The organism is Streptomyces telluris, assembly GCF_024519335.1.
Taxonomy (GTDB): Bacteria; Actinomycetota; Actinomycetes; order Streptomycetales; family Streptomycetaceae; genus Streptomyces; species Streptomyces telluris.
In genome coordinates this window covers 1-57671 of record NZ_JANIID010000036.1, presented here as the reverse complement: position 1 = coordinate 57671, position 57671 = coordinate 1, and the positions used below count along the sequence as shown (strand labels likewise).

General features: G+C 71.8%; 51 protein-coding genes and 1 pseudogene (1 of these 52 running past the window's edge). 12 read left to right on the top strand and 40 right to left on the bottom strand.

The features are described 5' to 3' along the window. Positions 1–37: the beginning of a type VII secretion-associated serine protease mycosin gene (gene mycP, locus NQU55_RS30065; RefSeq protein WP_168091971.1), read on the bottom strand. It extends 1157 nt beyond the left edge of the window; the window shows 37 of its 1194 coding nt (coding positions 1–37); it begins with the start codon at positions 35–37; the stop codon falls past the left edge of the window. Then, positions 34–912: a hypothetical protein gene (locus tag NQU55_RS30060; protein ID WP_372504846.1), complete on the bottom strand. Its 879-nt coding sequence runs from the start codon at positions 910–912 to the stop codon at positions 34–36. The genes mycP and NQU55_RS30060 overlap by 4 nt, the downstream gene beginning before the upstream one ends. A gap of 201 nt (positions 913–1113) precedes the next feature. Between NQU55_RS30060 and NQU55_RS30055 the strand changes: the two genes are divergently transcribed. Next, on the top strand, positions 1114–2334 hold the full coding sequence (locus tag NQU55_RS30055) for an amino acid deaminase/aldolase (protein ID WP_168091972.1): 1221 nt from the start codon (positions 1114–1116) through the stop codon (positions 2332–2334). Positions 2335–2484: 150 nt separating this feature from the next. Here NQU55_RS30055 and NQU55_RS30050 read toward each other — a convergent pair whose 3' ends face one another. From NQU55_RS30050 to NQU55_RS30035, 4 genes are all read right to left on the bottom strand, one after another. Next, positions 2485–3753 (bottom strand): HAD family hydrolase, encoded by a 1269-nt coding sequence (locus tag NQU55_RS30050; protein ID WP_168091973.1) that lies wholly within the window; start codon positions 3751–3753, stop codon positions 2485–2487. A gap of 101 nt (positions 3754–3854) precedes the next feature. Then, positions 3855–4640: a 3-oxoacyl-ACP reductase gene (locus NQU55_RS30045; RefSeq protein ID WP_168091974.1), complete on the bottom strand. Its 786-nt coding sequence runs from the start codon at positions 4638–4640 to the stop codon at positions 3855–3857. Positions 4641–4644: 4 nt separating this feature from the next. Beyond that, the gene (locus NQU55_RS30040) at positions 4645–5997 is read right to left on the bottom strand and encodes an aldehyde dehydrogenase family protein (RefSeq protein WP_168091975.1); all 1353 of its coding nucleotides are present in this window, start codon (positions 5995–5997) and stop codon (positions 4645–4647) included. 10 nt (positions 5998–6007) lie between these two features. Continuing rightward, the gene (locus NQU55_RS30035; RefSeq protein WP_168091976.1) at positions 6008–7375 is read right to left on the bottom strand and encodes a glutamine synthetase family protein; all 1368 of its coding nucleotides are present in this window, start codon (positions 7373–7375) and stop codon (positions 6008–6010) included. A 71-nt stretch (positions 7376–7446) separates the two neighbouring features. On the opposite strand from NQU55_RS30035, the gene NQU55_RS30030 reads away from it, so the two are divergent. The 3 genes from NQU55_RS30030 (at position 7447) to NQU55_RS30020 (ending at position 10523) form a co-directional block, all read left to right on the top strand. Beyond that, positions 7447–8169 (top strand): FadR/GntR family transcriptional regulator, encoded by a 723-nt coding sequence (locus NQU55_RS30030; protein ID WP_168091977.1) that lies wholly within the window; start codon positions 7447–7449, stop codon positions 8167–8169. Positions 8170–8301: 132 nt separating this feature from the next. Beyond that, entirely contained in the window at positions 8302–9759 is a 1458-nt protein-coding gene (eat, locus tag NQU55_RS30025) for an ethanolamine permease (protein ID WP_168091978.1), read from the top strand. Between the two features lie 56 nt (positions 9760–9815). Further along, positions 9816–10523 carry a gamma-glutamyl-gamma-aminobutyrate hydrolase family protein gene (locus NQU55_RS30020; RefSeq protein WP_168091979.1) on the top strand — a complete coding sequence of 236 codons (708 nt, stop codon included), beginning with the start codon at positions 9816–9818 and terminating at the stop codon, positions 10521–10523. Between the two features lie 132 nt (positions 10524–10655). On the opposite strand, the gene NQU55_RS30015 is transcribed toward NQU55_RS30020, so the two are convergent. Next, on the bottom strand, positions 10656–11588 hold the full coding sequence (locus NQU55_RS30015) for a LysR family transcriptional regulator (RefSeq protein WP_168091980.1): 933 nt from the start codon (positions 11586–11588) through the stop codon (positions 10656–10658). 70 nt (positions 11589–11658) lie between these two features. Here NQU55_RS30015 and NQU55_RS30010 point away from each other — a divergent pair, with 70 nt between their 5' ends. Beyond that, positions 11659–12795: a TDT family transporter gene (locus NQU55_RS30010; protein WP_168091981.1), complete on the top strand. Its 1137-nt coding sequence runs from the start codon at positions 11659–11661 to the stop codon at positions 12793–12795. Here the strand turns inward: NQU55_RS30010 and NQU55_RS30005 are convergent. From NQU55_RS30005 to NQU55_RS29995, 3 genes are read right to left on the bottom strand one after another with little or no spacing between them, the layout of a single operon-like run. After that, positions 12722–13474 (bottom strand): helical backbone metal receptor, encoded by a 753-nt coding sequence (locus NQU55_RS30005; RefSeq protein ID WP_168091982.1) that lies wholly within the window; start codon positions 13472–13474, stop codon positions 12722–12724. The two genes, NQU55_RS30010 and NQU55_RS30005, sit on opposite strands and share 74 nt — an antisense overlap. A gap of 22 nt (positions 13475–13496) precedes the next feature. Then, positions 13497–15302, bottom strand: coding sequence for an ABC transporter permease/substrate binding protein (locus tag NQU55_RS30000; RefSeq protein ID WP_168091983.1), 1806 nt, complete (start codon positions 15300–15302; stop codon positions 13497–13499). Beyond that, complete coding sequence (locus tag NQU55_RS29995) at positions 15295–16407, bottom strand: quaternary amine ABC transporter ATP-binding protein (protein ID WP_168091984.1); 1113 nt, start codon at positions 16405–16407, stop codon at positions 15295–15297. The genes NQU55_RS30000 and NQU55_RS29995 overlap by 8 nt, the downstream gene beginning before the upstream one ends. Before the next feature lie 246 nt (positions 16408–16653). Between NQU55_RS29995 and NQU55_RS29990 the strand changes: the two genes are divergently transcribed. Then, positions 16654–17559 (top strand): 5'-3' exonuclease, encoded by a 906-nt coding sequence (locus NQU55_RS29990; protein ID WP_168091988.1) that lies wholly within the window; start codon positions 16654–16656, stop codon positions 17557–17559. Positions 17560–17614: 55 nt separating this feature from the next. Next, complete coding sequence (locus tag NQU55_RS29985; protein WP_168091985.1) at positions 17615–18463, top strand: siderophore-interacting protein; 849 nt, start codon at positions 17615–17617, stop codon at positions 18461–18463. Between the two features lie 51 nt (positions 18464–18514). Here NQU55_RS29985 and NQU55_RS29980 read toward each other — a convergent pair whose 3' ends face one another. The 12 genes from NQU55_RS29980 to NQU55_RS29925 all read right to left on the bottom strand — a co-directional run bounded on the left by NQU55_RS29980 (position 18515) and on the right by NQU55_RS29925 (position 30827). Beyond that, complete coding sequence (locus NQU55_RS29980; protein WP_168091986.1) at positions 18515–21343, bottom strand: DEAD/DEAH box helicase; 2829 nt, start codon at positions 21341–21343, stop codon at positions 18515–18517. A gap of 46 nt (positions 21344–21389) precedes the next feature. Next, a complete protein-coding gene (locus tag NQU55_RS29975; protein ID WP_256791515.1) occupies positions 21390–22295 on the bottom strand; it encodes a diacylglycerol kinase in 906 nt (301 codons plus the stop codon). A gap of 98 nt (positions 22296–22393) precedes the next feature. Then, positions 22394–23284: a twin-arginine translocase subunit TatC gene (tatC, locus tag NQU55_RS29970; protein ID WP_256791524.1), complete on the bottom strand. Its 891-nt coding sequence runs from the start codon at positions 23282–23284 to the stop codon at positions 22394–22396. A gap of 139 nt (positions 23285–23423) precedes the next feature. Next, entirely contained in the window at positions 23424–23705 is a 282-nt protein-coding gene (gene tatA / locus NQU55_RS29965) for a Sec-independent protein translocase subunit TatA (protein WP_168096926.1), read from the bottom strand. Between the two features lie 228 nt (positions 23706–23933). Beyond that, on the bottom strand, positions 23934–24149 hold the full coding sequence (locus tag NQU55_RS29960) for a hypothetical protein (protein WP_058045174.1): 216 nt from the start codon (positions 24147–24149) through the stop codon (positions 23934–23936). 101 nt (positions 24150–24250) lie between these two features. Next, a complete protein-coding gene (locus tag NQU55_RS29955; RefSeq protein ID WP_256791523.1) occupies positions 24251–24490 on the bottom strand; it encodes a phage terminase large subunit family protein in 240 nt (79 codons plus the stop codon). Positions 24491–24501: 11 nt separating this feature from the next. Beyond that, positions 24502–25464: a helix-turn-helix transcriptional regulator gene (locus NQU55_RS29950; RefSeq protein ID WP_168096872.1), complete on the bottom strand. Its 963-nt coding sequence runs from the start codon at positions 25462–25464 to the stop codon at positions 24502–24504. Between the two features lie 60 nt (positions 25465–25524). Beyond that, on the bottom strand, positions 25525–26535 hold the full coding sequence (locus NQU55_RS29945) for a helix-turn-helix transcriptional regulator (RefSeq protein WP_256791512.1): 1011 nt from the start codon (positions 26533–26535) through the stop codon (positions 25525–25527). A 112-nt stretch (positions 26536–26647) separates the two neighbouring features. Next, complete coding sequence (locus NQU55_RS29940; RefSeq protein WP_168094224.1) at positions 26648–27028, bottom strand: FKBP-type peptidyl-prolyl cis-trans isomerase; 381 nt, start codon at positions 27026–27028, stop codon at positions 26648–26650. Between the two features lie 64 nt (positions 27029–27092). Further along, positions 27093–28061, bottom strand: coding sequence for an FKBP-type peptidyl-prolyl cis-trans isomerase (locus NQU55_RS29935; protein ID WP_240976566.1), 969 nt, complete (start codon positions 28059–28061; stop codon positions 27093–27095). Positions 28062–28196: 135 nt separating this feature from the next. Then, a complete protein-coding gene (gene pafA, locus NQU55_RS29930; RefSeq protein WP_168094223.1) occupies positions 28197–29558 on the bottom strand; it encodes a Pup--protein ligase in 1362 nt (453 codons plus the stop codon). 9 nt (positions 29559–29567) lie between these two features. After that, a complete protein-coding gene (locus tag NQU55_RS29925; protein WP_168094222.1) occupies positions 29568–30827 on the bottom strand; it encodes an MFS transporter in 1260 nt (419 codons plus the stop codon). A 121-nt stretch (positions 30828–30948) separates the two neighbouring features. On the opposite strand from NQU55_RS29925, the gene NQU55_RS29920 reads away from it, so the two are divergent. Then, positions 30949–32019 (top strand): LacI family DNA-binding transcriptional regulator, encoded by a 1071-nt coding sequence (locus NQU55_RS29920; protein ID WP_168094221.1) that lies wholly within the window; start codon positions 30949–30951, stop codon positions 32017–32019. Between the two features lie 92 nt (positions 32020–32111). On the opposite strand, the gene prcA is transcribed toward NQU55_RS29920, so the two are convergent. The 6 genes and pseudogenes from prcA to arc form a co-directional block, all read right to left on the bottom strand. After that, positions 32112–32906 (bottom strand): proteasome subunit alpha, encoded by a 795-nt coding sequence (gene prcA / locus NQU55_RS29915; protein ID WP_168094220.1) that lies wholly within the window; start codon positions 32904–32906, stop codon positions 32112–32114. A gap of 49 nt (positions 32907–32955) precedes the next feature. Then, entirely contained in the window at positions 32956–33801 is an 846-nt protein-coding gene (prcB, locus tag NQU55_RS29910) for a proteasome subunit beta (protein ID WP_168094219.1), read from the bottom strand. Further along, positions 33753–33935: pseudogene (locus tag NQU55_RS29905) on the bottom strand (endonuclease domain-containing protein); the annotation flags it as partial. The gene prcB and the pseudogene NQU55_RS29905, both read right to left, overlap by 49 nt. A 10-nt stretch (positions 33936–33945) precedes the next feature. After that, entirely contained in the window at positions 33946–34164 is a 219-nt protein-coding gene (locus tag NQU55_RS29900; RefSeq protein ID WP_058045164.1) for a ubiquitin-like protein Pup, read from the bottom strand. A gap of 164 nt (positions 34165–34328) precedes the next feature. Then, positions 34329–35840, bottom strand: a complete 1512-nt coding sequence (gene dop, locus NQU55_RS29895; protein ID WP_168094217.1) for a depupylase/deamidase Dop — start codon at positions 35838–35840, stop codon at positions 34329–34331. A 330-nt stretch (positions 35841–36170) separates the two neighbouring features. After that, on the bottom strand, positions 36171–37937 hold the full coding sequence (gene arc / locus NQU55_RS29890) for a proteasome ATPase (RefSeq protein WP_256791511.1): 1767 nt from the start codon (positions 37935–37937) through the stop codon (positions 36171–36173). A 357-nt stretch (positions 37938–38294) separates the two neighbouring features. On the opposite strand from arc, the gene NQU55_RS29885 reads away from it, so the two are divergent. Continuing rightward, the gene (locus tag NQU55_RS29885; RefSeq protein ID WP_058047003.1) at positions 38295–38561 is read left to right on the top strand and encodes a ferredoxin; all 267 of its coding nucleotides are present in this window, start codon (positions 38295–38297) and stop codon (positions 38559–38561) included. A gap of 4 nt (positions 38562–38565) precedes the next feature. Here NQU55_RS29885 and NQU55_RS29880 read toward each other — a convergent pair whose 3' ends face one another. The 3 genes from NQU55_RS29880 to NQU55_RS29870 form a co-directional block, all read right to left on the bottom strand. Next, complete coding sequence (locus NQU55_RS29880; protein WP_256791510.1) at positions 38566–39174, bottom strand: hypothetical protein; 609 nt, start codon at positions 39172–39174, stop codon at positions 38566–38568. 236 nt (positions 39175–39410) lie between these two features. Next, complete coding sequence (locus tag NQU55_RS29875) at positions 39411–40298, bottom strand: tRNA (adenine-N1)-methyltransferase (protein ID WP_058045161.1); 888 nt, start codon at positions 40296–40298, stop codon at positions 39411–39413. Between the two features lie 101 nt (positions 40299–40399). Then, positions 40400–41638 carry a site-2 protease family protein gene (locus NQU55_RS29870; RefSeq protein WP_372504848.1) on the bottom strand — a complete coding sequence of 413 codons (1239 nt, stop codon included), beginning with the start codon at positions 41636–41638 and terminating at the stop codon, positions 40400–40402. Between the two features lie 122 nt (positions 41639–41760). On the opposite strand from NQU55_RS29870, the gene NQU55_RS29865 reads away from it, so the two are divergent. Continuing rightward, on the top strand, positions 41761–42714 hold the full coding sequence (locus NQU55_RS29865; RefSeq protein WP_168093425.1) for a RecB family exonuclease: 954 nt from the start codon (positions 41761–41763) through the stop codon (positions 42712–42714). A 13-nt stretch (positions 42715–42727) separates the two neighbouring features. Further along, positions 42728–43399, top strand: a complete 672-nt coding sequence (locus tag NQU55_RS29860) for a response regulator (RefSeq protein WP_058045158.1) — start codon at positions 42728–42730, stop codon at positions 43397–43399. Between the two features lie 78 nt (positions 43400–43477). Here NQU55_RS29860 and NQU55_RS29855 read toward each other — a convergent pair whose 3' ends face one another. The 9 genes from NQU55_RS29855 to NQU55_RS29815 form a co-directional block, all read right to left on the bottom strand. Continuing rightward, a complete protein-coding gene (locus tag NQU55_RS29855; RefSeq protein ID WP_168093426.1) occupies positions 43478–45067 on the bottom strand; it encodes an ABC transporter substrate-binding protein in 1590 nt (529 codons plus the stop codon). An 84-nt stretch (positions 45068–45151) separates the two neighbouring features. Beyond that, on the bottom strand, positions 45152–46750 hold the full coding sequence (locus NQU55_RS29850) for an ABC transporter substrate-binding protein (protein WP_168093427.1): 1599 nt from the start codon (positions 46748–46750) through the stop codon (positions 45152–45154). A 414-nt stretch (positions 46751–47164) separates the two neighbouring features. Next, a complete protein-coding gene (locus NQU55_RS29845) occupies positions 47165–47878 on the bottom strand; it encodes an HAD family hydrolase (protein WP_168093428.1) in 714 nt (237 codons plus the stop codon). A 181-nt stretch (positions 47879–48059) separates the two neighbouring features. Beyond that, positions 48060–49034 carry a PAC2 family protein gene (locus NQU55_RS29840; protein WP_058045155.1) on the bottom strand — a complete coding sequence of 325 codons (975 nt, stop codon included), beginning with the start codon at positions 49032–49034 and terminating at the stop codon, positions 48060–48062. A gap of 116 nt (positions 49035–49150) precedes the next feature. Then, the gene (locus tag NQU55_RS29835) at positions 49151–50215 is read right to left on the bottom strand and encodes a glycoside hydrolase family 18 protein (protein ID WP_240976426.1); all 1065 of its coding nucleotides are present in this window, start codon (positions 50213–50215) and stop codon (positions 49151–49153) included. 127 nt (positions 50216–50342) lie between these two features. Continuing rightward, on the bottom strand, positions 50343–51950 hold the full coding sequence (locus NQU55_RS29830) for a glycerol-3-phosphate dehydrogenase/oxidase (protein WP_168093429.1): 1608 nt from the start codon (positions 51948–51950) through the stop codon (positions 50343–50345). 2 nt (positions 51951–51952) lie between these two features. Further along, the gene (gene glpK, locus NQU55_RS29825; RefSeq protein ID WP_168093430.1) at positions 51953–53479 is read right to left on the bottom strand and encodes a glycerol kinase GlpK; all 1527 of its coding nucleotides are present in this window, start codon (positions 53477–53479) and stop codon (positions 51953–51955) included. Positions 53480–53520: 41 nt separating this feature from the next. After that, the gene (locus tag NQU55_RS29820; RefSeq protein ID WP_168093431.1) at positions 53521–54303 is read right to left on the bottom strand and encodes an MIP/aquaporin family protein; all 783 of its coding nucleotides are present in this window, start codon (positions 54301–54303) and stop codon (positions 53521–53523) included. 301 nt (positions 54304–54604) lie between these two features. Then, positions 54605–55369, bottom strand: a complete 765-nt coding sequence (locus tag NQU55_RS29815; protein ID WP_168093432.1) for an IclR family transcriptional regulator — start codon at positions 55367–55369, stop codon at positions 54605–54607. Between the two features lie 262 nt (positions 55370–55631). Between NQU55_RS29815 and NQU55_RS29810 the strand changes: the two genes are divergently transcribed. Continuing rightward, positions 55632–57671, top strand: a 2040-nt coding sequence (locus tag NQU55_RS29810; RefSeq protein WP_256791507.1) for a homocysteine S-methyltransferase family protein, incomplete at its 3' end; no start/stop codon positions are given.

The window sequence follows — 57671 nt, the reverse complement described above, 5'->3', positions numbered from 1 at the left end:
GCAGGGGCCGGCGGCCCCGGGGCGCGGCGGCGGTCACCGGGCGTCCTCCTGGACGGTCCGGCGCACGGCCTGCCGGAAGCCGCTCTCCACGCGCCCGGCGAGGGCGGATGCCTCGTGGCCCAGCCCGGCCTGGGCGGGGGCGGTGGTGGCGCCGGGGCGGGTGGCGAGGGCGGCGGGCTGCGGGGGCGTGCCGGTGCGGCCGTCGGCGAAGCCGGTGACGGCGTAGACGACGGCGGGGGCGTCGGTGAGGACGCTGAGGGCCCAGCTGGCGCGCTGCGCGGCGCCGAAGCGTTCGGCGGCGGTGCCGCGGGGCGCGTACGGGCGGGGCATCAGGTCGGTGCGCTCGTCGAGCCGTTCGTCGGCGAAGCGGCGGCGCAACTCGCGCATGCCCCGGCTGTCGGCGGCGGTGACGAGCAGTCCGACGGTGGTGACAGCGCTGGAGGTGGCGTCGGTGTAGGTGGCACGGAGCAGCCGCGTGCAGCCGACGGGGGCGAGCACCTTCTCCAGGAGCGGGTCGAAGGCCCCGTCGCACCCGCTGTCGGGGGCGACGCCGATCCGGGTCCACACGCGTGCGGCGCCGCCGGGACCGGCGGTGTCGCCGCGCAGCACGGGCGGGAAGAGTTCGTCGACGGGGACGGTCCGCCAGAGCGTGCCGCCGCGGGCGAAGGCGCGTTCGGCCGCGGTGCCGCCGCCGGTGCCGTCCGCGAGCCAACTCCCGGCGGCGGCGCCGCCGATGAGCCCGAGTCCGAGCACGAGGCAGACGGCGGCGGTGAGGGTGCGGGCGCCGCGGCCGCCCTCCGGCGGGGGCACGTGCGGCGGCTGAGGCGGCCGGGGCGGCTGGGGCGCGAAGTAGGAGGAGGCCGGGAGGGGGCGGACGGGCAGCGCGAGTGCGGGGTCCGTCTCGGTGCTCACCCTGCGCTCCCCCTCGTGAGCCGTCTCCCCGCTACCGGGGCTTGGTTGCCCTTCGGGACAGGCCGGTTCGTATCCGGACATCACGCCGCCGGGCTGCGGCCCACGGTGTGGGCGCCACTCTACGGGGCGGGCGGCGGGGGCTGCCATCTCGCCCGTGCGGGGCCCCTATCCACCGGCGGATGCCTCTGGCAAGCTGCGCCCATGCGTCTTCCCGCCGCACCTCCCGTCGCCTGCGCAAGCGCCGAGCGGGCCCGTCTGGACCGGGCGACCGCCTCCTACGACGCCCCGCTGGCCGTGGTCGACCTGCAGGCGTTCGACGCCAACGCGGCGGATCTGGTGCGCCGGGCGCAGGGCAAGCCGGTGCGGGTGGCGAGCAAGTCCGTGCGCTGCCGGGCGCTGCTGGAGCGCGCGCTGGTGCGGGACGGCTTCACGGGTGTGATGAGCTTTTCGCTGGCCGAGTCGCTGTGGCTGGCGCGTTCGGGCATCGAGGACGTGCTGCTGGCGTATCCGTCGGCGGACCGGGCGGGGCTGGCGGAGCTGACCTCGGACCCGAAGCTGGCCCGGGCGGTCACAGTGACCGTGGACGACCCCGCGCAGCTGACGCTGATCGACGCGGCCCGGGCGGGCCGCGAAGAGGTGCGGGTGTGCCTGGAGTTGGACACGTCGTTGCGGCTGCTGGGCGGCAGGCTGCGGCTCGGGGCGCTGCGTTCCCCCGTGCACGATCCGGAGCGGCTGGCGGACCTCGCCCGCTCCGTCGTGCGCCGGCCGGGTTTCCGCCTGGTGGGCCTGCTGGCCTACGAGGCGCATGTGGCGGGTGTGGGGGATGCGGTGGCGGGGCGGCCCCTGTACTCCCGTTCGGTCCGGCTGATGCAGGCCGCGGCGCGCAGGGAGCTGGCGGCGCGCAGGGCGGAGGCCGTCCGGGCCGTGCGCGCGGTGGCGGACCTGGAGTTCGTCAACGGCGGCGGTACGGGCAGTGTGCAGCACACCGCCGCGGAGGACGCGGTGACGGAGGTGGCGGCCGGTTCGGGGCTGTTCGTGCCGCGGCTGTTCGACCACTACCGGTCGTTCCGCGGCCGTCCGGCGGCCCTGTTCGCGCTGCCGGTGGTGCGTCGTCCGGGGCCGGGCGTGGTGACCGCCCAGGGCGGCGGGTACCCGGCGTCGGGCGCGGCCGGAGCGGACCGGCTGCCGCATCCGTACCTCCCGGCGGGCCTGCGGCTGGATCCCCGCGAGGGCGCGGGCGAGGTGCAGACGCCGCTGACCGGGCAGCCCGCCGACGACCTGCTGGTGGGCGACAAGGTGTGGTTCCGGCACGCGAAGGCGGGCGAGATGTGCGAGCGCTTCGAGGCGCTGCACCTGATCGACGGCGACCGCGTGGTGGAGACCGTCCCGACGTACCGCGGCGAGGCCCGTACGTTCCTGTGAGTCCGCGCGCCCGCGAGTCCGCACGGCCCGCGACGCCGGGTGCCGGGCCGTGCGCCGTGCTCCTGCGGCAGGAGGGGATACGGGGACCGGTGCGCCGTCGGCGACCGGTCCCCGTAGCGCGCGAGGGCGTCAGGAACGGCTCGGGGAGCCTCAGAAGGCCTTGTCGGCCTGGTCCGGGATCACGGAGCCGTCGGCGCGCCGGACGGGCACCTTGGTGCCGTCCTCGGCCGTGGCGCCGGTCGTGGAGCACGGGTACGTGCCGGACTTGCGCGGCATCGGCTCGATGAACATCGGGTTGGCGACCCAGCGGCGGTCCGCGTCGTCGTAGGCGCGGCACATCAGCTCGGACTTGTTGCGGTTGATGGCCACGTGCGCGCCGGTGGCGTCGTTGACGAACGTCACGTCGGTGTCGGCGTCGCCCGCGCCGAGCGCGATGCGGTGGTCGAAGTCCTGCTGCTGCCAGGCCTTCGCGCCCTTGATCTTGAAGATCTCCTGGTTGATCATGCAGCGCTTGCCGTCCATGTACGGCAGGGCGTCGCCGCGGCCGGTCTCGACGCCGCCGCAGCCCTTGATGGCCGTGGTGAGGCGGCCGTGCTTGGTGACGCTGCGGATGCCGATGGTGTGCTTGCGGTCCAGGCCCACGCCGCTCGACCAGGCCTCGGCGATCGGCTCGGAGGAGGCGGAGACGATGTAGACGTCGAAGCCGGCCGCCTTGAGCGTGCGGATGAGGTCCTTCTGCTGGTCGTAGTAGCGGACGTAGCCGGCCAGGGTGTGGGTGCCGACGGTCTGCTTGGTGCCGACGGGCGCCGCGAGCTGCTCGGCGCGCGCCTGCTTGGCGAAGGAGGTCAGGGCGGCGGGGGTGTGACCGGCGAACAGCTGGGGGATCCAGGCGTAGCCGGGCACGGTGCGGCGGTGGTTCCAGTCGCCGGCGAAGGCGGCCTCCCCGGCCATGGTCTGCGACTTCTCGCGGATCTCGAAGATCTCGTCGGCGCAGGCGGCGTTCTTGGAGGTCGGCAGCGGCCGGCCGGGGCGCACGGCCGTGCCGCACGCCTTGGCCAGGGCCTTGTCGGCGGCCGGGGTGAGCCAGGCGCTGGTGTCCTTCCAGCTCTTCGGCTGCAGGATCTTGTCGTGCTTGAGGGCCCAGGCGAGCGTGGCGTCGGTGATGTCGTTCTTGACCACCGTGTTGTCCCAGTCGAAGGCGGCGACGGGGCGGGGGCCCTTCTTGCCGGAACAGGTGCCGCGCTCGTCGATCATCTTCTGGAGCCTGGCGCGGTTGTCGCCGGCCCACGGAAGCTTCTTGTCGAGCTGGGGGCAGTTGCGGCGGGGGGCGTCGTGGGCGGGGGCCGCTGTGGCCGGGACCGTCGTGGCGAGGGCCGCGGCGGCAGCGAGGCCGACGACGATGGCGGACTTGGTGCGCATGTGCTCTCTTTGCGGTGGTGCGTGCGGTGGCAGGGAATCCACGGCGGGACCGGCCCGCGGGTCTGCGCCCGCGAGCCGGTCCTACCGTTTGATCATGGACCCTACAGCGGGGTCACGTAAGCGCCCGCGATGCCACCGTCGACGAGGAACTCGGCGGCGTTGACGAAGGACGAGTCGTCGCTGGCGAGGAAGGCGACGGCGGCCGCGATCTCCTCGGGCTCGGCGAACCGGCCGACGGGCACGTGCACCAGGCGGCGCGCGGCCCGCTCGGGGTCCTTGGCGAAGAGCTCCTTGAGCAGCGGGGTGTTCACCGGCCCCGGGCACAGGGCGTTGACCCGGATGCCCTCGCGGGCGAACTGCACGCCGAGCTCGCGGGACATCGCCAGCACGCCGCCCTTGGAGGCGGTGTAGCTGATCTGCGAGGTGGCGGCGCCCATGACGGCGACGAAGGAGGCGGTGTTGATGATCGAACCCTTGCCCTGGCGCTGCATGTAGGGCAGGGCGGCCTTGCAGCACAGATAGACGGAGGTGAGGTTGACCTCCTGGACCCGCTTCCAGGCGTCGAGGCCGGTGGTGAGGATCGAGTCGTCGTCGGGCGGGGAGATGCCGGCGTTGTTGAAGGCGACGTCGACCGAGCCGTAGGTGTCGTAGGCGGTCCTGAAGAGCGCCTCGACCTCCTCGGGGCTGGTGACGTCGACCTTGACGAAGAGCCCGCCGGTCTCGGCGGCCGCGGCCTTGCCGGCGGTCTCGTCGATGTCCGCGCAGACGACGCGGGCGCCCTCGGAGGCGAAGCGGCGGGCCGTGGCCAGGCCGATGCCGCTGCCGGCTCCGGTCACGACGGCGGTGCGGCCGACGAGTCGGCGGCAGACGGGGGTCTGGTCGGTCACTTGTTTACTCCTCGGTGCTGATGAAGACGTTCTTGGTCTCGGTGAAGGCGGCCAGCGCGCCGGGGCCCAGCTCGCGGCCCAGGCCGGACTGCCCGAAGCCGCCGAACGGCGTCCAGTAGCGGACGCTGCTGTGGGAATTGACGGAGAGGTTCCCCGCGGCGACGGCGCGGGAGACGCGCAGGGCGCGGGAGACGTCGCGGGTCCAGATCGAGCCGGAGAGCCCGTAGTCGGTGGCGTTGGCGATCCGCACCGCCTCCGCCTCGTCCTCGAAGGGGATGACGACGGCGACCGGGCCGAAGATCTCCTCGACGGCGGTGCGGTCCTCCGGGCGGCCCTCCAGGACGGTGGCGGGGTACCAGAAGCCCTTGCCCGCCGGGGCCTCGCCGCGGATGGCGGCGGGGGCGGACTCGGGGACGTAGGACCGTACGCGTTCGCGCTGCGCGGCCGAGATCAGCGGGCCCATCCGCGTGGCGGGATCCGCCGGGTCGCCGACGGTGAAGGACTTGACGGCCGGCTCCAGCAGCTCCATGAAGCGGTCGAACACGGAGCGCTGGACGAGGATGCGGCTGCGGGCGCAGCAGTCCTGCCCGGTGTTGTCGAGGAAGGAGCCGGGGGCGGCCGCGGCGGCCCGCTCGACGTCGGCGTCGGCGAAGACGATGTTGGGGCTCTTGCCGCCGAGTTCGAGCGTCACGCGCTTCACGCCCGCCGCGCACTTGGCCATGATCTGCTTGCCGACGGCGGTGGAGCCGGTGAAGACGACCTTGGCGACGCCGGGGTGTTCCACGAGGGCGGCACCGGCGACGGGCCCGTCGCCCGGGAGGACCTGGAAGAGGCCCTCGGGCAGCCCCGCCTCCAGCCCGAGCTCAGCCAGCCGCAGGGCGGTCAGCGGGGTGGTCTCGGCCGGCTTGAGAAGCACGGCGTTGCCCGCGGCCAGGGCCGGGGCGACGCCCCAGGCGGCGATGGGCATCGGGAAGTTCCACGGGGCGATGACCGCGACGACGCCGAGGGGCTCGTGGAAGGTGACGTCCAGGCCGCCTGCGACGGGGATCTGCGCGCCGGTCAGCCGCTCCACTCCCCCGGCCGCGTACTCCAGCAGGTCGCGGGCGTTGCCCGCTTCCCAGCGGGCGTTGCCGATCGGGTGGCCGGCCTCGCGGACCTCCAGCTGCGCGAGCTCCTCCAGGTGCGTGTCGACGGCGTCGGCGAAGCGGCGCAGCTGCCGGGCGCGGTCGCCGGGGGCCAGGGCGGCCCAGCTGCGTTGGGCTTCGGCGGCGCGGCGGACTGCCGCGTCGACGTCTTGCGGCGTCGCCGCGGGGACGGTGGCGACGAGTTCCTCGGTCGCGGGGTTGATGATGTCCAAGGCGGTGTCCTTACATCCGCTCGAAGGAGCGGAACCGCTCCCAGTCCGTGACGGCCGTGTCGTACGCCTCCTGCTCGACGCGCGCCATGTGCAGGTAGTGCTCGACGACTTCGTCGCCGAAGGCCTCCCGGGCGATGGGGCTCCGCTCCCACAGCGCCGCGGCCTCGCGCAGGGTGGCGGGGACGTGCTCGGCGTCGCCGGCGTAGGCGTTGCCGGTGCAGACCTCCGGCAGCTCCAGCTCGTGCTCGACGCCGTGGAGCCCGGCGGCCACCATGCCCGCGACGGCGAGGTAGGGGTTGACGTCCCCGCCGGGCAGCCGGTTCTCGAAGCGGTGGGAGTGGCCGCGGCCGATGACGCGCAGGGCGCAGGTGCGGTTGTCGGGGCCCCAGGCGACGGCGGTGGGGGCGAAGGAGCCGGGCCGGAACCGCTTGTAGGAGTTGATGTTCGGCGCGTAGAGGAGGGTGAAGTCGCGCAGCGCGGCCAGCTGTCCGGCCAGGAAGTGCCGCATCGTCTTCGACATGCCGTACGGGCCCTCGTCGTCGGCGAGGACGGGCCGCCCGGCCTCGTCGCGCAGCGACAGGTGGATGTGACAGGAGTTGCCTTCGCGGGCGTCGTACTTGGCCATGAAGGTGAGCGCCATGCCCTCCTGGGAGGCGATCTCCTTGGCTCCGGTCTTGTAGACGGCGTGCTGGTCGCAGGTGGTGAGGGCCTCGTCGTAGCGGAAGGCGATCTCGTGCTGGCCGAGGTTGCACTCGCCCTTGGCGGACTCCACGGTCATCCCGGCGGCGCCCATCTCGTTGCGGATGCGGCGCAGGAGGGGTTCGACGCGGCCGGTGCCGAGGACGGAGTAGTCGCAGTTGTACTGGTTGGCCGGGGTCATGTCGCGGTAGCCGCGCCCCCAGGCCTGCTCGTAGGTGTCCTTGAAGACGATGAACTCCAGCTCGGTGCCGGCGTACGCGCTCCAGCCGTGCTCGGCCAGCCGGTCGAGCTGGCGGCGCAGGATCTGGCGGGGCGAGGCCGGGACGGGCGAGCCGTCGTGCCAGGCGAGGTCGGCGGTGAGGAGGGCGGTGCCCGGGTTCCAGGGGGTGCGGCGCAGGGTGGAGAGGTCGCCGCGCATGGCGAAGTCCCCGTAGCCGCGCTCCCACGACGACATGGCGTAGCCGTCGACGGTGTTGAGGTCAACGTCCACGGCGAGGAGGTAGTTGCAGCCTTCGGTGCCGTGGTCGAGGACGTCGTCGAGGAAGAACCGGGCGGCGAACCGCTTCCCCTGGAGTCGTCCCTGCATGTCGGTGAAGGCGAGGACGACGGTGTCGATCTCCCCGGTGTCGACCAGCCTGCGCAGCTCCTCGACGGCGAGCGGGGGCGTGCGGTCTGCCACAGTGATGCCTCCTGTCGGTGCGACCGGAGGTCTTAAGGTAGGGCTGTAGACCATTAAAGGGAAGGGGTCAGATGAACGATCATGCGACGGACCGCCTGGCACCGGTGCTGCGGCCGGTCCGCGCGGGCAACGGATTCGAGGAAGCGCTGGAGCAGATACTCCAGATCATGCGGCTGGGCCTGGTGGCCGAGGGGGAACGGCTGCCCGCCGAGCGCGAGTTGGCCGACCGCCTGCGCGTCAGCCGGGTGACCCTGCGCGAGGTGCTCAAGGTGCTGCAGGACCAGGGCCTGGTCGAGAGCAGGCGCGGCCGCTACGGCGGCACGTTCGTGCTGGCACGGCCGGCGACCGCGGGCGAGGAGGAGCTGCGGCGCCGGGTCGCCGACGTGGACGTGGAGGACACGCTGCGCTTCCGCGAGGTGCTGGAGGTGGGCGCGGCCGCGCTGTGCGCCGCGCACGGGCTCCCCGAGGGCGGGGCCGAACGGCTGCGCGCGGCACTGGCCGCCACTCACGACGCGCCGCTGGCCGAATACCGGCGCATGGACACCCTGTTCCACCTCACATTGGCCGAACTGTCGGGCTCCCCCTCGCTCGCCGAGCAGTACGCCGCGGTCCGGGCGACGGTCAACGACCTGCTGGACTGCATTCCGCTGCTGGTGCGGAACCTGGAACACTCCCAGCTGCAGCACACCGCGCTCGTGGAGGCGGTCCTGGACGGCGACGCGGAAGCGGCGCGCGAGGTGATGCGCGAGCACTGCTGCGGGACGGCGGCGCTCCTGCGGGGCTTCCTGGCGTAGCTCGCACAAGCCCCGTCAACCCCCGGGAACCCGTCTCGTAACCAGTCTTTTACGCAAGGGGCTTGCCGAATCAGCCACGTCGAGGCAAAGGTATGGCGCAAAACCTTTACCTCCCGAGGCAGGAGCGGCAGCATGCCCGAACGCACGGAGACACCCACGGCACCGCCGAGCGCCTCGGACCGGCCGGCGGACTACCTGGAGAAGCGCACGCTGCGCCGCGGCAGCGCCGGCCCCCTGCTGCTGACCGGCCTCGGCGTCGCCTACGTCGTCTCCGGCGACTTCTCCGGCTGGAACTTCGGCCTCGCGCACGGCGGCTTCGGCGGACTCGCCGTCGCCGCCGCCCTGATGGGCCTGATGTACACCTGTATGGTCTTCGCCCTCGCGGAGATGGCCTCGATCCTGCCGACGGCGGGCGGGGGCTACGGATTCGCGCGGCGCGCGCTCGGCCCGTGGGGCGGCTTCCTCACCGGCACCGCCATCCTCATCGAATACGTCCTCGCGCCCGCCGCGATCTCCCTCTTCATCGGCGACTACGTGGAGTCGCTCGGCCTGTTCGGGCTCACCTCGTCCTGGCCGGTGTACCTGGCCTGCTTCGTCGTCTTCATCGGCATCCACCTGTGGGGCGTGGGCGAGGCCCTGAAGTTCAGCTTCGTCGTCACCGGCATCGCCGTCGCCGCGCTGCTCGTCTTCGCGGCGGGCGCGTTCACCGACTTCGACGCGGGGCGGCTGCACGACATCCCCGTCGACACCGGCGCGCTCGGCGCGTCCTCCTGGCTGCCGTTCGGGCTCCTCGGGATCTGGGCGTCCTTCCCGTTCGGGATGTGGTTCTTCCTCGGCGTCGAGGGCGTGCCGCTCGCGGCCGAGGAGACCAAGGACCCCGTGCGCTCGCTGCCCCGGGCCATGGCCACGTCCATGGGCATCCTGCTGGTCCTCGCGCTCCTGACCTTCCTCGCCTCGACCGGCGCGGGCGGGGCGGACGCACTCAAGGACGCCGGGAACCCGCTGGTGGCCGCCGTACAGCCGGACGGGCGGCCCACCGTGCTCGGCCGCATCGTCAACTACGCGGGGCTCGCCGGCCTGGTGGCCTCCTTCTTCTCCCTCATCTACGCCGGCTCACGGCAGCTCTTCGCCCTCTCCCGGGCCGGCTACCTCCCCCGCTTCCTCTCCCTGACCAGCCGCCGCAAGGCCCCCTGGCTGGGCCTGGTGGTGCCCGGCGCGCTCGGGTTCGGGCTCGCGGCGGCGAGCGGCGACGGGGCGCGGATGCTCAACGTCGCCGTGTTCGGCGCCACCGTCTCCTACGCGCTGATGTCCCTCTCGCACATCGTGCTGCGGCGCCGCGAGCCGGGCCTGGAGCGGCCCTACCGGACACCGGGAGGCGTCGCCACCTCGGCGCTCGCCTTCGTCCTCGCCTGCGCGGCGCTGGTGGCGACCTTCCTGGTGGACGTCACCGCCGCCCTCGTCGCCCTCGGCGTCTACGCCGTGGCCGCCGTGTACTTCGCCTGCTGGAGCCGGCACCGGCTCGTCGCCGGGGCGCCCGAGGAGGAGTTCGCGGCGCTCGCGGCGGCGGAAGCGGAACTGAACCGCGACTGACCATGTGATCAACGCCGTAGCGTACGGAACGACCACGTACGGAAAGGACCCGCTCCATGCTCCGCCAGCCACTGATCGGTGTCACCACCTACCTCACCCGGGCCCGCTGGGGCGCCGCGTGGGACCTGCCGGCCGCGCTCCTGCCCGCCTCCTACGCCCAGCACGTCCAGCGGGCCGGCGGCCTCGCCGTACAACTGCCGCCGGACGAGCCGGCCACCGCCGGCAACCTGGTGCGGCGGCTCGACGGACTCGTCCTCGCCGGCGGGGAGGACCTCGACCCCGTCCTCTACGGCGAGCAGCCGCACCCGCGCGCGGGCGTGCCGGTCCCCGAACGCGACGCGTGGGAGCTGGCGCTGCTGGGCGCCGCGCTGGAGCGGGGCGTCCCGGTGCTCGGGATCTGCCGCGGCATGCAGCTGATGAACGTGCACGCCGGCGGCTCGCTGTGCCAGCACCTCCCGGACGAGGTGGGGCACGAGGACCACAACCCCGCCGTGGGCACCTTTACCGACCACCTGATCAAGCCGGAACCGGACAGCCGCCTGGGCCGCCTCCTCCCCGAACCCTGCGACGTCGCCACGCACCACCACCAGTCCGTGTCCCGCCTGGGCGACGGCCTCGTCGCGACGGCCCGCGCGGAGGACGGCACGATCGAGGCACTGGAACGCCCGGGCGACCTCTTCGCGGTGGGCGTCCAGTGGCACCCCGAAGCGCGGGACGACTTGCGTCTGATGCGAGCCCTGGTCGAGGCGGCGTCGGCCGCCTGAAACGCCCGCGGGCGGGCCCGCAACGGCCGGTGGTGTCCTACGTGTACGCCCGGGCGCCGGCTCGGCACCGCCGATGAGGCCCTACGTGGCGATGCGCCGTCGCGGCGGAGGGGCGGGCCCGGTGCGGGAGCGCTAGGACGTCCGGGTCAGGCCCAGCAAGGCACGGGCCGGGCCCGTGGGGCGGTGGCCCGCGGGCCAGACGGCCCGGAGGGCGCGGTGCAGGTCGAGGCCGGCGACGGGGATCTCGACCAGGCGGCGGGCCGCCAGCTCCTCGCCGATGGCGAGCTCGCTCAGGACGCATGGGCCCGCCCCGCTGACCGCGGCCGCCTTCGCCGCCGTCGTGGAGGCGAGTTCGAGCAGCGGCTCGGCGAGCCCCCCGTGCGCGGCGAGGGCCGCGTCCAGCACCTGCCGCGTGCCCGAGCCCCGCTCGCGGAGGATCAGCGGGGTGGCCGCCAGCTCCGCCGCGCCGACCGGGGTCCGCCGCCGGGCCCAGGGGTGGGCCGGAGCCGTGACGACCACGAGCCGGTCGCCGCCGACGACCGCGCCGTCCAGCCCGGCCGGGGCGGCGAGGCCCTCCACGAAGCCCAGGTCCGCCTCGCCGGCCCGCAGCCGCTCCGCGACGGCCGCCGAGTTCCCGGCGATGAGCGTGACGGCCGTGCCGGGGAGCCGGGTGCGCAGGGCGACCAGCCAGCCCGGCAGCAGGTACTCGGCGATGGTCATGCTCGCGGCCACCCGCAGCCGCGAGTCCCGCTGCCCGCGCAGCGCCTGCGCCCCGGCGTCGAAGGCCTCGGCCGCCTCCACGACGCGCCGCGCCCAGTCGGTGACGAGCACCCCGGCGTCCGTCAGCCGCGACCCGCGCGGCGACCGCTCGACGAGGCCGACGCCGAGCATCCGCTCCATGGAGCGGATCCGCCCGCTGGCGGCGGGCTGGGTGATGCCCATCTCGCGCGCGGCCCGCCCCAGGCTGCCCAGCCGGGCGACGGCCAGCAGCAGCTCCAGCGCCGCGAGGTCGGGCACGCGGTGCGCGAGCGGACCCCGCCGGCCGCCACCGTCCTCGTTACTCATAAATTCAGCTTATGTCCTCATAGAGACAAGGCCCCTGGTGGCCGGGCCCCCCGCGGCCGACGCTGGACGCATGAGCGCCTCCGCCACAACCGCCCGCACCACCTCCCCCCTCCGCCACCTGGGCCCGAACTGGTACGCCGCCGTCATGGGCACCGCGATCGTCGCGAGCGCCGGCGCGGCGCTGCCCGTACGGCCGCCGGGCCTGCGCGGGGCGTGCGAGGCGGTGTGGGCGCTGTCGGCGGCGGCGCTGGCCGTGCTGCTGGTGGCGCGGGCCGTGCACTGGGCCCGCCACTCCGACCAGGCGCGCCGCCACCTCGGCGACCCGGCCGTGGCACCGTTCTACGGCTGTGCGGCGATGGCGCTGCTGGCGGTCGGCGGGGCCACCCTGTCCGTGGGCCCGGGGGTCGTCGGCCAGGGCGCCGCGGTCACCGCGGACGCCGTGCTGTGGGTGGCGGGCACCGTGACCGGCCTGGCCGCGGCGGCGGGCATCCCGTACCTGATGGTGACCCGGCACCGCATCGAGCCGGGCCAGGCCTCCCCCGTGTGGCTGCTGCCCGTGGTCGCCCCGATGGTGTCCGCCGCGCTGGGCCCCGCCCTGGTTCCGCACCTGCCGGCCGGCCAGTGGCGGGCGGCGATGGTCCTGGCCTGCTACGGCCTCTTCGGGATGAGCCTCCTGGCGACCCTGCTGATCCTGCCCGCGGTCTTCGCGCGGCTGATCCACCACGGCCCGCTGCCGCTCGCGCTGACCCCGGCCCTCTTCCTCGTCCTGGGCCCGCTGGGCCAGTCGACCACCGCGGTCGGCAACCTCGCCGACGCCGCGCAGGGCGCGCTCCCCGCCCCGTACGCGCACGCGGCGGCGCCGTTCGCCGTGCTGTACGGGGCCCCGGTGATGGGTTTCGCGCTGCTGTGGCTGGCCCTGGCCGCGGCCCTGGTGCTGCGGGCGTTCCGGCAGGGCATGGGCTTCGCGATGACCTGGTGGGCGTTCACCTTCCCCATAGGCACCTGCGTCACCGGCGCCGCGGCCCTGTCCCGCCACACGGGCCTGCACGCCCTGACCTGGCTGTCGGCGGGCCTGTACATACTGCTGGTCGCCGCCTGGGCGGTGGCGGCCGCCCGCACCGCGCACGGCCTGGTCAGCGGCCGGCTGCTCGCAGCGCCGCGCCCAGCACCTCAGCCGCTTCCCGCAGTGAGGGTCCGTACCACGTGAGGTGACGCCCGCTGACGAGCGCGCACGGCAGCCCGGGGAAGGACTCCGGGCCGTCGTCGCGCGTGAATCGGTAGGGCTCGTCGGGCAGGACGGCCAGCTCGGCGCCGCACGCGTTCAGCTCGTCGAGGGGGACGCGCGGATAGCGCTCGGGGTGGCCCGCGTGGACGTTGGCGACGCCGAGCCGGGCGAGGACGTCGCCGGCGAAGGTGTCCCGGCCGAGGACCATCCACGGCCGCCGCCAGACCGGCACCACGGCCCGTACCGCCGGCCCGGCGGCGCGCACGTCCCGCCACGCGTCCTCCGCGTCGGCCAGCCACGCGGGCCTGACCAGGCCGCAGCCGCGCACCAGAACGCGCTCCAGCTCGGCGAACGCCCGGGGCAGCGTGCGCACTTCGGTGACGAGCACCTCCAGCCCGGCGGCGCGCAGCGCGCCGAGGTCGGGCGCGCGGTTCTCCTCCTCGTTGGCGAGGACGAGGTCGGGCGCGAGGGCGGCGATGCGCGCCGTGTCGGGGTTCTTCGTGCCGCCGATCCGTACGACGTCCAGGCCCGCCGGGTGGTCGCACCAGTCGGTGGCGCCGACGAGCAGCCCGGGCTCGGTCGCGGCGACGGCCTCCGTCAGCGACGGCACGAGGGAGACGACACGGCGTACGGCGGGGCGGCTGCTCCTGGACGGGACCACCGCCCCACCGTACGCCTGTTCGTCAGTGGCGGACAGGCGCCAGCTTGTCGGCGAGGCCCGGGCGGGCGTCCAGCCAGCGGCGCGCGGACTCCTTCTCCTTGCCCTTCCCGCCGTTCTGGATCTCGACCTCCAGGGAGGCGAGGTCCTTCTCGGACAGCTTGAAGTCCTTCAGCCAGGCCGTGACCTCGGGGAAGTCCGTGCCGAAGTCCTTCTTGCCGACGGCGTGGATCTCCTCGCCCTTGCCCCAGGCCCCCTTGGGGTCCTTGAGCTTCTTCAGCTGGTGCTTGCCGTAGGCCCAGTGCGGCGACCACAGGGTGGTGACGATGGGCTCCTTCTTCTTGATGGCCCGGTCGAGGTCGGCCAGCATCGAGGAGGTGGAGGAGGAGACGACCTTGTACTCGCCATCCAGTCCGTACTCCTTGAGGACCTTGTCGTTGAGCGTGCCCATCATGCCCGCGCTGGACTCGATGCCGACGATCTTCCCGCCGAACAGGGCGCTCTTGCCCTTGAGGTCCTCCAGCGAGTCCACGCCCTTGACGTAGTCGGGCACGGACAGCTCCAGCGAGGTGGGCCCGTACCAGGCGCCCAGGTCGGTGAGCTTGTCGCGGTAGCGGTCCATGTACTGCTTGTGGGTGGTCGGCAGCCAGGAGTCGAACTGCAGGTCCATCTGGCCCTGCGCCAGCGCGGTGTACAGCGGCCCGGGGTCGAGCTGCTTGACGTCCGGCTTGTAGCCGCGGTCCTCGAGGATGTTCTGCCACAGGTAGGTGGTGGCGACGGCCTCGTCCCAGGGGAAGTAGCCGAGCTTGATGCCCCGGCCCTGGCCCACGTTCGCGCCCGCGGCCACGTTCTGCCGGCCGTCGCCGTTGCCGGCGAGGTTCATCCCGCCGGCGACCAGCGCGAGGACGACGACACCGACGGCGGCGACGGCCGTGCCGGGCCGGTAGCGCAGGAAGGCCGGCCCGCGGGTGGCGGACGCGGCCTTGGCGGCGGCGCGCCGGCCGAGCGGGGAGACCCGCTGGTTGAGGGCGCCGGTCATGCGGTCCAGGTAGATGGCGAGGACGACGACGGCCAGGCCGCTCTCGACGCCGCCGCCGATGTCGACCTTGGTGACGGCCGCGTAAACGGCCTCGCCGAGGCCGCCCGCGCCCGCCATGCCGGCGATGACGACCATGGACAGGGCCAGCATGATGACCTGGTTGACGCCCGCCATGATCGTGGGCAGGGCGAGGGGCAGCTGCACCCGGGTCAGGGTGTCGCGCGGCGTGGTGCCGAAGGCCGTGGCGGCCTCGACGAGCTCGCCGTCGACCTGCCGGATGCCCAGCTCGGTCATGCGCACGCCGGGCGGCATCGAGAAGACGACGGTCGCGATCAGGCCGGGGATCGGGCCGATCGAGAAGAACATGACGCCGGGGATCAGGTAGACGAAGGCGGGCATCGTCTGCATGACGTCCAGAGCGGGCCGCAGGACCCCGCTGACCTTGCTGCTGCGCGCCGCCCATATGCCGAGCGGCACGGCGACCAGCAGCGTGATCAGGCTCGCGACGAGGACGAGCGACAGCGTCGCCATCGCCGCCTCCCACAGGCCGAAGGAGTCGACCAGGGCGAAGCCCGCGAAGGTGAGCACGGCGGGCAGCAGCCCGCGCAGCCACCAGGCGACGACGGCCAGGATGCCGGCCATCAGCAGCGGCTCGGGGGCGCCGAGGACGGCGTTCACCCCGTCGTACATGCCGGTCAGGACCGTGTTGATGAGGTCGAAGAGCCCGCTCAGGTGGGTCTGCAGCCAGCTGACGGCGTCCTCGGCCCAGCTTCCGAAGTGGATCCTAGGCACGGGCGCTCACCTCCGCCTCGGCGGCGCGGGCAGGCGTGGCGGCCTCCGCGGGCTCGCCGGGCTCGCCGGTCCGCGGCGCGGGCATCCCCGGCTCCTCGCCGAGCGCGGCGAACAGCAGGTCACGGGTGACGACGCCGGCCGGCTCGCCCCGCTCGTCGGTGACGGTGACGGGGGCGGCGCTGCGGGCGAAGGAGGCGAACAGGTCGGCGACGGGCGTCGCCGCGGGGACGGTGGCCGCCCCCTCGGCGCCGGAGGCCCGGCCCGCCCGGTCCATGATCGAGCCGGCGGTCAGCACCCGGCTGCGGTCGACGTCCTGGATGAAGGAGGCCACGTAGTCGTTGGCCGGGCGCACGAGGATGTCCTCCGCGGTGCCGTTCTGCACGATCCGGCCGTCGCGCATGACGGCGATCCGGTCGCCGAGGCGCATGGCCTCGTTGAGGTCGTGGGTGATGAAGACGATGGTCTTCTTCAGCCGCGTCTGCAGGTCCAGCAGCTGGTCCTGCATGTCGCGGCGGATCAGCGGGTCGAGCGCGCTGAAGGACTCGTCCATCAGCAGCAGGTCCGCGTCGGTGGCCAGCGCGCGGGCGAGCCCGACGCGCTGCTGCATGCCGCCCGAGAGCTCGTCGGGCCAGGAGGCCTCCCAGCCCTTGAGGCCCGCGAGCTCCAGCGCCTCGGCGGCGCGCTCCTCGCGCTCCGCGCGGGCCACGCCCTGCACCTCCAGGCCGTAGGCCGCGTTCTCCAGCACGCTGCGGTGCGGGAAGAGCGCGAAGTGCTGGAAGACCATGCTGATCTTCCGGGAGCGCACCGTGCGCAGGTCGCGCGGGGACAGGGCGGTCAGGTCCTCCCCGTCGAAAAGGACGCGGCCGGCGGTCGGCTCCAGCAGTCCGTTGAGCATGCGCAGCAGCGTGGACTTGCCGGATCCGGACAGACCCATCACCACGAAGATCTGGCCCGCCTCCACCTCGAAGGAGGCGTCGATGACCGCTGCGGTGGTGCCGTCGGCACGCAGCTCGTCGCGGTCGGCGCCGCCTTCGAGCCGTCGGACGGCGGCTTCGGGTCGTCTGCCGAACACCTTGTACAGATGCTCGGCCTGGAGCCTGGACACATACACCTCTCGGGTCGAACTCAGGACGGCCCTGCCTCCCCCTGTGGCAGGGCCGTGGAGCGGTGCGGCATCGGTCCGCGTGCCCGCTTCCGGCACGCGTGCCGAGGGCGGGGTCCGCTCCGGTGCCGCGCCTGCCCCCGATCAATCCGGGCAAACGGAACAGTGACCCGCTTCACATCGGCGGGGTGGGGTTGCGGGAGGCGTGTCAGTGGTCTGCGGCATGATCGACCCGTGACGCGACGCCTGATGCTCCTCGACACCGCCTCCCTGTACTTCCGCGCCTACTTCGGCGTGCCCGACTCCGTCCGCGCCCCCGACGGCACCCCGGTGAACGCGGTGCGCGGCCTGCTCGACTTCATCGCCCGCCTGGTCCAGGACCACCACCCCGACGACCTGGTGGCCTGCATGGACTTCGACTGGAGGCCCCACTGGCGGGTCGAGCTCATCCCCACCTACAAGACGCACCGGGTGGCCGAGGAGACGGAGACCGGCCCCGACGAGGAGGAGGTGCCCGACACCCTCTCCCCGCAGGTCCCGGTGATCGAGGCCGTGCTCGACGCGATCGGCATCGCGCGGGTCGGCGCCACGGGGTACGAGGCCGACGACGTGATCGGCACGCTCGCGACCCGCGCCGCCGGCCCGGTCGACATCGTCACCGGCGACCGCGACCTCTACCAGCTGGTGGACGACCGGCGCGGGGTGCGGGTGCTGTACCCGCTCAAGGGCGTGGGCACGCTGCAGGCGGTCGACGAGGCGCTGCTGCGCGAGAAGTACGGGGTGGACGGATCCGGGTACGCGGACCTGGCGCTGCTGCGCGGCGACCCCAGCGACGGGCTGCCGGGCGTTCCGGGCATCGGCGAGAAGACGGCCGCGAAGCTGCTGGCCGCCTTCGGCGACCTGGCCGGGATCCTGGCGGCCGTGGACGATCCGGCGGCGAAGCTCACCCCGGCGCAGCGCACGCGCCTGACGGAGGCCAAGCCGTATCTGGCGGTGGCCCCGAAGGTCGTCCGGGTGGCGGCGGACGTGCCGCTGGCGCCCTTCGATCCGGCGCTGCCGGCCGAGCCTCGGGACCCGGAGACGCTCGACGCCCTGGCCGAACGGTGGGGGCTCGGCGGCTCGCTGCAGCGGTTGCTGGGCGTCCTCGCCGGCTGAGCTGTTAGGTTAGGTGAACCTAACTTTTCAGGATCAGGGGATCAGGGGAGACACCATGGCAGAGCGTCCCGTCCGGCAGAGGCCGAAGCTCAACCGGGCCCGTGTAGTGCGCACCGAGCGGATCACGCCGCACATGGTGCGCGTGGTGCTCGGCGGCGAGGGCCTCGCGGACTTCGGCGCGGGCGAGCACACCGACCACTACGTGAAGCTGCTCTTCCCCGTGCCCGGTGTCACGTATCCCGAGGGCTTCGACATGGAGATCATCCGCCGCGACCTGCCCCACGAGCAGTGGCCGAAGACCCGTACCTACACGGTGCGCTCCTTCGACCGCGAGGCGCGCGAGCTGACCATCGACTTCGTCGTCCACGGCGACGAGGGCCTGGCCGGCCCGTGGGCGGCCTCCGTCCGGCCGGGCGCCGAGGTGTTCTTCCGCGGCCCCGGCGGCGCCTACTCCCCCGACCTGGCCGCCGACTGGCACCTCCTGGCGGGCGACGAGAGCGCGCTGCCGGCGATCGCCGCGTCCCTGGAGCGGATCCCGGCGGGCACGCGCGTGCACGCCTTCGTCGAGATCGCGGGCCCGGAGGAGGAGCAGAAGCTGGAGCTGGCCGACGGCGTCGAGGTCACGTGGCTGCACCGCGGCGCCGCGCCCGTCGGCGAGCCCCTCGTCGCGGCCGTGCGCGGGCTCGACTTCCCCGCCGGCGACGTCCAGGCCTTCGTCCACGGCGAGGCCGGCTTCGTCAAGGAGCTCCGCCGCTACCTGCGCGTGGAGCGGGAGGTGCCGCGCGAGCGCCTGTCGGTGTCGGGCTACTGGCGCCGCGGCCACGACGAGGACGGCTGGCAGGCGTCCAAGCCCGAGTGGAACCAGCAGGTCGAGGCCGAGCAGGAAGGCGCGGCCGCGGCCTAGCCCGGTCCGGTGCCGCCGGTCACGGCTGTGACCGGCGGCACCCGTCCGGGGTCAGCCCACGGACGAGTAGGCCACGACGCCCCGCAGCAGGCCGTCCACCGCGCGCCGCGCGTTGCGCGCCACCGTGCTGCCGTCCTGCGGCGCCGCGGCCGCGATCTGGCCGAGCACGTCGATCAGCTGCTTGCACCACCGCACGAAGTCGCCGGCCGGCATCTCGACCTCCCGCAGGACCTCGTCCAGGCCGTGCCCGGACGCCCAGCGGTACGCGGCCCAGGCGAAGCCGAGGTCCGGCTCGCGCTGGCCGACCCCCTCCGCCTGGTTGATCTTGTGCTGTTCCTCCAGGGCGTCGAGCCGGCCCCAGATGCGGACCATCTCGCCGAGGGCTTCCTTCGCCGGTCCCGTGGGCAGCTTCGGCGGCGCCGCGTCGTCGGCCATGCGCGCCTCGAAGACGAGCGCCGAGGCGCACGCCGCCAGCTCGGCCGGCTTCAGCCCCTCCCAGACGCCGTCGCGCAGGCACTCGGAGGCCAGCAGGTCCAGCTCGCCGTAGAGCCGGGCGAGCCGCTTGCCGTGCTCGGTGACCTCGTTCCCGTGGAGGTAGTCCAGGTCGGTCAGGAGGGCGCAGATCCGGTCGAAGGTGCGGGCGATGGTGTTCGTACGCCCCTCGATGCGCCGCTCCAGCTGGCGGGTGTCCCGCAGCAGGCGGTGGTAGCGCTCCGCCCAGCGGGCGTGGTCCTCGCGCTCGGAGCAGCCGTGGCAGGGGTGCGCGCGCAGGGCGGCGCGCAGCCGGGTGATCTCGGCGTCGTCGGCGCCGGCCGCCCGGGGCCTGCGGTGCCGGTCGGGCACGATGTGGCCCGCCTTGGTGCGCAGCGCGGAGGCGAGGTCGCGGCGCGACTGCGGGGAGCGCGGGTTGAAGGACTTGGGGATCCGCATCCGCTCCAGCGCCTCGACCGGCACGGGGAAGTCCATGGGGGCGAGGCGCTTGACCTGCCGCTCGGCGGTGAGCACCAGCGGGCGCGGGCCGTCGTGGGCGTCGTAGCCGCGGTGGCGGTCGGCGCGGGCGGGCGGCAGGCCGGGGTCCAGCACAAGGGCCAGGCCCGCGTACTTGCCGGTCGGGACGTGGATGACATCGCCGGGCTTGAGCCGTTCCAGGGCCGTCGCCGCGGCGGCGCGGCGCTGCACGGCTCCCTGCTTGGCCAGGTCGGTCTCACGGTCCTTCAGCTCGCGGCGCATCCGGGCGTACTCCTCGAAGTCGCCCAGGTGGCAGGTGACGGCTTCGCGGTAACCCGCCAGGCCCTCCTCGTTCTTCTGCACCTGCCGGGAGATGCCGACGACCGACTTGTCGGCCTGGAACTGCGCGAACGACGTCTCCAGCAGCTCGCGCGAGCGGTGCCGCCCGAACTGCGAGACGAGGTTGACCGCCATGTTGTACGACGGCTTGAAGCTGGAGCGCAGGGGGTAGGTGCGGGTGCCCGCGAGGCCGGCGAGCGCGGCCGGGTCCATGGCGCGCTGCCACAGCACGACGGCGTGCCCCTCGACGTCGATGCCGCGGCGCCCGGCCCGGCCCGTGAGCTGGGTGTACTCGCCGGGGGTGATGTCCGCGTGGGTCTCGCCGTTCCACTTGACGAGCTTCTCCAGCACCACCGTGCGGGCCGGCATGTTGATGCCGAGGGCCAGCGTCTCGGTGGCGAAGACGGCCTTGACCAGGCCCTTGACGAAGAGCTCCTCCACGACCTCCTTGAAGGTCGGCAGCATGCCCGCGTGGTGGGCGGCGATGCCGCGCTCCAGGCCTTCGAGCCACTCGAAGTAGCCGAGGACGTGCAGGTCCTCGTCGGGGATGGCGGCCGTGCGCTCCTCGACGACCGCGCGGACCCTGGCACGGGCCTCGTCGTCGTTGAGCCGCAGGCCGGCGTAGAGGCACTGCTGGACGGCGGCCTCGCAGCCGGCGCGGCTGAAGATGAAGGTGATCGCGGGCAGCAGGCCCTCGGCGTCGAGGCGCTCGATGACCTCCGGGCGGCCCGGCGTCCAGATGCGGCTGCGCTGGCGGCGCTCGCGCTCGCGGTCGGCCTCGCGCACCATCTTGCCGCGGCGGCGCTCGCGCGGGTTGTAGGTGCGGCTGTTCTCCATGCGGGCCATGCGCAGCAGGTCGGGGTTGACCTCGCGGCGGGCGGCGCCGCGGCCGCCGTGGTCCGTCTCCTCCTCGAAGAGGTCGTACATCCGCCGGCCGGCGAGCACGTGCTGCCACAGCGGGACGGGCCGCTCCTCGGAGACGATCACCTCGGTGTCGCCGCGCACGGTGTCCAGCCAGTCGCCGAACTCCTCGGCGTTGGAGACGGTGGCCGACAGGGAGACGAGGGTCACCGACTCCGGGAGGTGGATGATGACCTCCTCCCAGACGGCGCCGCGGAAGCGGTCGGAGAGGTAGTGCACCTCGTCCATGACCACGTGGCCCAGGCCGATGAGGGCCTGGGAGTTGGCGTAGAGCATGTTGCGCAGGACCTCGGTGGTCATCACGAGCACCGGGGCGTCGGCATTGACGCTGTTGTCGCCGGTCAGCAGGCCGACCTTGGCGGCGCCGTAGCGCCGGACGAGATCGCTGTACTTCTGGTTCGACAGCGCCTTGATGGGCGTCGTGTAGAAGCACTTGCGGCCCTGCGTGAGGGCCAGGTGGACGGCGAACTCGCCCACGATGGTCTTGCCCGAGCCGGTCGGCGCGGCGACCAGCACGCCCTTCCCGCCCTCCAGGGCCTTGCAGGCGTCTATCTGGAAGGGGTCGAGTTCGAATTCGTACATCTCGCGGAACGGTGCGAGCGCGGTGGCCTGCTCGGCAGCGCGCACCCGTGACAGGGCGTAGCGCTCAGCAGGGGACATGTCGTCGGTCATCTTGTCTACGAGCCTACCGGTGACCCCTGACAGCGCACCCGATCTTTTATCCAGCCTTTTCCGCAGCTCCGAGCAGGCGTACGGCCTCCGGTACGGTCTCGGCGGTCAGCGGCAGCGGGCCGAGCGGCTCGCCGTCCGCCCAGCCGGTGAGCCCGGGCGCGGACAGTGACACCTTGGCGACGCGGTGCACGGTGACCGCGGGGTGGGAGAGGTGGGTGCCGCGGTAGACCCGGGGGAAGACCTTCAGCAGGGTGGAGCGGCTGCACGGGCCGACGACGGTGATGTCGAAGAGGCCGTCGTCCATGCGGGCGTCCGCGCAGATGCGCATGCCCCCGCCGTACGAGGAGCTGTTGCCGACCGCGACGAGGGTCGCCTCGACCTCCTGCTCCGGGCCGTCGTCCAGGCGGATCCGGTACGGGACGGGACGCAGCGCGGCCAGCTCCGCGAGGAGGGCCACGTCGTAGCGCAGCCGTCCGGTGGGGAAGCGCATCCGGTTGCCGCGGTCGTTGACGCGGGAGTCGAAGCCGGAGGCGAGCACCGTCGCGAAGTACGTCCCGCCGGCCCGGCCGAGGTCCACCGGGCGGCCGCCGTCGCCCTTGAGCGACCGGGCGATGAGCCGGCCGGCCGCCGCGGGGTCGCGGACGGGCAGCCCGGCGGCGCGGGCGAAGTCGTTGCCGGTGCCGGCGGCCACCACGCCCAGCGGGACGGGGGTGCCGGCGACGGCCCGGAGGGCCAGCGAGACCATGCCGTCGCCGCCGACGGCGATCAGTGCGCCGGTGCCGCCCGCCACGGCCTCGCGGGCCCGGCGCAGGGCGTCGGCGGCGTTCTCCCCGACGACGGTGCGCACGGAGAACCCGGCGGCCCGCAGCGCCCGGGCGGCCGGCTGGGCGGCCGCCGCCCCGCGCCCGCGGCCCGCCGCCGGGTTGACGAAGAGCGTGATGTCGCTGGTCACCCGCCGGACCCTATCGGGTCGGGATGCGCCGCGGGGCGGCCGCTTGTGTCAGCGGCCGCCCCGGGCGGTGTCCGGCTTCGTCCCCGGTGGGTGCCGGGTCAGGTCACGTCGTCGTAGCTGTTGCGGGCCGCGTGGCCGCGCTCGTCGGCGGACCGCTCGTGCAGGGCCGGCATCGGCTCGGAGTCGCCGACGGACTGCGGGGTCAGGTCGAGGGGGGAGGCCTCGTCGTCCGACAGCAGCCGGTCGGGGTTGCGGCGCGCACGGCGCTTGTCGTTGAGCATCGAGAAGCCCACCGCACCGAAGTACAGGATGATGATCGGCACGGCCAGGATGCACATGCCGAACGGGTCGGTGCTGGGGGTCGCGATCGCGCCGAAGACGAAGACGCCCATGACGACGCCGCGCCACCACTTGACCATGGTCCTGCCGGTGACCATGCCGGCGATGTTCATCATGACCAGGAGCAGCGGCAGCTCGAAGGCGAGGCCGAAGACGAGGATCATCCGGACGGTGAAGTCGAGGATGTCGTCGAGGTTGAGGGTGTTGGCCGCGGAATCGGGTGTGATCTTCAGCAGCACCCGCATGCTCATCGGCATGATCTCGTAGGCCAGGTAGGCACCGGCGACGAAGAGCGGGGCGGCCGTCGCCACGAAGGCGATCGTGTACTTCTTCTCGTTCTTGTGCAGGCCCGGGGCGAGGAACGCCCACAGCTGGTAGAGCCAGATCGGCGAGGAGACGGTGACGCCCGCGAGGAGGCACACCTTCACGATCGTCGTGAACGGCGAGGACAGGCTGTTGAACACCACGACCGCACAGTTGCCGCCGTGGCTCTGCGCCAGGTCGCGGCCCGGGCACTTGGGAACGGGACTCGAGAGGAAGTCCGTGAGCTGCTTCTGGTAGAACGCCGCGACGATGGCGACCACGACGATCGCGATGACCGCCTTGGCCAGCCTGTTGCGCAGCTCACGCAGGTGCTCCGCGAGCGGCATCCGCCCCTCGGGGTCCTTCTCCTTCTTGCGGGCAGACTTGGGCAACCCACGTCCCTATCTCGTGCGGCAGACGGACGCCCCGCGGGCGGCCGCCTCGATCGTCCCTGAAAAAGTGCTGGTCAGCGCCGTACGGCGCTGGTCAGTGCTGCGTGGAGCGGTCGCTCGGCTCGGTGACCGGACGCGCGCCGGCCACATCGCCGGGAGCCGCCTTGATCGTACGGGGGGCCTGGCCGGCGGGCGGGTCGGCCGGGGCGGAGGCGTTGTCCTGGCCCTCCGACTTCATGGCCTTCGCCTCGCTCTTGAGGATGCGGGCGGACTTGCCGAGGGAACGCGCCATGTCCGGGAGCTTCTTCGCACCGAACAGCAGGACGATGACGACGAGAATGAGGATGATCTCGGGGGCGCCGAGCCTACCGAACATTTGCGTTTACCTTCTCACCGAGGCGGCATGGGGTGGGGTACTGCCGACTGATCGGACATTTGTCCATCAGCCGTACGGCAGCGATCGTAACGCGCAGGGGTAAACGCTGGGCAATCCCCTTGCGTACTCCCGGATGCGGCCCCCCGCCTCGTCGCCGGGGCCGCCGAAACAGCGTACCGCCCGGTCAGCGGCCCCAGGAGAGAGCGGGAGCGACGTTGTCAGAACCGCTCATTCCTGGCGCAAAGTGTGCGCGGCCTGCGCACTCGCCGCGGCGAGCGGCGTCGCGGCCCGCTCCAGGTCCTCCGCGGCCCGGCTGATCCGCTGTGAGCTCTCCGACACCTGGCGCGCCAGCCGCCGCACTTCGACCAGCACCCGGGCGGCCAGCACTCCGAGGACGGCGATCCCCAGGAAGGCGAGGGCGACGGCGAGCATGGGCCAGAACATGAGGTGAACCTATCGGGATGTCGGAATGGCTCAAAACAACTGTTTATCGGAGTGTTTCGTACGGACTGTCGTACGCACCGGGCCCGGCGGCGGTCCGGGGATCACACCGTCGAGTGCAGCCGGAGCGTCCGCACCCCGCCGCCGGTGAGCAGCTCGACGATCCGCTCCCCCGCCGGCTTGCGCACCGCGGTACCGCAGTCCGGGCAGGTGAAGGAGTAGAAGGTGGTCCGCCGGCTGCCGCCGATCGCCAGCCGCAGCGCACTCGCGGCCAGCTCGAAGCGGCCGCGGCAGTCGGGGCAGGCCGCCTTGAACAGCGCGGCCCCCGGCACTCTCCCGTGCATCGCGTCCACCGTCACTCCCCGTACGCCGCAAGGGCCTCACGGGCCGCGTCCCGCGCGCTGACCGCCAGCCCGGCCGGCGAGACGATCCGCCCGTCACCGCCGAGCCGCAGCGCGAGCCGGCGCAGCGAGGCCGGGTCCGGGGTGCGCAGCGTGATCCGCAGACCCCCGTCGGGCTGCTCCTCGGCGCTGTCGTGCGGGTAGTACTCGGCGACCCAGCGGCCGCCGGGGCCGACCTCGATCACGACCTCCGGGTCCTCCGCGGCCGGCTGCACCAGCCCCTCGGACAGGTCGCGCAGCTCGACCGGCGGCGGGTCGGACACCTCGTCGAGCAGCCGGATTTCGGCCACCCGGTCCAGGCGGAAGGTGCGCCGGGCCTCCGAGAGCCGGCACCACGCCTCCATATAGGTGTGGCCCACGACGAACAGCCGGACGGGGTCGACCTCGCGCTCGGTGAGCTCGTCGCGCGCGGGCGAGTAGTACTTGATCCACACGCGGCGGCGCTCGGCGATCGCCCGGTCGACGTCAGCGAAGACGCCGCCCTCGGACTCGAAGGTCACCGACAGCCGGGAGCTCGCGCCCGCCGCCTCGCCGGCCGCGGCCTCGATCTTCGCGGTGGCCCGCACCAGCGCCTGCCGGCCGCTCTCCCGCAGACCGGGCAGCGTGGCCACCGCGCGCGCGGCCACCAGCAGGGCGGTGGCCTCGTCCGCCGCCAGCCGCAGGGGCTCGCCCGTGCTGCTGCCCGAGGCGTCCGGGTTGTGCCACCAGATGCGGTCGCCGTCGGTGTCGATGTCCAGCAGGTCACCGCCGCGGAAGCTGGTGCCGCACATCGGCAGGACGTCGAGGTCGCCGATCAGCTCGTCCTCGGTGATCCCGAAGGCGCGCGCCACGTCGGTGACCCGGGCGCCGGGGCGCTCCCGCAGGTAGGTGACCAGCGACAGCATCCGCCGCGTCTGGTCAATGGCGTTTCCGGCCATCAGAAGTCGGTCCGTTCCTCTCAGCCCTCGTCGCGGGCCCTTCGGCCCGTATCCGCTGTCTCAGCCCTTGGCCACGGCGCGCAGCCGGTCGAGCACCTCGGCCCGCAGCTCCGCCGGTTCCAGCACCACCACGTCCGGCCCGAACTCCACGAGCCAGGCGTCCAGCCCGTGCCCGTAGGGGATCTCCAGCTCGTCCCAGCCGTCGCCCAGCTCGCGCGTGGCCAGGGCCCGGGCCCGCAGCGGGTACCCGTGGTCCGCCCGCACCTTGATCAGGGCCGTGCTCGTCGCCGTCTCGCCGGCCCAGCGCTCGACGGTCTCGCGGACCGTCACGTGGTCGGGCACCGGGGCCGTGAAGGGGATGCCCCGCGACCGCACCTTGCCGGTGATCCGGGACAGCCGGAAGACGCGCTCCGCCTTGCGGTCGCGGTCCCAGCCCGCCAGGTACCAGTGGCCGCGCCAGCACTCCAGCGTCCACGGCTCGACGTGGCGCTGCTCGGGGCGGGCCGAATTCGCCTTGCGGTAGTCGAAGACGACCGGGCGCCGGTCGCGCGCGGCCAGCATCAGCGGCTCGAAGGCCGCCTCGTGGACCGGGATCCGCGTCTCCAGGGCGCTGTGGCCGTAGGCCTCCTCCGCGAGCGGCATCCCGGCGGCGCGCAGCTTCTGCAGCGCCCCGCTGGCCGCGGCGGCAAGGCGGGCCTGCTGCCAGACGCTGGCGGCCAGGCCCAGGGCGGCCGCCTCCTCGACGTCCAGCGTGATGGGGGGCAGGCGGTTGCTGTCGCGGCGGGCCAGATAGCCGGTCTCGCCGTCGACGCTCTCCACCGTCTCGATGATCAGGCCGAGCTCGCGCAGGTCGTCCTTGTCACGCTCGAACATGCGGTTGAAGGCGTCATCGCTGCCCGCGGCGTTGTCCGGGGCTCCGGAGGCCGTGCCGGACGCCGTGCCGTTCCCCGGCCCGAAGGCTTCGAGGTAGGCCTCGATGGAGCCCCTGAGCTCCCGCTTGCTCAGCGGACGGCGCGTCCCCAGCAGGCACAGCGCCAGGTTCATCAGCCGCTCGGCCTTGGCAATCGCCATCGACGCCCTCTCTACTTGTGCTCTCAACCGCTGACCGTACCGCTCCGGCCTGCGAGCGCAAAAGCCGAGGCCCCACGCCCGCAGGCGTGGGGCCTCGGCCCGCGATGCGGGGTCAGCCCGCGACGGCGATCAGGTCGCAGACGAAGATCAGCGACTCGCCCGGGGCGATGACGCCGCCACCGGCGCCGCGCTCGCCGTACGCCAGGTGCGGCGGGATGACCAGCTTGCGGCGGCCACCGACCTTCATGCCCTGGATGCCCTGGTCCCAGCCCGTGATGACCTTGCCGGCGCCCAGCTTGAACTCCAGCGGCGTGCCGCGGTTCCAGCTGGCGTCGAACTCCTCGCCGGTGGAGAAGGCCACGCCCACGTAGTGAACGCGCACCATCTGGCCGGCCTTGGCCTCGGCGCCGTCGCCCTCCCAGACCTCCGTGATCTCCAGATCAGTGGGCTCCGGGCCCTCGGGGAAATCAATCTCGGGCTTGTCGATGCTCACGAAAGTGCTCCTACGAACGAATCTTGTAGACAACCGTGCAAGTCTGGCAGATCCCGGTCAAAGATCAGACCTTGCCCACGATGTCGACGACGAACACCAGCGTGTTCTTGTCCAGGCCGCTGCCGGCCTGGCCCTCGTAGCCCAGCTTGGGCGGGATCACCAGCTCCACCCGGTCCCCGACGTGCTTGCCGACCAGGCCCTTGTCCCAGCCCTGGACGACCGAGCCGGTGCCGATCTGGAAGCTCGTCGCCCCCGAGTGGTCCCAGGAGGAGTCGAACTTCTTGCCGTCCTCCCACTTCACCCCGGTGTACTGGGCGATCAGCCCCTCGCCCGCCTTGATCTCCGGGCCGGTGCCCTTGATCAGCACCTGCTCCTTGAGGTCCGAGGGCGCCTTGGTGTCCTTGGGAATGGTGATCTCCGCGGCCTTCTGCGGGAGCACCTTCACCTCGGGCATGCCCTCGTCCGGCTTGGCCTGGTCGCCCTTGACCTCGCTCTTCGGGTCGACCTTCTGGGCGCCGACCACGTCGACGACCCAGACCAGGCCGTCCTCCGGCTCCAGGCCCAGCTGCGGGTTGACCTGCTCGCCGATGGTCTCCTTCACCGTGCCCACGACCTCGACCCGGCTGCCGGCCCGCTGCCCGATCACGGCGTCGGCCACCTTCGCGGGCACCTGCTGGCCCGGCTGGCCCGCGGCGAAGACGTCCTGGCGGCGCACGTCCTTGCCGCCCGGCGTCTGCCCCTGGCTCGACCAGGAACCGCCCAGCGGCTTGTCGTCCTTCATGCTCTGCACGGCGAAGTCGAGGCGGACGAAGCTGCCCTTCTCGACCTTGTCGCCCTTGCCCTCCGACAGCGTCTTGACCGTGAGCTCGTCGCCCGGCTTCGACCCCTTCTCCACGGAGATCTCGGGCTTCTGGCCGAAGTCCCCCTTCACCGAGACCTCGGCCTCGGACGAGCCTTTGTCATCACCGCACGCGGCAGCGGAGAACAACAGGACAGGCACGGCCAGCGCCGCGGCCAGGCGACGCGTGTTCATCGTGAGGTTCATCAGTCCAACTCGGGCTAGGGGGTGGCAGAGCAGTGCCCGCCACTTTACGGCTTGATCCTGTGTGATCAACCCTGCCCGACACGGTGGTACGCCGGGCCCCGCGGCCCGGCGCACCCCGCCCGCTCACATCCCGGCGATGAGCTTCTCCACCCGGTCGTCCACCGACCGGAAGGGGTCCTTGCACAGCACCGTCCGCTGCGCCTGGTCATTGAGCTTCAGGTGCACCCAGTCGACCGTGAAGTCGCGCCGCTGCTCCTGTGCGCGGCGGATGAAGTCGCCCCGCAGCCGCGCCCGCGTGGTCTGCGGGGGCACGGACTTGCCCTCGAAGATCTTCAGGTCGTTGCACACCCGGGCCGCCCGGCCGCGCTTCTCCAGCAGGTAGTACAGCCCGCGGCGGCGGTGGATGTCGTGGTACGCGAGGTCTATCTGCGCGACCCTCGGGTGCGACATGGTGATGTTGTTCTTCGCCCGGTACTGCTCGATGAGCTGGTACTTCATCACCCAGTCGATCTCGGTGGAGATCCGGTCCAGGTCCTCGTCCCGGACGGCCTCCAGGGTGCGGCCCCACAGCTCCAGGACCCGCTCCACCGTGCCGGTGCGGATGCCGCGGCGCTCGCAGAAGTCCACGGCCTTCTCGTAGTACTCCTGCTGGACCTCCAGGGCCGAGGCCTCGCGCCCGCTCGCGAGCCGGACCTTCCGCCGGCCCGTGATGTCGTGGCTGACCTCGCGGATGGCCCGGATCGGATTCTCCAGCGTGAGGTCGCGCATGACCGTGCCCGCCTCGATCATGCGCAGCACCAGGTCCGTCGCGCCGACCTTCAGCAGCATCGTCGTCTCGGACATGTTGGAGTCGCCGACGATGACGTGCAGGCGGCGGTAGCGCTCGGCGTCGGCGTGCGGCTCGTCGCGGGTGTTGATGATCGGGCGGGAGCGGGTGGTCGCCGAGCTGACGCCCTCCCAGATGTGCTCCGCACGCTGGCTGACGCAGTAGACCGCGCCGCGGGGCGTCTGCAGGACCTTCCCCGCCCCGCACAGCAGCTGCCGCGTCACCAGGAAGGGGATGAGGATGTCCGCAAGACGCGAGAACTCCCCGTGCCGCGCGACGAGATAGTTCTCGTGGCAGCCGTAGGAGTTCCCGGCGGAGTCGGTGTTGTTCTTGAAGAGGTAGACGTCGCCCGCGATCCCCTCCTCGTGCAGGCGCCGCTCGGCGTCGACGAGCAGGCCCTCGAGAATGCGCTCCCCCGCCTTGTCGTGGGTGACCAGCTCGACCACGCTGTCGCACTCCGGAGTTGCGTATTCGGGGTGCGAACCCACATCCAGGTAGAGACGCGCTCCGTTGCGCAGGAAGACATTGCTGCTGCGGCCCCAGGAAACGACACGGCGGAAGAGGTAGCGCGCCACTTCGTCAGGCGACAGCCGGCGCTGTCCCCTGAAGGTGCACGTGACGCCGTACTCGTTCTCCAGCCCGAAAATGCGGCGGTCCATGCCTGAACATTACGCCTGATGCCCTGCGCTGAAACCGGGTTCGACCGCACCGTTCCGATCATTTTCCGACCGGGCCACGATGGGCGACGGGGTCGCGGGAGCCTGCAGCCACCGGCGCGCCGCCACCATGACGAGCAGCGCCGCCGCGCCGCCGCCCACGGCGACCAGGTAACCGGCCCGCGCACCGCCGCTCTGGACCGCCGGGCCGACCACGCCGGAGCCGATGGCGGCGCCCACGCCGAAGGAGGTCACCAGCCAGGAGAAGGCCTCCGTGACGGTGCCGCGCGGCGCGTGCCGGTCCACGACGACGAAGGCGCAGGCCAGGCAGGGGGCCAGGAAGATGCCGGCCACACCGGCGAGCACCGTCATCATCAGGGTGCCGGGGACCACCAGCAGCGGCAGGTAGCAGACCGCGAGCCCGGCCACGAGGAGCCGCAGGCGCTGCTCGGGCGTGCCCGGCCACTGGCGGTGGCCGTAGACCGTGCCGCCGATGAGGGCGCCCACGCCGATCGCCGAGAGGATGTACCCGGCGGTGGCGTCGTTGCCGGCGTCCTTGCCGTAGGCGATCGCCGCCACGGCGATCGAGCCCAGCGCGGTGCCGATGAAGAAGAACGTGCCGAGGACGACGCGCAGCCCGGGCGAGCGCAGGGCGCCCAGCCAGTGCGCCTCGCGCGGCGCGCTGCGCCACTCCCGCGAGGGCTTCGAGGTGACGACGGCGAGCGCGCCCAGGGCGCCGAGGGCGTTGATCACGAACAGCGCGGCGGCCGGGGACCACACGGCGACCATGCCGGAGATGATCAGCGGGCCGACGACGTACATCAGCTCCTGGGCGATGGCGTCCAGGGAGTACGCGGCGTGGATCCGCTCCTCGCTCTTGAGGACCGAGGGCCACAGCGCCCGCAGGCCGCCCTCCAGCGGCGGGGTGAAGAATCCGGACACCACCATGGCCGCGTACGCTAGGAAGGCCGGCTCCGGGCCGGTGACGGCGAAGACCGCCATGCCGAGCGCGGCCAGCAGGGCCGACGGAAGCATGACGCGGGGCTGGCCGTAGAGGTCGACGGCCCGGCCCAGCAGGGGCTGGCCGACGGCGTTCGCCACACCGTAGACGGCGGACAGCGCTCCGGCGAACGCGAAGCTGCCGCCCTCGGCGAGGACGAAGAGCGGGATCGCGAGCGCGGCCGTGGCATTCGGCAGGCGGCCCACCAGCGTGCCTGTGAGCAGGCGCGCGGCGTGCCGCGTTCTGAGCATCTCGCCGTAGCCGGCCGCCATCGGTGACTTCCTCTCTTCCCCGAGCCTCGGGTTTTACGTATAACTAGAAGCGTCATACGTATCATGGCCGCAGCCTGCGGGTCCAACCGCCGCAGGCTGGGGCATAGGGGAGGCACCGACAGTGACCAGCGGCGACGAGACAGGGCAGCGCCGCGACGAGCGGTGGCCCACGGCCCGCGGCCCCCGCGCCGGAGCCCGCGCCACCAGCCGTGACGTCGCCCGGGCCGCAGGCGTCTCCCAGGCCACGGTCTCCCTCGTCATGGGCGAGAAGTGGCGGGGCCGGGTCTCCGAGCGCACCGCCGAGGCCGTCCGCTCCGCCGCCCGCAGCCTGGGCTACCGCCCCAACCTCGCCGCCCGCGACCTCCGCCTCGGCCGCACCCGCACGGTGCTGCTCGTCGTCCCGGCGCTGACCAACGAGTTCTTCGCCCGGGTCCACACCGGCGTCGTCCGCGTGGCCCGCGAGCACGGCCTCGGCGTCGTCCTCTACCTCTCCCCCGAGGGCACCGGCCCGGCCCGCGACCCGTTCGCCTCCGCCAGCGCCACCCTCGACGGTGTCCTCGCCTCCTCGATGGCCGCCGAGGCCCTCGGATCCATCCGGGGCGGCGGCCTCCCGCTCGTCATGCTCGACAGCGACCCCGGACACGAAGGCGCCTCCGCCACCGTCAACCCCGAGATCGCCGACGGCATGCGCCAGGTCGCGGAGCACCTGCTGGGCCTCGGCCACCGGCGGTTCCTGCACCTCGCCTCGGACATCGACACCTGGACGTTCCGGGTCCGCGCCCGGGCGCTGGCCGAGGCCCTGCGCGGGACGGACGGCGCCGGGGTGCGCACCGAGCGGGCGCCCCTGACCGTCGCCGACGGGCTGCGCGCCACCGAGAAGGCCCTCGCCGAGCCCGGCCACCGCCCCACCGCCATCGTCTGCGACGACGACGTCCTCGCCGCGGGCGCGTGCAAGGCGGCCCGCCGGCTGGGCCTGCACGTGCCCGCCGACCTCTCCGTCACCGGCTTCACCGACCTGGCCCTCGCCACGGCCGTCGAGCCCGAGCTGACCACCGTGCAGCTGCCGGCCGAAGCGGTCGGCGAAGCCGGCATGCGCGCCCTCGTGGCCGTCCTCGACGGGCGGCCGCCGGCCCCCGAGGCCCTACCGGTCCGGCTCGTCACCCGCGGCACCACGGCCTACGCCCGCCCGTAGCCCCGCGTACCCCCGCAGCGTCCGGGCGGCGACAGCAGTGCGCCCCGCCGGGGTGACCGACGGGGCGCACGGTGATTCGGCAAGCAGAAGAATCAGCTCTCGGACGGGGCCGCGCCGCCCTCCTCGGACGAACCCTCCGGCTCCGCACCGGACTCGGCGTCACCGGAGGCGGCCCCGCCGCTGGACGTGCCCTCCTCCAGCAGGCGCGACAGCTGACGGCCCAGCAGCCGCTTGAACTTCCGCTGCTGCGGCCGCGTCCGGTCCAGGACGGCGACCTCCAGCTGCTCGGAGGTGAGCGTGCGCTCGCCGCCGTTGTTGTCGCGGGTGAGGGACTCGACGGCGAGCTTCAGCGCCTCCGAGAGGGTCATCCCGTCGCGATGGCGCTGATCGAGGTAGCTGCTGATCTGATCGGCATTGCCACCGACGGCGACCGAGCCGTGCTCATCCACGATCGAGCCGTCATGCGGCAGCCGGTAGATCTGATCGTCCTCGGGGCCCGCGCCGACCTCGGCGACGATCAGCTCCACCTCGTAGGGCTTCTCGGCGGCGCTGGAGAAGATCGAGCCCAGCGTCTGTGCGTAGACGTTGGCCAGGCCACGGGCCGTGACGTCGTCCCGGTCGTAGGTGTAACCCCGCAGATCCGCGTAGCGCACACCGCCGATCCGCAGGTTCTCGAATTCGTTGTACTTGCCGACCGCGGCGAAGGCGATCCGGTCGTAGATCTCGCTGACCTTGTGCAGGGCCCGGGACGGGTTCTCGGCAACGAAGACAACGCCATCGGTGTACTGGAGCACCACGACACTGCGGCCGCGCGCGATGCCCTTGCGGGCGTACTCGGCGCGGTCGGCCATGGCCTGCTGAGGAGATACGTAGAACGGCGTCGACACCGGTTATCCGTCCCTTTCTGTCAATGAGGGGTACATGCTGACCGGGGCCTCAGAGGAGGGCGGCCCGGGGGCCGTCCGGCTCCTGGAGCCGCCGGTCGTGGATCGCCCGGACGATCTCGGAGCACTCCGCCTCGGTGAGCTTTCGGAACCCCTCGTCGGTGATGACGGTGACGATCGGATAGATACGACGTGCAAGATCCGGTCCGCCGGTCGCGGAGTCGTCGTCGGCGGCGTCGTAGAGCGCCTGGACGACGAGCGTGAGTGCCTGACCCTCCGTCAGATCCTCGCGGAAGAGCTTCTTCAGCGACCCCCGGGCGAAGACCGAGCCCGAGCCGGTGGCGGCGAAGCCGTGCTCCTCCGAGCGCCCGCCGGTCACGTCGTAGGAGAAGATCCGGCCCTTCTGGCGGTCCACGTCCCAGCCGGCGAACAGCGGCACCACGGCCAGGCCCTGCATGGCCATGCCGAGGTTGCCGCGGATCATCGTCGACAGCCGGTTCGCCTTGCCCTCCAGCGAGAGCTGAACCCCTTCGACCTTCTCGAAGTGCTCCAGCTCCAGCTGGAAGAGCTTGACCATCTCCACGGCCAGGCCGGCCGTGCCGGCGATGCCCACCGCCGAGTACTCGTCGGCCGGGAAGACCTTCTCGATGTCACGCTGGGCGATGATGTTGCCCATCGTGGCCCGCCGGTCACCGGCCAGCACCACGCCGCCGGGGAACGACGCCGCGACGATCGTCGTGCCGTGCGGGATCTCCACCGCGCCCTGCACCGCGGGGAGCGGCCGGTTGCCCGGGAGCAGCTCCGGGGAGTGCGAGGCCAGGAAATCCATGAACGACGAGGAACCGGGGGTCAGGAAGGCAGCCGGCAGATGCCCGGTGCTACGAGTGTTGGCTTCCACACGTTTCCTTCCACGTATGCAGCGGCCCGCCCCATGACGTCCGCTCGATCCTTGAACCGCCCCAGGGCCGCGTCGGAGCTGGGGCACAGTACGCCACGGACCTTACCGGTCCCATGATCATGATCGACAGGCGCCGGCAGCCGCCTACTCGCCGCCCTTCTGGACGAAGGAGCGCACGAAGTCCTCGGCGTTCTCCTCCAGGACATCGTCGATCTCGTCCAGCACGGAGTCGACGTCGTCCGACAGCTTCTCCTGCCGTTCCTTGAGGTCCTCCGAGACCTGCGCGTCCTGCGCCTGCTCCTCGACGTCCTCTGTGGATCGCGTGGCCTTCTGCTGACCGCCGCCGGTGTCCTTGGTCGCCATATCCCTCACCCCGCTCGGTTCGACGTACAAGATCGGACGTACTCAGTCGTACTCAGCCCTGCAAGATCAGACCCTACAAGCAGGGTCCGACATCGGCCCTGTACTTGCTACAACGTCCCGGAACCACGGTGATGATTCCCTGAACGCCGTCCTCTCAGACCTGCTCAGCCCCCGGAGAGCACCCGGACCAGCTCCTCCGCGGTGCGGCAGCGGTCGAGCAGCTCCTTGACGTGGTTGCGCGTGCCGCGCAGCGGCTCCAGGGTGGGTACCCGCTGCAGGGAGTCACGGCCCGGGAGGTCGAAGATCACCGAGTCCCAGGAGGCCGCGGCCACGTCGTCCGCGTACTGCTCCAGGCAGCGGCCGCGGAAGTAGGCCCGGGTGTCCTCGGGCGGGACCGTGCGGGCGCGCTCCACCTCGGTCTCGTCCAGCAGCCGCTTCATCTTGCCGCGGGCCGCGAGCCGGTTGTACAGGCCCTTGTCGGCCCGGACGTCCGCGTACTGCAGGTCCACCAGGTGCAGGCGGGCCGCGTCCCAGCCCAGGCCGTCGCGGCGGCGGTAGCCCTCCAGGAGCTCCCGCTTGGCCACCCAGTCCAGCTCGCCGGCCAGGCTCATCGGATCGTGCTCCAGCCGGTTCAGCACGTCCTCCCAGCGGGCGAGCACGTCCTTCGTCTGCTCGTCGGCGCCCGCCCCGAAGCGGTTCTCGACGTACTTGCGGGCCAGCTCGCAGTACTCCATCTGGAGCTGTACGGCGGTGAGCGTGCGGCCGCTGCGGAGCGTGATGAGGTGTTGCAGGGTGGGGTCGTGGCTGACCTGGTGGAGGGTGCGCACCGGCTGGTCGACGGCGAGGTCGGAGACGATGAAGCCGTCCTCGATCATGGACAGGACCAGCGCGGTCGTGCCCAGCTTGAGGTAGGTGGAGATCTCCGAGAGGTTGGCGTCGCCGATGATCACGTGGAGCCTGCGGTACTTCTCGGCGTCGGCGTGCGGCTCGTCGCGGGTGTTGATGATCGGCCGCTTGAGCGTGGTCTCCAGGCCCACCTCGACCTCGAAGTAGTCCGCTCGCTGGCTGAGCTGGAAGCCGTGCTCGTGGCCGTCCTGGCCGATGCCGACGCGGCCGGCGCCGGTGACCACCTGACGGCAGACGAAGAAGGGCGTCAGGTGGCGCACGATGTCCGAGAAGGGGGTCTCCCGCTTCATCAGGTAGTTCTCGTGGGTGCCGTAGGACGCGCCCTTGTTGTCGGTGTTGTTCTTGTAGAGGTGGATCGGCTGGGCTCCGGGCAGCTGGGCGGCGCGCTCGGCGGCCTCGGCCATGATCCGCTCGCCGGCCTTGTCCCACAGGACGGCGTCCCGGGGATTGGTGATCTCCGGGGAGCTGTACTCGGGATGGGCGTGGTCGACGTAGAGTCGCGCGCCGTTGGTCAGGATGACGTTGGCGAGGCCGATGTCCTCGTCGGTGAGCTGGCTGGAGTCCGCGGCTTCGCGGGCGAGGTCGAAGCCCCGGGCGTCCCGCAGCGGGTTCTCCTCCTCGAAGTCCCAGCGGGCGCGTCGCGCCCGGTGCATCGCCGCGGCGTAGGCGTTGACGATCTGGGACGAGGTGAGCATGGCATTGGCGTTCGGGTGACCGGGGACGGAGATCCCGTACTCCGTCTCAATGCCCATTACTCGCCGTACGGTCATGCGGCCCTCCTTGCCCGGCGGCGCCCCCTGGTGGGGTCGGCGCTCAAGTACCGCTGCGCGTCCGGTCCGTGTCCGGCCCTCGATCCCCCATCGCGCTGTGCGGCGGTATCGAAGAGCCTAGAACGGCTTTGCGGCGGTGGGGAGATCATTACAGTCATTGCTCCGGTTCGTGGCGTACCCGGGCCATGGACGCTCCCCGTGGCGAAATCCTGGCGAGAAACCCGTCGGAAAACGACGCGGTCGGCGGGAAAAAGCATCCGGCCGCGGTTGTCCCGGGGCGTGTCCCCCGCCGGGGCGGGGGCACGGGACATCCGCAGCCGGACGATGGTGCTACAGGTACTGGCCGGTATTGGCCACCGTGTCGATGGAGCGGCCGGTGTCGGCGCCCTGCTTCCCGGTGACGAGGGTGCGGATGAAGACGATCCGCTCGCCCTTCTTGCCGGAGATCCGGGCCCAGTCGTCCGGGTTGGTGGTGTTGGGCAGGTCCTCGTTCTCCTTGAACTCGTCGACGCAGGCGGCGAGCAGGTGGGAGACGCGCAGACCCTTCTGGTTGTGGTCGAGGAAGGCCTTGATGGCCATCTTCTTCGCCCGGTCCACGATGTTCTGGATCATGGCGCCGGAGTTGAAGTCCTTGAAATAGAGGACTTCCTTGTCGCCGTTGGCGTAGGTGACCTCGAGGAAGCGGTTCTCCTCGGACTCGGCGTACATCTGCTCGACGACCGACTGGATCATGCCGGCCACGGCGGCCTTGGGGTCGCCCCCGTGCTCGGTGAGGTCGTCCGCGTGGATGGGCAGGGTCCGGGTCAGGTACTTCGAGAAGATGTCCTTGGCGGCCTCCGCGTCCGGACGCTCGATCTTGATCTTCACGTCGAGGCGGCCGGGGCGCAGGATCGCCGGGTCGATCATGTCCTCCCGGTTGGAGGCGCCGATCACGATCACGTTCTCCAGGCCCTCGACGCCGTCGATCTCCGAGAGGAGCTGGGGGACGATGGTGTTCTCCACGTCCGAGCTGACCCCGGAGCCGCGGGTGCGGAAGAGGGAGTCCATCTCGTCGAAGAACACGATGACCGGGGTGCCCTCGCTCGCCTTCTCCCGGGCGCGCTGGAAGATCAGCCGGATGTGCCGCTCGGTCTCCCCGACGTACTTGTTGAGGAGCTCGGGGCCCTTGATGTTGAGGAAGAAGCTCTTCCCCGCGGGCTTGCCGGTGACCTCGGCGACCTTCTTGGCAAGGGAGTTGGCGACGGCCTTGGCGATGAGCGTCTTGCCGCAGCCGGGCGGGCCGTACAGCAGCACGCCCTTGGGCGGCCGCAGTTCGTGCTCCTTGAAGAGGTCGGGGTAGAGGTAGGGGAGCTCGACCGCGTCGCGGATCAGCTCGATCTGGTTCCCCAGACCGCCGATCTTGGTGTAGTCGATGTCCGGGACCTCTTCGAGGACGAGCTCCTCGACCTCGCTCTTCGGGATGATCTCGTAGACGTAGCCGGATCGGGGTTCGAGGAGCAGGGCGTCCCCGGGGCGGATGGTGGTGTCCAGCAGCGGCTCGGCGAGCCTCACCACCCGCTCCTCGTCGGTGTGCCCGATGACCAGGGCGCGCTCGCCGTCCTCGAGGATCTCCTTGAGGGTGACGATGTCCCCGGCTCGTTCGAACTCCATGGCTTCGACCACGTTGAGCGCTTCGTTGAGCATGACCTCCTGGCCCCGCCGGAGGTCCTCCGCGTCGACGCTGGGGCTGACGTTCACCCGGAGCTTGCGGCCCCCGGTGAAGATGTCGGCCGTGCCGTCGTCGTTGGCCTTGAGGAAGACTCCGAAGCCGGCCGGCGGCTGCGCGAGCCGGTCGACCTCCTCCTTGAGGGCGACGATCTGGTCGCGCGCCTCGCGGAGGGTGTTGGCGAGCCGCTCGTTCTGAGCGGACACTCCGGCCAGGTTGGTCTGGAGCTCGACGATCCGCTCTTCGAGAATCCTCGTGTGACGCGGAGAGTCGGCGAGCTTGCGCCGCAGGACGGCGATCTCCTGCTCGTAATAGGCAACCTGGCTCGCGAGGTCGTCGGACGCTCGTCCCGGCCGGATGCCGCGGTTCATGTCGTCGTCGTGGGCTGCCACGGTCCTCACCTCCTCCAAGGGGAGCTGGACGCTTCCTGACCCTACCTGGGCCGGTGCAGGTTGAAACCCCTAGATCACAAACCCGGTCGGAGTGTGTCCGATCTTCACCCTTGCGCACGTCCCCACAGCAGGGGAATACCCACCCATCAACATCGGAAAGCGGGCGGTTGTATCGTCGAGTCGGTCAACACCCGTCAGGGCTGGCTCCAATTGATTCACGTACGCAGGAAACGGCAGGGCGAGATGACCGTGCAGAACGACGACCGCGCGGAGGCGGCCGGGGTCCCGGCGGCCCCGGGGGCCACGGCGACCGCAGCGGACGGCCCGGGCCCCGCCCCGGAGGCGGACGGCGAGGCCCTGGAGGTCTGGATCGACCAGGACCTGTGCACGGGGGACGGGATCTGCGCCCAGTACGCGCCCGAGGTCTTCGAGCTGGACATCGACGGCCTGGCGTATGTGAAGAGCGCCGACGACGAGCTGCTGCAGGAGCCGGGCGCGACGACGCCCGTGCCGCTGCCGCTGCTCACGGATGTCCGTGACTCGGCCAAGGAGTGCCCGGGCGACTGCATCCATGTCCGCCGCATTTCGGACAAGGTGGAGATCTACGGCCCGGACGCCGGGTAACGGATCACACACTCCCCGCTACGGGCATCGGCCGGAGGACGAACTTCCCGTCCTTCCAGTGCCATTCGACGGTCCGGCTCCTGTCCGGGCAGCAACGGGGCACGTTCGGGCCGGAGTAGCCGAGCAGAGTGGCCGAAACGGTGCCCCGGGTGACGGTGAGGCCGGTGACGGTCATCTTCTCCCCGGGGTCCACGAGCGTGGCCAGGACGCGGGGCCGCCCGCCGGGCTCGCGGGGCGCGGCGAGGACGTAGACGCCGCTGGGCGGAGTGCCGCCGCCGGCGCGGCAGCGCACGACGGCCACCGTCTCGAGCCGGCCGTCGCCGTCGAGGTCGCTGGTGACCTGCTGGACGACGTCGGGCCCGCCGGCGGGCCCGCAGCGCAGGGGGAAGCGGGCGGAGAGGGGCGCGGGGGCTCCGGCGGTCGCGGCGGAGGCCGCGGCCGGAGCGGGCGCCGGATCCTCGCGCGGGCCGACGGCGACCGCGGCCGCGACGACGGCCGCCAGGGCCGCGGCGGTGGCCAGCCAGTGGCCGGGCCCGGAGCGGGTGTGCGGCCGGCGCTCAGGGGCACCGGCGGGCTCAGGGGCGGGACGGGCACTGTCTGCCGGTGGCTGCACGCGCGCTGACTCCTGTGGCGGTGGCTGCGGGGACGCGGAATCGATCAGCATCGTGCCACACCCCCGCGTACCGGGGAACAGCGGGCACGCCGGTGGAGGGCGTGCGAAAAGGCCGGGCGGGTGAAGCCGCGGCGGGCCCGGCGGACGGGCCTAACGAAGAGGCGCCGCCCCCGAGTTCCCCGCGGTGCGGGGTCCCGGTGGCGGCGCCCGGCGTGCCGTGCACGCGATGACGGGGGTCAGCCCTTGTTGGGGCCCTCGTAGTCGTCGCCGTAGGCGCCCTTGGCGGGGCGGCGGCGGCGCATCGGCGGCTCGACGCCGTCCGCGAGGCGGCGGGCGGTGACGAGGAAGCCGGTGTGGCCGATCATGCGGTGGTCCGGCCGGACGGCGAGTCCCTCGACGTGCCAGTTGCGGATCATCGACTCCCACGGCTGCGGCTCGGCGAAGCAGCCGATCTCGCGGATGGACTCGACGGTCCGGGCGAGCTGGGTCGTGGTCGCCACGTAGCAGCAGAGGATGCCGCCGGGGACGAGCGCCTTGGAGACGGCCTCCAGGCACTCCCAGGGGGCGAGCATGTCGAGGATGACCCGGTCGACGTCGGTGTCGGACAGGTTGTCCTGCAGGTCGCCGACCGTGAGCTGCCAGGCGGGGTGCGGGCCGCCGAAGTAGCGCTCGACGTTCGCCTGGGCGATCTCGGCGAAGTCCGCGCGGCGCTCGTAGGAGTGCAGCATGCCCTGGTCACCGATGGCGCGCAGCAGGAAGGCGCTGAGCGAGCCGGAGCCCACCCCCGCCTCGACGACGCGCGCGCCGGCGAAGATGTCGGCGAAGGCCAGGATCTGCCCCGCGTCCTTGGGGTAGACCACGGCGGCGCCGCGGGGCATGGACAGGACGTAGTCGGGGAGCAGGGGGCGCAGCGCGAGGTAGGCGACGTTTCCCGTGGTACGGACAACACTGCCTTCGGGGGCACCGATCAGCTCGTCGTGGGGGAAGGCACCCTTGTGGGTGTGGAACTGCTTCCCGGCTTCGAGCGTGAAGGTGTAGTGGCGTCCCTTGGGGTCGGTGAGCTGGACCTGGTCCCCGACCTGGAAGGGCCCGCGACGGCGGGCGGCACCGGTCGGTTCGGACATGTGACCAGCCTACCCGGCATCCGGCGGGGCTACGGACACGGCGGGGCCCGCCGGGGCGCGGCGCGCGGCACCGGCCCGGCGGGGCGTGCGGCCGGGAGCGGTCAGGAGGGCGTACGGGCCATCGCGGCCACGAAGGCCCGCTCGACGTCGGTGGTGGCCAGGACGCCGTAGACCTCCCCCGTCGCCTCCACCACCAGGTACTCCGTGGCGGGCGTGGCGCGCAGGGTGTCGAGGAGCTCCTCGCCGGAGAGGTCGGCGGAGACGCGCATGCCGTCCTTGAGGTCCTGGGCGAGGGCGCTGACCGCGACCCAGGGGCGGCGGTGCTCGGGGACGCCGACGACGGCGGCCTCGCGGACGAGCGCGGTGGGGTTGCCCTGGCCGTCGACGACGACCAGGGCGCGGGCGCCGGCCTCGCCGGCCCGGCGCAGGGCCTCGGACAGGGGCGTGGCGGCCTGCACGGGGACGGCGCGGCGGGTGAGGGCGCGGGCGCTCAGGCCGGGGAGGCGTTCGCGCAGGCGGGCCATGCGGAGGCTGTTGCCGGCGCCGGTCCAGATGATGGCGGCGAGGATGGCCGCGAGCAGGGCGTCGGTGAGGGAGTCCAGGCCGCCGAGGCTGTCGCCGGAGGCGCCGATGCCGCCGGCGCGGGCGAGCAGCGGGAGGCCGACGAGGACGGCGACCGCGAGGGCGCGGCCGATCCAGGCGGCGGCGACCGTGCCGGTCATGGGCTTGCCGCTGATCTTCCAGACGACGGCGCGGAGCATGCGGCCGCCGTCGAGGGGGAGGCCGGGCAGCAGGTTGAAGGCCGCGACGAGGAGGTTGGAGATCATCAGGCCGGCGAGCAGGACGCCGGGGACGGTGCCGGGCTCGACGACGAGCATGCCGAGGTAGAAGAGGCCCGCGAGGACGAGGGAGAGGAGGGGGCCGACGAAGGCGAGGACGAATTCGCGGCCGGGGGTCTCGGTCTCCTTCTCGATCTCGGAGACGCCGCCGAAGAACTGGAGCTGGATGCGCCGCACGGGGAGCTTGAAGCGCAGCGCGGCGACGGTGTGGGCGAGCTCGTGGACGAGGACCGAGGCGTAGAAGGCGACGGCGAAGAAGAGGGAGACCAGGTAGCGCGCGCGGCCCAGCTCGGGCAGGACGCGGTCGAGCTGGCCGCCGAAGACCCAGGTGATGAGGGCGGCGACGAGGAACCAGCTGGGGGCCACGTAGACGGGAACGCCGAAGGGGCGGCCCATGAGGATGCCGCCGCCGCTCTCGCGGGGGCGCTCGGGGCGGTCCCCGGGCTGCCGCCGGTCACCGGCGCCCCCGCCGCCGGACCTGCTCTGCCCGCTGTTGTCCACGGTGTCCCCTCGTCCGATGCGGCCCTCGCAGGCGACCGGCGGTCTCCCGATCATGCTGCGAAGGGGTCTGTGGTCGATGGTATGACGCCGGCTGTCGGTGGCGGGCCTTAGGGTTTTCTGTCATGGGTATGGACAGTGGGGCCCCTGCGGGGCGGGCCGGGGCCGGCGCGGGGCGCGGGCCTGCGCGGACGGGTACGGGGGCGGTGCGGCCGAAGGCGCTGTCCCCGTCGCGGGCGGGCGATTTCATGCAGTGCCCGCTGCTGTACCGGTTCCGGGTGATCGACAAGCTGCCGGAGAAGCCGAGCGCCGCGGCCACCCGCGGCACGGTGGTGCACGCGGTCCTGGAGCGGCTCTTCGACGCACCGGCGGCGGAGCGCACGGCGGAGCGGGCCAAGGGGCTGGTGCCGGGCGAGTGGGAGCGGCTGCTGGCCTCCCGCCCCGAGCTCGCGGAGCTCTTCCACGGCGAGGACGGCGCGCACGACCCGCGGCTGCTGGCGAAGTGGCTGGGGGACGCCGAGCGGCTGGTCGAGCGCTGGTTCACCCTGGAGGACCCCACGCGCCTGGAGCCCGCCGAGCGCGAGCTGTACGTGGAGACGGAGCTGGAGTCGGGCCCGCTGCTGCGCGGCTTCATCGACCGGGTGGACGTCGCGCCGTCGGGCGACGTGCGCATCGTGGACTACAAGACCGGCAAGGCCCCGGCCCCGCAGTTCCGCTCCGAGGCCCTCTTCCAGATGACGTTCTACGCGCTGGTGCTGTGGAAGCTGCAGGGCAGGGTGCCGCGCCGGCTCCAGCTGGTCTACCTGGGCAGCGGGGACGTCCTGACCTACGACCCGGTGGAGGCGGAGCTGCGGGCGGTCGAGCGCAAGCTGCGGGCCCTGTGGGACGCGATCGTGCTGGCCACGGAGACCGGCGAGTGGCGGCCGCGGCCGACGAAGCTGTGCGGCTGGTGCGATCACCAGGCCGTCTGCCCGGAGTTCGGGGGCACTCCCCCGCCGTATCCGCTGCCCGTCGTGGCGCAGCGGGACGGCCGGGTGCCCGCCCAGGGGGCGGCTCAGGGCAGAATGGACCCGGTCTAGCGAAGGAGTTCCTGTGGCGATCCGCGTCCTACTGGTCGACGACCAGCCGCTGCTGCGCACCGGCTTCCGGATGATTCTCGAAGCGGAACAGGACCTCGCGGTGGTGGGCGAGGCGGGGGACGGCCTGCAGGCGCTGGATCAGGTGCGGGCGCTGCAGCCGGATGTGGTCCTGATGGACATCCGGATGCCCCGGATGGACGGCGTCGAGGCGACGCGCCAGATCACCGGCCCGGACCGCAACGGCCCGGCGAAGGTCCTGGTGCTGACCACCTTCGACCTCGACGAATACGTGGTGGAGGCGCTGCGCGCGGGCGCGAGCGGCTTCCTGCTCAAGGACGCGCCGGCCAATGAGCTGGTCCAGGCGATCCGGGTGGTGGCGGGGGGCGAGGCGATGCTCGCGCCGAGCATCACCCGGCGGCTGCTGGACAAGTACGCGGGTCACCTGCCGTCGGGCGAGGAGCCCCTGCCGGACACGCTGAACACGCTGACCGACCGCGAGGTCGAGGTGCTGAAGCTGGTGGCGCGCGGCCTGTCGAACGCGGAGATCGCGGCGGACCTGTTCGTCAGCGAGACCACGGTGAAGACGCACGTGGGGCACGTCCTGACCAAGCTGGGCCTGCGCGACCGCGTCCAGGCGGCGGTGTACGCGTACGAGAGCGGTCTGGTCCGCCCGGGCGCCCAGTAGCCGCCGCCCCGGCCATACGGCAAGTGCCCTCCTCCGGAGCTCCGGAGGAGGGCACTGTGCTGTGGGGGCTGCCCGGGGTCAGCCCTTCGAGGCCTTGCTGATCTCCCAGAAGCGGAAGACGGTGGAGGCGTCGAGGGACCACTGGAGACCGGAGACCCGCTCGTTGGTCACGGCGTACTGCTTGCCCTGCCACAGCGGAAGGATCGGCACGTCCTGGGCGACCGTGTTCTGCACCTTGGCGTAGTCGCCGACGGTGGAGGGCCGGCTGCCGTTGGCGGCGGTGGCCAGGATGCGGCTCGTGATCTCCTTGGACTCGTAGTTGTTGGAGAGCACGTTGTCCTCGCCGAAGAACGGCGCGGTGAAGTTGTCCGGGTCCGGGTAGTCAGGAACCCAGCCCTTCACGTAGACGCCGTACCGGCCGGCGGCCACACCCTCCTCGTACTCCTTCAGCGGGACGGACTTCACGTCCGCCTCGAACAGGCCGCTCTTGTTGAGCTGCTGCGCGATCGCCTGGAACTCCGGGACGGTGCCCGGGCCGTAGCGGATCGGCGTGGCGTACAGCGTGAGCTTGACCTTGTCCTTGATGCCCGCGGAGTTCAGGGCGGCGGCGGCCTTGTCGGGCTGCGGCCGGTCCCCGTAGGTGTCGTAGAACGGGGTCTTGTGGCCGGTGATGCCGCTCGGGACGATCGAGTACAGCGGCTCGGCGGTGCGCTTGTAGACGTCGCGGACCAGGGCGCTGCGGTCGACCAGGTAGGCGATGGCCTTGCGCACGCCGACCTTGCCGACCACCGGGTCCTTGGTGTTGAACACCAGGTGCTGGACCTCGGCGCTGGTGCCCTCGACCACCTTGAGGTTGTGCTTGCCGGCCGACGAGTCGATGTCGGCGATGTCCTTCATGGCCAGACCACGGTAGGCGAGGTCGATGTCGCCCTTCTGGACGGCGTCCTTCAGCTCGACCTGCTCGCCGTGGAAGAACTTCATGGTCACGCCGCGGTTCTGGACGACCGCACCGCCCTTGTAGTTCTTGTTGACCGAGAACTTGGCCTGCTTCTCGTCGTACGAGTCCAGCTTGTAGACGCCGGAGCCGACCGCCTTGCCGTCGGTGCGGAGCTTGTCCAGGGGGTATTCCTGGTGGTCCACGATCGAGCCGGCACCCGAGGCGATCTTCTGCGGGAAGGTGGCGTCGGAGCGCTTGAGCTCGAAGACGACGTTCATCTTGTCCGGCGTCTTGATGCTCTTGATCGAGGACAGCAGGGACTTGGCGGGACCCTTGTCGTCGTTGATCTTCAAGGTGCGGTTGAAGGAGTGGGCGACGTCCTCGGAGGTGAGGTCGTGGCCGTTGCTGAACTTCAGCCCCTCCTTGAGGGTGCACTGGTAGACGGTGCTGCTCTCGTCCTTGAAGCTGCACTTCTCCGCGGCGTCCGGCTGAGGGGTGGTGCTCCCCTTGGGGAAGCTCATCAGCGACTGGAAGACGTTGTTGAACAGCACCCAGGAGCCCGGGTCGTAACCGGATGCCGGGTCGGTGGACACGACCTCGTCGGACATCCCCATGACCACCGACTCACCGGTGCCGCCGGCGTTGCCGTCTTCCGAGCCGCACCCGGTGAGCAGGGCGGCGGCGAGCCCCGCACCGAGCGGGGCGGCAAGCCACTGGTCACGTTTCCTCACGTGCACGTTCCTCACAGTTTCCTTGTTCGTCTCTGAACAAATCGTGAACAGGTCGTCGGCAGAACCGGTCTGACGGCTGGTGCCTCACACGCCGCGGGCCAGTTCCCACGGCTGCATTTCGGAGGCGGAGTTGAGCGCCCACTCGGCACCGGTGACGTTCCCCCGGGCCGCCACGTACTGCTTGCCCTGCCACAGCGGCAGCACCGGCACCTCCTCGGCGACGATGTCCTGTGCCTGCTGGAAGTACTTCGCGGCGGCCTCGCGCTGGGAGGCCTCGCGGGACTCGGGGATCAGCTCGTTGCTGATCTTGTTGTTGCGGTACGGCGAGCGGAGGAAGTTGTCCCTGCCGATGAAGGGGGCGACGAAGTTGTCGGGGTCCGGGAAGTCGGGGAACCAGCCCATGCCGTAGGCGGCGTACTTGCCGGCCGCGGCCTCGGGACGGAACTCCGACCACTTCACGCCCTGGAGCTTGACGTTGAACAGCCCGCTGCCGTTCAGCTGCTTCTGCAGGGCCTTGAAGGACTTCTCGGTCGTCTCACCGTAGTGGTCGGTGGTGTAGGTGAGGGTCAGCGGCACCGGGGTGCTCACATTGCCGGCCCGCAGGATGGCGCGGGCCTTCTCCGCGCTGGGGTCACCGTACTTGTTGGAGAACGAGTTCTGGTGCCCGGTGATGCCCATGGGCACGAGCGAGTACAGCGGGTCGTTCGTGCGGCCGTAGGAGTCGCGGGCCAGTGCGGCGCGGTCGACGACCTGGGCCACGGCCTGGCGAACCGCCTTGTTCTTCACCGCCGGGTCGTCGGTGTTGAAGGCGAGGTAGCTGATCTCCTGGCCGGGCGCCTCGAGCAGGCGCACGTCCTTGCCGGCGTCCGTACGCAGGCGGTTGACCTGCTCGGGCGACAGGGTGCGGTTCATGATGTCGATGTCGCCGGCCATGAGGGCCTTCTCCATCGCCGTGGCGTCGTCGTAGAAGCGCATCTCGACCTTGTCGTTCTGCAGCTGGACGACGCCCTGGTAGTTCTTGTTCTTGTTGAGCACGGCCTTGACGACGCGGCCGTCCTTCTCCTCGGTCTGCAGCGTGTACGGACCGGAGCCGACGACCTTGAAGCCGTTGTCGAGCTTGTTCTTGTCGTAGGACTCGGCGTCGACGATGGCGGCGGCCGGGGTCGCGATCTTCTGCGGGAACGTCGCGTCGGGCGACTTCAGCTGGAAGACGACCTCGAGCTCGCTCGGCGTCTCCACCCGGTCGATGTTGCTGAGCAGCGAGACCGGGCCGTTCTCGAAGTTGATGGCGCGGGCGCGGTCGATGGAGAACTTGACGTCCTCGGCGGTGAGCGCGTTGCCGTTGGAGAACTTCAGGCCGCTGCGCAGGGTGCAGCGGAACTGCTCGTTCTTGCGGTCGCCGAAGGTGCACTTGGAGGCGGCGTCGGCGACCGGGGCGGTGCCGGAGCGGGGCAGCCGCAGAAGTGTCTGGAAAGTGCTGTGGAGGACGTTCCACGCGCCGATGTCGTACGCGGCGGCCGGATCGAAGGGCGCCGGGGCGTCCGTGGTCTCCTCGAACCGGTCGGTGGTACCGATGACGATGGCGCCGTTGCCCTTGCCGGCTCCGTCGCTCCCGCCGCAGGCGACGAGCACGGGGGCCAGCAGGGCTGCCGCGACGGGCAGCACCAACGTCTTGCGGTTCATTGTGTGGGGTTCTCCCTGTGGTGCGTTCGGTTCCCGGGACCCTACCGGCGACCGGCGCGCGGGCCCACGGGCAAGCCGTGAAGTTCTCGCGAAAAGATTAGTGCCGGGGGCCACTGCCGCCGGAACACGGAGAAGTTGACGCGATATCACGCGGTGATAACAAGGGAGGCGATCCGCGATATCCGAGCGCCGGAACGATCCACGCACACGATCATCAATCCGGACACAAGGGTGCGCTTCAACCCTTGCGGAGGCGTCACCGGGTGACCGTTCCCGCACGCACCGCCGCCGGACGCGGTGACGAAGGTCACTCGGGCGACTTCCCGGCGGACTGCGGGAATTAGGTCAGTGCATTCGTCACGGAAAACACTCGTTCCGGCGCCCAGAGTTCCTTGAACTTTCTCCGGGGCACGCTCAGTGCACGGGAGAGTGCATTCCCGTGATCAGTCCCCGGAGAAAACCGAGATCCACTTCTTCGAGGGAGCCCACGACGGTCCGTCCGGCGGCGGGCGGGATCGGGGCCACCGACGGCACCGCCACCACCCGGCAGCCGGCCGCCTCGCCGGCGGTCACCCCGGTCAGGGTGTCCTCCACGACCGCGCACCGGCCCGGCTCCGCCCCGAGCCGGGCGGCCGCCAGCAGGTACGGGTCGGGGTGCGGCTTGGTGCGCTCCATCTCGTCGCCCGCGACGGTCAGGGTGAAGTTCTCCGGGCCCAGCGACAGCAGCACGCGGTCGATGATCTCCCGGTGCGAGGCCGAGACCAGCGCGGTGGGGATCTTGTGCGCGGCGAGCTCGGCGAGGAGTCTGCGGGCGCCCGGCATCAGCGGCACGCCGCGCCCGATCATCTCGGAGAAACGCTTGTTCAGCAGGACGGACAGCTCCGTCACGGCGATCTTCGCGCCGGTGGCCCGGATGAGGAAGGAGGCGCTGCGCGTCATGGGGCCGCCGACGACGACCTCGCGCCACTCCTCCAGCAGCTGGTGGCCCAGCTCGGCGAAGACGGCGACCTCCACTTCCCACCAGAAGCCCTCGGTGTCGACGAGGGTGCCGTCCATGTCGAGCAGGACCGCTTGCAGGGCGGAACCTGCGGCCGCGCGGGGCGGGGCAGCGGGAATGCTGCTGGTCATCCGGGGCACACCTCCTGAGGGGACGAGAAGGCCGGCTCGCGCGACCCCTCGCAGGGCCGTACGAACCGGCCTTCACCGGACCGACAAGTGTACGGCGGACGGTTGCGGACGTCTCTTCAATATCGGGGATTCGTCACATCGGGGGCCCGCCCCGGCCCCGTCACCGCCGCCGTCCGCCGCCTCAGGCCTCGTCCTCGGGCCCCTCGGTCTCCTCCTCGGGCGCCGCCGCCTCGTCCTTGGGCTGCCGCTGCGGGCGCGTGCGCCCGCTGGTGGTGTCGCGCAGGTACGAACCGTCGCCCTGCTGGGGGTCGCGGCGGCGCAGGTAGCGCTCGAACTCGCGAGCGATGGCCTCGCCCGAGGCCTCCGGCAGGTCCGCCGTGTCGCGCGCCTCCTCCAGGGACTGCACGTACTCGGCGACCTCGCTGTCCTCCGCCGCCAGCTGGTCGACGCCCAGCTGCCAGGCCCGCGCGTCCTCCGGCAGCTCGCCGAGCGGGATGCGCAGATCGATCAGATCCTCCAGGCGGTTCAGCAGCGCCAGGGTGGCCTTCGGGTTGGGCGGCTGGGAGACGTAGTGCGGGACGGCCGCCCACAGGCTCACCGCCGGGACGCCGGCGTGGGTGCAGGCCTCCTGGAGGATGCCGACGATCCCCGTCGGGCCCTCGTAGCGGGACTCCTCCAGGTCCATGGTCCGTGCGAGGTCCGGGTCGGAGGTGACGCCGCTGACCGGAACGGGCCGGGTGTGCGGGGTGTCCCCGAGCAGCGAGCCCAGGACGACCACCAGCTCCACGCCGAGCTCGTGGGCGAAGCCCAGGATCTCGTTGCAGAACGAGCGCCAGCGCATGCTGGGCTCGATGCCGCGCACCAGGACGAGGTCGCGCGGAGCGCCCTTGCCCTCGCCGCCGCCGGTGCGCACCACGGACAGCCTGGTCGTCGGCCACGTGATCTTGCGGACGCCGCCGTCGAGCCAGACCGTGGGGCGGTTGACCTGGAAGTCGTAGTAGTCCTCGGCGTCGAGCGCGCCGAAGACCTCGCCCTTCCACTCCCGGTCCAGGTGCGCGACCGCGCTGGAGGCGGCGTCCCCCGCGTCGTTCCAGCCCTCGAAGGCACAGATCATGACCGGGTCGATCAGCTCGGGTACCCCCTCAAGCTCGATCACCCAGCGCCTCCTTCTCTGCAATCTGTTCTGCAGTGCTTTTCATTGCTGCTCTGTTGTGCGACCACAAGACTACGGCTTCCCCGCTGCCCGGTCGCAGCCCCTGTACGGGCTCTTCCTCAGCCCCTTGCTCCCCAGCCGGTCCGGTAGGCGCGCCAGTCGTCCTCGGTGGCCGCGAAGTCGACGTAGAGCGCGAGCCCGAAGCGCTTGCGGTCGCGGTCCTCGCGGGTCAGTCCGAGCCGGGCGCCGCGCACGGCCGCCGCGGCCGTCTCGGCGTGACCGTGATGGCCCATGTCGTCGGTGTGGTAGAAGGGCAGGCCCATGAGCAGGTCGGTGCCGGAGGGCGTGACCTGCAGGGCGAGTTCCGTCTGGCGGGCGACGTAGCCGCCGTAGAGGCTCTCGATCGGCAGGGCGGTGTCGTAGGACATCATCGCGATCTGGTCGGTGCGGCGCGCGACCTGGCCGAAATAGCGCTGGGTCCACCACTTGGGGCTGCCCACGAAGTGCGCCGCGGCGTGCATCGCGGGCACCGGGTCGATCTGCTGGGCCGCGATCGACAGCACTCCCCCGGCGGACCGCACGGCCGGGTGCAGGGCGTCCAGCAGGGCGAGGAAGTCGCGGTCGCCGGTGCGCACGGGCTCGACGTCGAGGTGGACGCCCTCGAAGCCGGCCCGCATGACCTGCCGGGCGCTCTCGACCACGGCGGCCCGCGCGGGCGCCGAGTCCAGGCGCAGGCCGTTGCTGCCCTCGCCCGGGCGCACGAGCTTGTCGCCGAGCCACGCCTGGACGCGGATGCCGGGCAGTGCGCGGTGCAGGGAGTCGATCACCTTGCGCGAGTTGGCGTACGCGCCGGCGGGCAGGGTGCCGTCGTGCTCCAGCGGGCCCGCGTGGATGTAGAGGTCGCGCATGCCCGTGCCGTCGAGCCGGCGCTTGAGCGCGGCGAGGTCGGCCGGGCCGCGCCGTCCGTCGAGCCAGGCGTGGCCCAGCCACACGGCGTCCCGGCCGCGGGTGACGGCGTCCGCTGCAGGCGATCCGGCGTAGGACGCCCGCAGGGCGCTGCCCGCGGCGATGACGGGCAGCAGCACCACCAGGGCCAGGGCGAGCGCCGCGCGTATCGCCGTCTTCCGGCCGGGGCGCCACGCACGCACCCCGGCCATCAGGGACCGGCCGGCCTGCTTCTTCATCTCGTCCCCCTCGTTTTCTGTAGGGACGAGAAAAACAGCAGGTCAGTTGCGGTGTGGCCGAAAAGGAACGCCTCGGGGGAAGGACGCGTGGCGTCCTTCCCCCGAGGCTGTGGCGTTACGGGCCGGGTCAGCCCTTGTCGGCCAGCATGTCCTTCACGCGGGCGCGGACGTTCTCGTCGTCCAGGCCGCGGATGGTCAGGGTCGTGCGGCGACGCAGGACGTCGTCGACGGTCTCGGCCCACTCGTGGTCGCGGGCGTAGACGACCTGGGCCCAGATCTCCGGGCCGTCGGGGTGGATGCGCTCGCCGAGCTCGGGGTTCTCGTTGGCCAGGCGCGCGATGTCGAAGGACAGCGAGCCGTAGTGCGAGGCGAGGTGGCGGGCGGTCAGCGGGTCCATGCGGGCGCCGGGCTCGCGGTCGACGAGCAGGCGGTGGGCGACCGCGTTGGGGTTCGCGACACCGGGCAGCGGGGTGCGGCGGACCAGGCTGGAGATGGGCTCCATGTCCTCGGTCAGCGGGCTGCCGGGCACCTGGGCGAGCTTCTTCATGACCGTACGGCCGATGTGGCGGTAGGTGGTCCACTTGCCGCCGGCGACGGACAGCATGCCGCCCTTGCCCTCGGAGACGACCGTCTCGCGCTTGGCCTGGGAGACGTCGCCCGGGCCGCCGGGCAGCACGCGCAGACCGGCGAAGGCGTACGTCATCAGGTCGCGGTCGAGGTCCGCGTCCTGGATGGAGAACGCCGCCTCGTCGAGGATCTGCTGGATGTCCTCCTCCGTGGCGCGCACGTCCGCCGGGTCACCCTCGTACTGGGTGTCGGTGGTGCCCAGCAGCAGCTGGTCCTCCCACGGCAGGGCGAAGGTGATGCGGTACTTGTCGATCGGGGTGGCCATGGCGGCCTTCCACGGCGACTTGCGCTTCATCACGATGTGCGCGCCCTTGGAGAGGCGGATCGACGGCGCGGCGCCCTTGTCTTCCAGCTTCCGCAGGTGGTCCACCCACGGGCCGGTGGCGTTGAGGACGACGCGCGCGTCGATGCCGAACTCCGAACCGTCCAGGCGGTCCTTGAGCTCCGCGCCGGTGACCTTGCCGTGCGTGAAGCGCAGGCCGGTGACCTCGGCGTGGTTGAGGACGACGGCACCGGACTCGACCGCCGCGCGGACCGTCATGACGGCCACGCGGGAGTCGTTCATCTGGTGGTCGTAGTAGACCGCGACGGCCTTCAGGTTGTCCGTGCGCAGACCGGGGTTGTCGGCCTTGGCCTTGGCCGGGGAGATCACCTTGCCGACGCCGTCGCCGAAGGCGGACAGCGCCGAGTAGGCGAAGACACCGGCGCCGAGCTTGGCCGCGCCGACCGGGCCGCCCTTGTACACGGGCAGGTAGAAGGTGAGCGGGTTGACCAGGTGCGGGGCCACGTCCTTGGCCAGCACCCGGCGCTCGTGGTGGTTCTCCGCGACCAGCTTGACCGCGCCGGTCTGCAGGTAGCGCAGACCGCCGTGGACCAGCTTGGAGGAGGCGGAGGAGGTGGCGCCGGCGAAGTCGCCGGCGTCCACCATCGCGACCCGCAGACCGGACTGCGCAGCGTGCCAGGCCACCGAAGTGCCCAGGATGCCGCCACCGATCACCAGGAGGTCGTACGTCGCCTTGGACAGCCGTTCCCGGGTCTCGGCGCGGCCCGGGTTGGCGCCGGCAGCCGGGTGCGTTCCCAGGGTCGGAACGCTCTGCGGGGTTGTCATGATTACTCCTCGTCCTCGATCCAGCCCATGGTCCGCTCGACGGCCTTGAGCCAGTTCTTGTACTCGCGGTCACGCGTGTCCGCGTCCATGCGGGGGGTCCACTCGGCGGCCCGGCGCCAGTTGGCGCGCAGCGCGTCGGTGTCCGGCCAGAAGCCGACGGCGAGGCCGGCGGCGTAGGCGGCGCCGAGGCAGGTCGTCTCGGCGACCATCGGGCGCACGACCGGTGCGTCCAGGAAGTCCGAGAGGGTCTGCATCAGCAAGTTGTTGGAGGTCATACCGCCGTCGACCTTGAGTGCGGTCAGCTCGACGCCCGAGTCCTTGGTCATGGCGTCGGTGATCTCGCGGGTCTGCCAGGCGGTGGCCTCGAGCACGGCGCGGGCGATGTGCGCCTTGGTGACGTAGCGGGTCAGGCCCGCGATGACACCGCGCGCGTCGGAGCGCCAGTAGGGGGCGAACAGGCCGGAGAAGGCCGGCACGAAGTAGGCGCCGCCGTTGTCCTCGACGGAGCTGGCGAGCGTCTCGATCTCGGCCGCGCTCTTGATCAGGCCCATCTGGTCGCGCATCCACTGCACGAGGGAGCCGGTGACGGCGATGGAGCCCTCGAGGGCGTAGACGGGCTTCTGGTCGCCGATGCGGTAGCCGACGGTGGTCAGCAGGCCGTTGTAGGAGTTGACGGGCTCGTCGCCGGTGTTCATCAGCATGAACGTGCCGGTGCCGTAGGTCGACTTGGCCTCGCCCTCGGAGAAGCAGGTCTGGCCGAAGAGGGCCGCCTGCTGGTCGCCGAGCGCGGAGGCGACGGGCACGCCGGCCAGGGCGCCGCCCTTGGCGGTGCCGTAGACCTCGGCGGAGGAGCGGATCTCCGGCAGCACGGCGGCCGGGATCTCCATCGACTCCAGGATGCGCTCGTCCCAGTCGAGGCTGCGGAGGTTCATCAGCATCGTGCGGGAGGCGTTGGTGACGTCGGTGACGTGCACGCCGCCGTCGGTGCCACCGGTGAGGTTCCAGATGACCCAGGAGTCCATGGTGCCGAAGAGGATGTCGCCGGCCTCGGCGCGCTCGCGCAGGCCCTCGACGTTGTCCAGCAGCCAGCGGACCTTCGGGCCGGAGAAGTACGAGGCCAGCGGCAGGCCCGTCTCACGGCGGAAGCGGTCCTGGCCGACGTTGCGGCCGAGCTCCTTGCACAGGGCGTCGGTGCGGGTGTCCTGCCAGACGATGGCGTTGTAGACCGGCTCGCCCGTGTTCTTGTCCCACAGCAGCGTGGTCTCGCGCTGGTTGGTGATGCCGATGGCCTTGACGTCGGCGGCGGTGATGCCCGCCTTCTCGACGGCGCCGGCGACGACTTCCTGGACGTTGGTCCAGATCTCCGTGGCGTCGTGCTCGACCCAGCCCGGCTTCGGGAAGATCTGCTCGTGCTCCTTCTGGTCGACGGAGACGATGCGTCCGTCGCGGTCGAAGACGATGCAGCGGGAGGAGGTGGTGCCCTGGTCGATCGCCGCGATGAACGGGCCCTGGCTGTGCGCGTCGGTCATGGTGTCTCTAACTCCTGAGGTCTGAAGGTCTCGGCGGGGGATCAGAACGCGATCTTGTGGATGCCTGCGGCCAGGGCGGCGCCGATGAGCGGGCCGACCACCGGGACCCAGGCGTAGCCCCAGTCGGAACCGCCCTTGTTGGGCAGCGGCAGCAGGGCGTGCACGATGCGCGGGCCCAGGTCGCGGGCGGGGTTGATGGCGTAACCGGTCGGGCCGCCGAGCGAGAGGCCGATGCCGACGACGACGAAGGCGACCATCAGGGTGCCCGTGCCGCTCGTGGCCAGGCCCTTGGTCAGACCCATGGTGAGGATGAAGAGCACCAGCGCGGCGGTGCCGATGATCTCGGTGACGAGGTTCTGCACCGCGTTGCGGATCTCGGGGCCGGTGGAGAAGATGCCGAGCACCGGGCCGGCCTGGGGCGTCGCGGTCTGGTCGACCATGCCCTCGGCGGGGTTGAGGCTCGCGACGAGCTCCGGGTCCGTCAGGTGGGCCTTGAACTGACCGTAGTAGGCGAACCAGACCAGGGTCGCACCGATCATCGCGCCCAGCATCTGGGAGCCGATGTAGAGCGGAACGTCCTTCCACTCGGTCGCGCCGTCGATGGCGAGGCCGAGGGTGACGGCCGGGTTGAGGTGCGCGCCGGACTTGGTGCCGATGTACGCACCGGCCAGGACGGCGAAGCCCCAGCCGAACGTGATGGCGAGCCAGCCCGCGTTCTGTGCCTTCGAACGCTTCAGGGTGACGGCGGCGCACACGCCGCCGCCGAGCAGGATCAACACTGCGGTACCGATGAGCTCACCGGTGAAGATGTCGGAGCTGGACACCCGCGACTCCTTTGTCCTTCGTCCAGGGGAAGGCGAACCCCGGGTCCCTCCGGTGGTCCGCAGCTCTCCGATGGAGAGCTTCGATCGGCCCGCGGCAGTGTCCACCATAGCGAATATTGTCGTTAGGTGTTCGACAATGCCGACCGATGAACGGCAGTTTTCTGCACTGTAAGAACTGCGTCAAGAGTCCTGTGACTGAAAACTCTCCGCCGGAGTGGCCGAAAACCGCCGTTGCGGACACTCGGGGTTACCGACCGGTAGTACCCGGTAGTCGCCACCGGGCACACCAAAGGGCCGGACGTCAGAAGCGGCCCGCGCCCAGGTCGCGGGAGACGGCGCGCGCGCAGTCCCGGACGGCGGCGATCAGCTGCGCCCGCAGCTCCCCGTCCTCGCAGAACCGCTCCACCGCGCCGGTGATCCCGACGGCGCCCACCGGCATCCGGTGCCGGTCGTGGATGGGGGCGGCGACGGAGGCCACGCCCTCCCAGGTCTCCTCGACGTCCGCGGCCCAGCCACGGGCCCGGGTCAGGTCCAGCACGCCCTCCAGATCGGGCAGCGCGGTGACGGTCCGCCCCGTGAACGCCTCGCGCTCGGCCTCCAGCAGCTGGCTGTGGGCCACGGGGTCGTAGGCGCACAGCACCTTCCCCAGGGCCGTGCTGTGCAGCGGCTGCATCGCCCCGACCTCCAGCACTTGACGGCTGTCGTCCGGCCGGAAGACGTGGTGGACGATGAGCACCCCCTGCTGGTGCAGGACGCCCAGGTAGACGCTCTCCCCGCTGGAGCGGGCCAGGTCGTCCGCCCACAGCAGGGCGCGGGCGCGCAGCTCGTGCACGTCCAGGTAGCTGTTGCCCAGCCGCAGCAGCTCGGCGCCGAGCTGGTAACGCCCCGACGCGGGGTCCTGCTCGACGAAGCCCTCCTGCTGCAGGGTGCGCAGAATGCCGTGTGCCGTGCCCTTGGCCAGCCCCAGTGCGGAAGCCACATCGGACAGACCCAGCCGTCGTTCGCCCCCCGCGAGCAGCCGTAGCATCGCTGCCGCCCGTTCGAGCGACTGGATGGTCCGTGCCATCGCTCAACCTCCTCCGAAATGCCCGTTCGGCATTGCTGAACACTATCGGCCGATGCCGACCGGGAGATAGCTGACCGGCGGCGGAACCATGATCGCCGAGAGACTCCGGGGGCCGCGCCCGGCCCCTTCCGTCGCGTATCCATCGCGTATCCGAGGTGTGGGACACCCGCCCGAATTCCGCTTCCGGCGGTTACGCTGACGGCGTGCGTCTTCTTCCGGAGGACGCAAAGCCGACAGCCGTCGCAACCCCGGGAGCACTTCCATGGCCTCGTTCACGCCATCGACCGCAAGCACCGCCCGAGCCTCCGAACTGCGGGAGGCGCTCGCCTCCCGGGTCGTGGTGGCCGACGGGGCCATGGGCACGATGCTCCAGGCGCAGGACCCCAGCATGGAGGACTTCGAGCAGCTGGAGGGCTGCAACGAGGTCCTGAACGTGACCCGCCCCGACATCGTCCGCTCCGTCCACGAGGCCTACTTCTCCGTCGGCGTGGACTGCGTGGAGACCAACACCTTCGGCGCCAACCTGGCGGCGCTGGGCGAGTACGACATCCCCGAGCGGATCTTCGAGCTCTCCGAAGCCGGCGCCCGCGTCGCCCGCGAGACCGCCGACGACTTCACCGCCCGCGACGGCCGCACCCGCTGGGTGCTGGGCTCGGTCGGCCCCGGCACAAAGCTGCCGACGCTCGGCCACGCCCCCTACACCGCCCTGCGCGACGCCTACCAGCAGAACGTCGAGGGCCTCGTCACGGGCGGAGCCGACGCGGTCCTGGTGGAGACCACCCAGGACCTGCTCCAGACCAAGGCCTCGGTCATCGGCGCCCGCCGCGCCCTGGAGGCCCTGGGCGCCGACCTGCCCCTGCTCGTCCAGGTCACGGTGGAGACCACCGGCACGATGCTCCTCGGCTCCGAGATCGGGGCCGCCCTGACGGCCCTGGAGCCGCTCGGCATCGACATGATCGGCCTCAACTGCGCAACCGGCCCGGCCGAGATGAGCGAGCACCTGCGCTACCTCTCCCGGCACGCCCGCACCCGCGTCTCCGCCATGCCCAACGCGGGTCTGCCGGTGCTGGGCAAGGACGGCGCGCACTACCCGCTGACGCCGGCCGAGCTGGCGGACGCCCACGAGACCTTCGTACGCGAGTACGGGCTCTCGCTGGTCGGCGGCTGCTGCGGTACGACTCCGGAGCACCTGCGGCAGGTCGTCGAGCGCGTCCGCGACATGCAGCCCACGGAGCGGCAGCCGCGCCCCGAGCCGGGCGCCGCGTCCCTCTACCAGACCGTCCCCTTCCGGCAGGACACCTCCTACCTCGCGATCGGCGAGCGGACGAACGCCAACGGTTCGAAGAAGTTCCGCGAGGCCATGCTGGAGGGCCGCTGGGACGACTGTGTGGAGATGGCCCGCGACCAGATCCGCGAGGGCGCCCACCTGCTGGACCTGTGCGTCGACTACGTGGGACGCGACGGCGTCGCCGACATGGCCGAGATCGCCGGCCGCTTCGCCACCGCCTCCACCCTGCCCATCGTCCTCGACTCCACCGAACCGGCCGTCATCCAGGCCGGCCTGGAGAAGCTCGGCGGCCGCGCCGTCATCAACTCCGTCAACTACGAGGACGGCGACGGCCCCGACTCCCGCTTCGCCAGGATCACCCGGCTGGCTGTCGAGCACGGCGCCGCCCTGATCGCGCTCACCATCGACGAGGAGGGCCAGGCCCGCACCGTCGAGAAGAAGGTCGAGATCGCCGAACGTCTGATCGACGACCTCACGGGCAACTGGGGGGTGCAGGAGTCGGACATCCTCATCGACTGCCTCACCTTCACCATCTGCACGGGCCAGGAGGAGTCCCGCAAGGACGGCATCGCCACCATCGAGGCGATCCGCGAGCTCAAGCGCCGCCACCCCGACGTGCAGACCACGCTCGGCCTGTCCAACATCTCCTTCGGCCTCAACCCGGCCGCCCGCATGGTCCTGAACTCCGTCTTCCTGGACGAGTGCGTGAAGGCCGGCCTGGACTCGGCCATCGTCCACGCCTCGAAGATCCTGCCGATCGCCCGCCTGGAGCAGGAGCAGGTCCAGGCCGCCCATGACCTGATCTACGACCGGCGCCGCGAGGGCTACGACCCCCTGCAGCACCTGCTGGAGCTCTTCGAAGGCGTCGACACCAAGTCGATGAAGGCGGGCAAGGCCGAGGAGCTCCTCGCCCTGCCGCTCGACGAACGGCTCCAACGCCGCATCATCGACGGCGAGAAGAACGGTCTCGAAGCGGACCTCGACGAGGCGCTGACCGGGCGTCCGGCCCTCGAC

Excerpts from the sequence above, each read along its gene's own strand:
- tatC (WP_256791524.1), bottom strand. The coding sequence starts at position 23,284 with ATGCCGCTCGCGGAGCACCTGCGTGAGCTGCGCAACAGGCTGGCCAAG.
- NQU55_RS29900 (WP_058045164.1), bottom strand. The coding sequence starts at position 34,164 with ATGGCGACCAAGGACACCGGCGGCGGTCAGCAGAAGGCCACGCGATCC.
- NQU55_RS29845 (WP_168093428.1), bottom strand. The coding sequence starts at position 47,878 with ATGACCAGCAGCATTCCCGCTGCCCCGCCCCGCGCGGCCGCAGGTTCC.
- NQU55_RS29875 (WP_058045161.1), bottom strand. The coding sequence starts at position 40,298 with ATGTCCGAACCGACCGGTGCCGCCCGCCGTCGCGGGCCCTTCCAGGTC.
- eat (WP_168091978.1), top strand. The coding sequence starts at position 8,302 with ATGCCCGAACGCACGGAGACACCCACGGCACCGCCGAGCGCCTCGGAC.
- NQU55_RS29950 (WP_168096872.1), bottom strand. The coding sequence starts at position 25,464 with ATGGCCGGAAACGCCATTGACCAGACGCGGCGGATGCTGTCGCTGGTC.
- NQU55_RS29945 (WP_256791512.1), bottom strand. The coding sequence starts at position 26,535 with ATGGCGATTGCCAAGGCCGAGCGGCTGATGAACCTGGCGCTGTGCCTG.
- NQU55_RS29960 (WP_058045174.1), bottom strand. The coding sequence starts at position 24,149 with ATGTTCTGGCCCATGCTCGCCGTCGCCCTCGCCTTCCTGGGGATCGCC.
- NQU55_RS30010 (WP_168091981.1), top strand. The coding sequence starts at position 11,659 with ATGAGCGCCTCCGCCACAACCGCCCGCACCACCTCCCCCCTCCGCCAC.
- NQU55_RS29980 (WP_168091986.1), bottom strand. The coding sequence starts at position 21,343 with ATGACCGACGACATGTCCCCTGCTGAGCGCTACGCCCTGTCACGGGTG.
- NQU55_RS30030 (WP_168091977.1), top strand. The coding sequence starts at position 7,447 with ATGAACGATCATGCGACGGACCGCCTGGCACCGGTGCTGCGGCCGGTC.
- NQU55_RS29865 (WP_168093425.1), top strand. The coding sequence starts at position 41,761 with ATGGGTATGGACAGTGGGGCCCCTGCGGGGCGGGCCGGGGCCGGCGCG.
- NQU55_RS30050 (WP_168091973.1), bottom strand. The coding sequence starts at position 3,753 with ATGCGCACCAAGTCCGCCATCGTCGTCGGCCTCGCTGCCGCCGCGGCC.
- NQU55_RS30020 (WP_168091979.1), top strand. The coding sequence starts at position 9,816 with ATGCTCCGCCAGCCACTGATCGGTGTCACCACCTACCTCACCCGGGCC.
- NQU55_RS30015 (WP_168091980.1), bottom strand. The coding sequence starts at position 11,588 with ATGAGTAACGAGGACGGTGGCGGCCGGCGGGGTCCGCTCGCGCACCGC.
- glpK (WP_168093430.1), bottom strand. The coding sequence starts at position 53,479 with ATGACCGACGCGCACAGCCAGGGCCCGTTCATCGCGGCGATCGACCAG.
- NQU55_RS30055 (WP_168091972.1), top strand. The coding sequence starts at position 1,114 with ATGCGTCTTCCCGCCGCACCTCCCGTCGCCTGCGCAAGCGCCGAGCGG.
- NQU55_RS29850 (WP_168093427.1), bottom strand. The coding sequence starts at position 46,750 with ATGAACCGCAAGACGTTGGTGCTGCCCGTCGCGGCAGCCCTGCTGGCC.
- NQU55_RS29955 (WP_256791523.1), bottom strand. The coding sequence starts at position 24,490 with ATGCACGGGAGAGTGCCGGGGGCCGCGCTGTTCAAGGCGGCCTGCCCC.
- tatA (WP_168096926.1), bottom strand. The coding sequence starts at position 23,705 with ATGTTCGGTAGGCTCGGCGCCCCCGAGATCATCCTCATTCTCGTCGTC.
- NQU55_RS29830 (WP_168093429.1), bottom strand. The coding sequence starts at position 51,950 with ATGACAACCCCGCAGAGCGTTCCGACCCTGGGAACGCACCCGGCTGCC.
- NQU55_RS29990 (WP_168091988.1), top strand. The coding sequence starts at position 16,654 with ATGCTCCTCGACACCGCCTCCCTGTACTTCCGCGCCTACTTCGGCGTG.
- NQU55_RS29925 (WP_168094222.1), bottom strand. The coding sequence starts at position 30,827 with ATGGCGGCCGGCTACGGCGAGATGCTCAGAACGCGGCACGCCGCGCGC.
- pafA (WP_168094223.1), bottom strand. The coding sequence starts at position 29,558 with ATGGACCGCCGCATTTTCGGGCTGGAGAACGAGTACGGCGTCACGTGC.
- NQU55_RS29985 (WP_168091985.1), top strand. The coding sequence starts at position 17,615 with ATGGCAGAGCGTCCCGTCCGGCAGAGGCCGAAGCTCAACCGGGCCCGT.
- NQU55_RS29815 (WP_168093432.1), bottom strand. The coding sequence starts at position 55,369 with ATGGCACGGACCATCCAGTCGCTCGAACGGGCGGCAGCGATGCTACGG.
- NQU55_RS29935 (WP_240976566.1), bottom strand. The coding sequence starts at position 28,061 with ATGAACACGCGTCGCCTGGCCGCGGCGCTGGCCGTGCCTGTCCTGTTG.
- dop (WP_168094217.1), bottom strand. The coding sequence starts at position 35,840 with ATGACCGTACGGCGAGTAATGGGCATTGAGACGGAGTACGGGATCTCC.
- NQU55_RS29835 (WP_240976426.1), bottom strand. The coding sequence starts at position 50,215 with ATGAAGAAGCAGGCCGGCCGGTCCCTGATGGCCGGGGTGCGTGCGTGG.